The organism is Granulosicoccus sp. 3-233 (genome assembly GCF_052681095.1).
Window position 1 is genome coordinate 204,612 of record NZ_JBQYLE010000007.1, and the last position, 48,909, is coordinate 253,520.

The window sequence follows — 48,909 nt, forward strand, 5'->3', positions numbered from 1 at the left end:
CCGGCCCCTTGAGCGCTTCTGAACTGCGCACGAATCCGCCCGCCTGGTTCAAACTCAGCGACAGCGGCCCCTTGCCAGCTGCCAGAAACTGCAATGCTGCGCGCAACTTTCCATGCCATGGCCCCAGCGACTGGTTCAAGGTGGGAACCGTGGAACGACAGACGATATCGGCGCCGAGATGATCACTCAGGTGTCGACCTACCGCCGGCATGTCCTGACGCACACTGACACCGGCTGCCTGCAGGGTATCCCGCGGCCCCAGACCCGAGAGCTGCATCAGCTGCGGTGAGTTGACGGCACCGGCACACAGAACCACTTCCGCCCTCGCCAGCGCCCGCCTGACGACCCCCTCGTGCAGGTATTCGACTCCGCTTGCCCCGCTGCCGCTAAACAGTATCTGCCTGACCAGAGAGTGCGTCTGCACGATCAGATTGGCACGCTGCATCGCTGGTCGCAGATACGCTCTGGCAGCGGAGACACGCCATCCATGGTCCGTGGTGATCTGGTAGAGCGCTGCCCCTTCCATCTCACCCGCATTGTAATCATCGACACTCGGCAGGCCGATTTCCTGCGCGGCCTGCAGATAACGCTCGCACAAGGGGTGTGCCAGGGCCGAGATATCGGTCACGGTCAGCGGACCATTGCTGCCGCGCCGCTCGTCGGGCTTGCCGCGCCAGTGCTCCATGCGACGAAACAGCGGCTCCACATCACGCCAGCCCCAGCCGGGAGCTGCCTCCTCCCATTCCCGGAAATCATTGGCATGGCCACGCACGTACACCATGGCATTGATGGAACTGGAACCACCGAGCACCCGGCCACGTGGCCAGTAGCTGACTCGTTCATCCAGCTGTGCAACAGGTTCCGTCAGATACTTCCAGTTGACCCGCTCATCGTAGTAGGTCTTGCCGTAACCGATCGGCAGCTGCACATACAAACGCCGATCGCTTCCCCCGGCTTCCAGTACGAGCACAGAGTGCCGCCCGGATTCGCTAAGACGATTGGCAAGCACCGAACCTGCCGACCCGGCCCCCACGATGATGTAGTCGAATTGCCTGTCAGGGGAGTTCATGCAGCGATGATATACAATGAGGCGGCACCCTGATAGCAGCCAAGCGCCAGCCGCCGCGCCCAAGCCCATGCCCGCGCCTTCCATCCAGTTTCAGTCTGTCGATATCCTGAAGCGTTATCTGCTTGCGGTTATCCTGGCCCTTGGTCTGTTTGCAAGCCTGCTACTGAGCGTTGTCAACGTACCCGGACTTGCACAATGGGATGCCAGCCTGGCGGCCGTCGTGCAGGGGCTGCGCAGCGACGGCACCGATCGGCTCATGGTGGTACTGACCATGCTCGGTGATCTGTCGCTGGCGCTATGGATGGTCGCGACCGTGATCGCCGGGCTGCTTTGTCTGCGTCGCTGGTGGCTGGCGTTACATCTGCTGTGCGTCGGTCTCAGTGCGATGCTCAGTGTGTCCCTGATCAAGTCGATTCTGGCTCGTGCACGACCCGATGTACCGAGCATCACACTCGACAGCTTCAGCTTCCCCAGTGGTCATGCCTGTACGGCTGCCGTAACCTGGGGATTGGTGGCCCTGATACTGGCCTACGGCCGTCGACCTCGCCAGCGCTGCCTGATTCATGCCGCTGGCTTCGTGATGGCATCGGCTGTCGCCATTTCGCGTGTGTATCTGCACGTACACTGGCCAAGTGATGTCATAGCCGGCATGGCTCTGGGTTATGGCCTGCTTACCGCCTTTGCATGGCAGCTTCACACCGCACCGGTGCTGCGCCTGCCGACTTTTGCAAGACTGCTGGCCTTCTGCAGCGCCATCACTGCCATTCACGTACTCGGCAACTACCCTGGCCAGGCTACGCTGTATTCGATCGCATCACGCCATGCGAGTATCGAACTTCATGCCGACCGATAGCCGCGCCGCAGTTTCCACATACCCAGAATACCGGCAAATGGTCCGAGCGCCAGAAAGCAGAACAGCAAGGGCCAGCCGACGCTCTCGGCAATCAGCGGGGTCAACTGCACCGTCACGATCGTCAGTGCAAAGCCCAAAGCGGTCTGCAGGGACATCAGACTGCCCGTGGCCTCCGGTGGCGCAAAGTCTGCCACCAGTGCAGAGAACTGTGCCGAGTCAGGAATGATGGCCAGACCCCAGAAAATGAAAACGGCGGCGACCAGCAGGGCCGGACCACCGAAGACCACCGCTGCCAGCAAGGCGGCCAGACAACTACAGCCCATGGCCAGAATCGTCAGTTCAGCCTTGCCCAGACGATCGGCAAAGCGCCCGGCAAACGGGCACAGCAACGCACCGGATCCGATGGCAACGAACGCTGTCAGTTTCGACCATTCAAGCGCCTGCTCGGGACTCATGCGCAGCGCATAGGACGCAGCGGCGGCAGGTGCCACCCAGCCCCACATGGCATAGAGCTCCCACACATGACCCAGATAGCCGAGAAAGGCGCGCCGCAGGCGAATGTCAGTCCAGGCGAGCGTGATCTGTCGTGCATCGAACCGGGCCTGAGTCGTGTGATAGGGACCGAGCCGGGTCTGCAGAACCAGCAAGGAAGCCAGCACTGACAGACACGATGCCGCCAGTGTGGTCAGTTGCCAATTGGAACCGCCCAGCCAGGACAGCAGATGGGGGGCGGCAGATCCCAGCGTCAGCCCACCAACCAGTAGTCCAACCAGCCAGCCACGATCCTCCTTGCCCCAGCCCACCATGATCTTCATGCCGACCGGATAGACACCTGCCAGGCAGAAGCCGGTGAATATGCGCAAGAGTATGGCGGGTGTACTGCCGGGAGGCACCAGCAGCATTGCAGCATTGGCCACGGCAGCCAGCAGTGCGGCCACGGCGAAGACACGACGCGGGTCGAATCGATCGGCGATACCGGTCATCGCGACATACAGGGCTCCGGCGACAAAACCTGCTGGAACACCGGACACCAGCAGGGCCGTCTTGAAGGCACCAGCCTGTATTTCCGACTGCTGATCAGCCAGCGTTGCCGACGACACGAACCACAGTGTCATCGCCGCCACCTCGGCCAGGACCAACAGAATGATCGACCGTCCTTTCATTCCACACACCTCTGTCAAGTTCTCCATTCGATGCCCAGTGACCAGCCGCTGGGCGCTACCAATGATCCGCAAACACACACTCACTGCGCCTGAAAACGGAGCGGTCATGGTAGTGCGAGATGACTGAATCGCCCTTTCTGACAGTGAAAAGAGCTGTTTAGCTCACAGGAACATGCAAGCTGGAGGTGAAAAGACTGTGGAATCAGGAGCTTGTCGTGGTCCGACCCGGGTGTTCGGGTTTTCAAGCCGTAGCCATTCCGCAAGAACGACTAAACCGCCCTTTCTGATATCAAAAAGGGCGGTTTAGCTCAACGAGGCATGCGAATCGGAGGAGCCAAGTCTTGTAAATCAGGGACTTGGGGTGGTCCGACCCGGGTTATAAATCAGGGACTTGGGGTGGTCCGACCCGGGTTATTTGCGCTTGCGGTTGCCGATGTGGATGGCGCGGCCGTCGGCGCTGAGGGCGGCTTCGTGCATGGCCTCGGACAAGGTGGGGTGGGCGTGGATGGTGTGGGCGATGTCTTCGACGGTTGCATCGAATTCCATGGCCAGCACCGATTGTCCGAGCAGCTCGGACGCGCTGGGACCGATCAGGTGTGCGCCCAGTACGCGGTCGTTGCTCTTGTCACGAATGATCTTGACCAGACCGGTGGTATCACCCTTGGCCTTGGCACGACCACTGGCGGCAAAGGGAAAGCTGCCAACCTGATAGTCGATGCCTTCGCTCTTGATCTGCTCCTCGGTCTTGCCAACCCAGGCCACTTCCGGGTGCGTGTAAATGACATTCGGCATGACGTCGTAATTGACCGAAGCGTGTTCACCGGCAATGCGTTCCGCAACCATGACGCCCTCTTCCGAGCCCTTGTGAGCCAGCATCGGTCCGCGTACGACATCACCGATGGCGTAGACGCCCGGCACATTGGTTTCACAGTATTCATTGACGTGAATCAGACCGCGCTCATCCAGTTGCACATCGGCTTCGGAGGCACAGACATTGTCGGTATAGGCCCGTCGGCCAACGGCCACGATCAGCTTGTCGAAAGTCTTCTCATGATCGCCTTCACTGTCCTGATAGCTGACGACAACCTTGCCTTTCTTGACTTCGCTTCCCATGACACGAGTGCTCAGGAGAATCTCGAGACCCTGCTTTTCGAAGGCGCGCTTGGCCTCTTTTGCCACGGCACCATCGACCATCGGCAGAAAGGTATCCTGCGCCTCGAGCAGGACCACTTCGGATCCCATGCGGCGCCATACACTGCCCAGCTCCAGACCGATGACACCGGCACCGATGACACAGACGCTGGACGGAACGTCTTCCCAGTCCAGGGCGCCGGCAGAATCCACCACGATGTCGCCATCCAGCGGCGTGGCTGACAGTTCGATTGGTACGGAACCGGTTGCCAGAATGACGTTGCCGGCTTGAACCGTGGTCTTCTTGCCTTTCTGATCGGTGACTTGAACCTGCTTGTCTGCCAGAAGTTGACCTTCGCCCTGCAGCCAATCGATACCATTGTGCTTGAACAACATGGCTACACCGCCTGTCAGATCCTTGACGATCTGATCCTTGCGGGAAATCATCTTGGGCACATCGAGCGAAACCTCGCCGACATTGATACCAAGATCAAAGAAGTTGTGACGAGCGGTCTCGTACAGCTCGGTGCTTTCCAGCAGTGCCTTGGAAGGAATGCAGCCAACGTTCAGACAGGTGCCGCCCAATGCCGGCTTGTCCTGCTTGTTGATCCATTTTTCGACGCAAGCTGTCTTCAGCCCCAGCTGTGCTGCGCGAATGGCAGCTACGTAACCGGCGGGGCCACCACCAATCACAACTACATCATAGACATCGGCCATGGTGAATCCTGGGTTTTGGTTGAGTAACAGACTCCACAGTATATCGCGCAGGAGTCATTTCTAGCGCACAAGCTATGAACTCGACGCCATGGAGACAAGGGCCAGGCAGACATCGGCAGGCAAAAGACCCGGCTGAAGCCGCTGACACCCTGCCCGAGATCGACCCGCCCTTGTATTCGGAATCAATAATGATAGGTATCCAGCGCGCTCCACAGCCCCTTCAGGGCGGCATGAAAGCGGCGACCCTGCTCCCGCAACGCCGCAGCGCCGAAATGCACGCAGGAAACCTGTCCACATGGATACTGTGGCGGCACGAGATCGTCATTATTGACAAACGTCGAATGCGGTATGTAATCACTGACGGTTCGATGAGCCGCATCCACCAGCTGCTTGCTGGGGTTGTAGATGGAGAAATTCCCTCGTTCATCATCACCCTTGCTTTGCGTGGCCACGATCAGCGGAATTTCCGCGCCATTACCGCGAGCAGCCGGTCCACGCGCATCCTGCCTGGCCTCTCGTCTCAGCCGATGAACCAGGGTCTGCAGGTTCTGCGCATAGGTTCTGGCGCAATCCGGATTGTTCGAGTCCGCACCTCCCTGGTGCCAGAGGATGCCGCGTAACACACCGCCACTTTCCCGCAACGTCATGTTCAACCGCGTCAGCGCACGATTGGTCAGCAAGCTGCCGCCGAGAAACGTCTCGCTGGTGGGAGCCGCATTCCAGGCCAGATTACCGTTGGCATTGGCACAGAAACCGGTCGCTCCCCACGCCGACGGAACAAGATAGATATCCGCGGTGGTCATGCGCAGAGCCTGTTTGGCAAAGGTCAGACCCAGACCGACAAAGGTAGCGCCCTTGCCATCGACCTGGATGTAACGAGGTTCGTGCAGGGGGTCCTCGGCCGGTACGAACATCGGCTCGAGAATGTTGCTCTTTTCGTCGGAGAACGAGGCATCATCCGGAAACAGGCGTCTGTTGTTGGGCTGTACATTGAGCTGCAGAATGCGTTCGTTTCTCTCGTCTCTGCCACCCGGGTACTGCTCCCGACTGCCTTCTTCACTATACCCTTCCATATTGCTCTGCCCGACCAGCAGATAGACATCCGGTGCTGCCGTCGGTGTCACGTCGACAATCAGCGCAATGCGGGTGATGGACACACCATCGTCGGCCACGATCTGGAAGAATCGCTCGTGCAACAAGAGCGGCGCAGCCGTGACGTCCAGTTGCAGATTCAACACCGAGTCGGTTTGCTGTGGTGACAACTCGGCAGGGGAGAAGGTGTGTCGCAGCCCCAGACGATCTCTGTCGCTTGTTTCCAATGACAGGCTGACCGGGCGCTTGTCACGCTTGATGCGATTGAGCTTGATCGCGATGGAGACACCCTGCGAGTCACCTTCGACCAGAGTGACCCGACTGCGATCGAGATACAGTTTCAGGCCGTCATCGTCGTCGCTGCCACCACTGTCACCACCGGACGTGTCGGACCCACCATCGGTACTGCCATCGGTCTCTCCGCCGGTGCCTCCATCTGTAGCTCCGTCACTGCCACCATCAGTCCCGTTGCCGGCACCTGTTCCCGAATCGCTGCCCCCGTCCGTGCCGGCAGTGCTCCCACCGCCATCGTCATCGGCGGGTTGCCCCTCAAGCCCCACACCCGAACGCGCGGAGATATCGACTTGCATGGCCGGCCCTTCATTGCCTGCCCTGTCGACAGCACTGACCTGATAGGTGTAGGACTGATCGGGTATCAACGTGGGCTCGAACACGCTGCGGGCGTCTCTGATTCCGAGGGATTCGCCATCGCGGACCACGTGATAGCCCGTCACGAAGACATTGTCGCTTGCCGGTGTCCAGAAAATCTCGCCCGCGGTGGCCGAATATCGGGCACTGCTCAGGCTGTCGGGCAGACCGGGTGGTTCATCATCGGCCAGGGCTGCAACGGGAAGAAGACAAGCCAGGAGCAAAGCCGGAAATACCACCAGAGCGGTCCGCATGATCAGATCCTTCAATTCGAGAGAGGGATCAATGTGCAGGCAGAATCGTGCCAGGCAGGACCATCAGCTAACGAACCACCGAAATCCGTTCCATCGCACGGAGACTCATGACAACACTGATCGACACAACAAGGCCAGTCCAGACCTCGTCAACCTCGGAAATCACTATCGATGTCACGGGCAGATCAGACTTTTGACAAACCCGTCACACTTTCCTTCCTTGTGAATCTAGGCCATCTGCCGCTCTGATTGCAACCATGCCTATGGCTAGCCGGCCGGAGGGGCTGTCTGTGCGGGCAATGCGAATGCAGGTCATGAGCGATTCGCGGCATGCCCCTGCCATCGGCATTCACACAGTTGTCGAACAGCGATTGCCGGATGATGGCGACTCGGCAGAATCGCCATCATCTCGACCAGATGGTGCCGTTACAGGTCGAAAACGATCCGTGCCGGATCTTCCACCAACTCCTTGATGGTTTTCAGGAAACCGACCGCACCCTTGCCATCGACGATGCGATGATCGTAGCTCAATGCGATATACATCATTGGTCGAATGACGACTTCACCATTGACCGCTATCGGACGATCCTGCGTTGCATGCATGCCAAGAATGGCACTTTGCGGAGGGTTCAGGATGGGTGTGGACAGCAAGGAGCCGAATACACCACCGTTGGACACGGTGAAGGTGCCGCCAGTCATTTCATCGATGGACAACTTGCCATCACGGGCCTTCTCGGCATAGTGACCGATCGTCTTTTCGACATCTGCCAGTGACATATGCTCGGTATTGCGCAGCACCGGCACGACCAGACCTCGATCGGAAGAGACCGCCACACCGATGTCGCAATAGCCGTGGTAGACCACCTCATCACCATCGATGGACGCATTGATATCGGGGTAACGCTTCAATGCCTCGGTGGAGGCCTTGAGGAAGATCGACATGAAGCCGAGCTTGACGCCATGTGACTTCTCGAACTTGTCCTTGTATTGATTCCGCAGAGCAATGAAGCCGCTCATATCCACTTCGTTGAAGGTGGTGAGCATCGCGGTCGTCTGCGTGGCGCTCAGCAGACGCTCGGCAATGCGAGCACGCAGACGCGTCATCGGCACTCGCTTTTCGACTCGCTCGCCATCGGCAGCGATCGGCAGAGGTGCGCTGCTCGAGGATGCCGCCGGTGCCGCTGCGGCGGCTGGAGCAGCAGCAGGCGCTGGAGCCGCCTTGGACTGAGCCGCCGCATGCTTTTCGACATCGGCCTTGGTCAGACGACCATTCTTGCCCGTACCCTTGACATCAGCGGCCTGCAGACCATGCTCGGCCAGCGCCTTGCGCACCGCCGGACTGGTCTGACCGACCTTGCCATCTTCCGCCTCTGCCGGCTCTTCGGCAGGTTCTGCCGCTGCAGGCGCTTCGCTGCTGGCCGGCTTTTCATCACCACCGGCGGAGGCTGCCTCGATGGACCCGATGACCTGATGGGCGGATACCGTAGTGCCTTCGTCTTCGATGATCTTGCCCAGCACACCATCTTCGGCAGCAGGCACTTCCATGACGACCTTGTCCGTTTCGATATCGACAAGCACTTCATCGCGGCGAACCGGATCGCCCTCCTTCTTGTGCCACGTAACAATCAACGCATCGGCAATTGATTCAGGCAATGTTGGCACTTTGATCTCGGAAGTCATGAATGACGGCCCTTTTTCATCGGTTTCAGTTAGGTAGTGTAGATTAGTGAGACTGACTATTGGGTATCAAGCCCAACGCTTCTTCCACCAGTCGTTTCTGTTCAATCAGATGTTGATTCATGTAACCACTGGCTGGTGAAGCCGACGGCGCACGACCGGCGAACTCCACCTCCTTGACGGACTTGGGTAGTACACGTTCGATACGGTGACGATTGGATCGCCAGGCACCCTGGTTGCGAGGCTCTTCCTGACACCAGACAATCGATTTTGCTTTCGGATACTGCTTGACGATTTCAGTCATGGCATCGTATGGGAAAGGATAGAGCTGCTCCAGGCGAACCAGCGCGACATTGGAGATTTCCTTTTCGCGGCGTGCTTCCAGCAGATCGTAATACACCTTGCCACTGCAGAACACCAGTCGATCGACTCCGGCAGGTTTCAGATCATCGATTTCCGGAATGACCGGCAGGAAAGTGCCATCGGCCAGATCTTCCAGCGTCGACACGGCCAGGCGATGTCGCAACAGGCTCTTGGGTGACATGACGATCATGGGACGACGCATCTTGCGTACCATCTGACGCCGCAGCATGTGATAGCACTGTGCAGGGGTACTGGGCACCAGAACCTGCATGTTGTCCTCGGCACACAACTGCAGAAAACGTTCCAGTCGCGCAGAAGAGTGCTCGGGCCCCTGACCTTCATAACCATGAGGCAGCAGCAGAGTCAGCCCACAGAGCCGACCCCATTTGGTCTCTCCGGAGCTGATGAACTGGTCGATCAGTACCTGCGCACCGTTGGCGAAATCGCCGAACTGTGCCTCCCAGATGACCAGGGTATTGGGGTCGGCCGTGGCATAACCGTATTCGAAGCCGAGCACGGCTTCTTCCGACAGCACAGAGTCGATGACCAGAAAATTGGCCTTGTCGGTCAGCTCGCGAAGTGGAACGTAGGCACCCATGGCAGCCTGATTGTGCAATACCGCGTGCCGATGCGCAAACGTGCCTCGACCACAATCCTGGCCGGACAGTCGGACCGAGTAGCCAGAGTCCAGCAACGTGGCATAGGCCATCGTCTCTGCGTAACCCCAGTCCAGCGGCAGGGCGCCGGCGGTCATCTTGCGACGATCCTCGACGATCTTCTTGACACGTGAATGCAACACCAGCCCATCGGGCAGAGTCGTCAGACTGGTGGCCAGTGATTGCAGCGTGGCCAGTGGCACACTCGCATCGTAGGGCACCTGCCAGTCCTTCTCCTGATAGATCGACCAGTCCACCGCCAGCTCGGGCGCTTCCTTCAGGCCTTCGATCACATCCGGTGCCACGTTCTTGCCATCGTCCAGCGCCTTGCGGTAGTCCTCGACCATGCGATCGGCATCCGACGCGCTGACCACACCGGCCTCGGCCAGATGCCCGGCGTACAGTGCGCGGGTCGTGGGCAGTGACTTGATGGACTTGTACATGATGGGCTGCGTGACCGAGGGCTCATCGGTTTCATTGTGGCCATGGCGGCGGTAGCAGACCATGTCGATGACGACATCCTTCTTGAAGGCCATGCGGAAATCCAGCGCCAGCTGAGTGACGAAGAACACCGCTTCCGGATCATCGCCATTGACGTGGAAGATCGGGGCATTGATCATTTTCGCCACATCCGTGGCATACAGCGTGGAACGCGCATCGGCCACGTTGCTGGTGGTGAAGCCGATCTGGTTGTTGACGATGATGTGCACGGTTCCCTTGGTGGAGAATCCGCGGGAGTCAGCCATGTTGAAGGTTTCCATGACCACACCCTGCCCGGCAAAGGCCGCATCACCATGAATGGCAATCGGTATGACCTTGTCGCCGTTCTTGTCGCCGTAGCGATCCTGCCGCGAACGTACCGATCCTTCGACTACCGGGGATACGATTTCCAGATGGGACGGATTGAAGGCCAGGGACAGGTGCATGTGACCATGCGAGGTCTTGATGTCGGAGCTGAAGCCCTGATGGTATTTCACGTCACCCGAGGACAGGCTTTCATTATGCTTGCCTTCGAATTCCTGAAACAGCTCGGCCGGATTCTTGCCGAGAATGTTGACCAGCACATTGAGTCGACCACGATGCGCCATGCCGATGACGATGTCCTTGACTCCGGCCGCTCCGGCGCGCCTGACCAGCTCACTCATGACGACAATCAGACTCTCGCCCCCTTCCAGCGAGAATCGCTTCTGGCCGACATAGCGTGACCCCAGGTGCCGTTCCATGCTCTCGGCCGCCGTGACCCGCTGCAGTATCCACTCACGGGTTTCCGGGTTCAGCGTCGGCGCCGATGCCACGCTCTCGATCCGTTGCTGCAGCCAGTCCTTCTGCGGCGTGTAATCGATGTACATGAATTCGTAACCGATCGAGCCGCAATAGCATTTTTCCAGGTGCGCAATGATGTCCTTCAGTGGTGCCTGATCGATACCTTCCAGCGAGGGGGTCTGAAACACGGTGTCCAGATCGGACTCGGACAGACCGTTTTCATGCAGGCGCACTTCCCGCACCATGGCCGCCGTGTGCTGACCCAGTGGATCGGTCTTCGCCAACTGGTGACCGCGCACCCGATAGGCGTTGATCAACTGGGTGACATAGATCTGCTTGAGCTCCGCCGTGCTGCTGGCGGCATCCAGCGTGCCGCTGGCACCGGCCCGGGCACCGCCGTTGCGCGCCAGTTGCCGGAATTGCTCACGGATTTCCGAGTGCGCCACTTCGCGCGCATTCTCCGCCACCATCGGCAACTTGGCAAAGAAATCGCGCCAGGTTTCATCGACGGAGTTCGGGTCACTCAGGTACTGCTCGTACTGATGCTCCAGCCAGGGCGAGTTGGCGCCGCCGAGCATGGAATTGTCCCATAGCTCCTGCATGGAAAGATGGTCGTCGAAAGTTTTGGGTGATGCGCTCATGAAATGCGTCCTGGCCTTGACGACATGCAAATGTCCGAAGGCGTGGGGCTGGTCAAATTACAAGAAGAGGAACCGCTGGACAGTGATACTGGCCGGACGATTCGGGCGGAACAAGGCGTTGAATCTGGCTTTTCGATTGTCATTGACAGTGGTGCTCAGGCAGGCAGATGAGCCGGAATATTGTCGATGACAATCCTGGTGAATTCGTCGGTGTCGAGTTTACCGCCCAAATCGCGTGTGCTGTGACCATTTTCGATACATCCCAGCAAACTCAGGCGCAGGGCATGCCCCAGATCGTAGCGATCGACATGATCCAGCAGCATTCCGAAGGCGAGCAGAACGGCTGCCGGGTTCGCCAGGTTCTTGCCGGCGATATCGGGTGCCGTGCCACCGGCGGGGTCGAACATGGCGATATCCACGTCGTTGTTGTCATCGAAGGAATAGTTGCCACTGGCACCGGTCCCGAGACTGCCCACCAGGCCTGAGGCCATGTCGGAGAGGAAATCGCCATACTCGTTGAGCACCAGCACGACCTCGAACGCCGACGGGTTGAGGATGATCTTGGCCAGCAGGGCATCGAACAGCTCGACATTGTGTTCCACGTCCTGATACTGCTCATGGACCTTTGCCACGACCGATTCGAACAGTCCATCGGTAACCCGCTGGATGGTGTGCTTGGAGGAGCTGGTCATGGAGTAATGACCGTCGCCGTAGGTCATGCCCTTGGAGCGAGCCAGCTGGAAGGCAAACTTGGCAGCCTGCTCGCAGGGCCGGCGTTCCACCATGCGCAGGGAGACTGCCGCATCCTTGCCGATCAGTTGCCCCGGATCGTCATAGGTACCGCCGGTAGCGATGCGGACAATGTGCAGATTGACATCTTCCTTGAAATTGGAATGGATGCCCTTGATGGAAATGGCAGGACGGTAGATGACGCTGAAATCGCAGCGTCGTCGTATCAGGGCATTGGGACTGACCTTGCGGGTCACGGTCGGATACTTCACCGCCAGCTTGGTCAGACGCATCGAGGCCTCTGCCTCATCGATCACGTCTTCACCACGAGCCTCGCGGTTCCCCAGTGACCAGTCCACCTGATGAAAGAAGAAGTCGACAGGCAAGGCATCCGCCACCGCGTGTACCGACTCCGCCAGCTCGGGCCCGATTCCGTCGCCCAGCAGTTCGGTTATCTCGATGGGTCCCATGTCATTCTTCTTCATCGTCCTCATCGTCCTCCACGTAGGAATTCTGATCGTCAGTCAACCCGAAACGTTCCGGATTGGCCCAGTATCGGGCATTGAGCCAGTCGGGCACCTGCTTGTACTCGCTGAGACAGTACTCGAACAAACGTATCGACCCCTGATCGTCGAGCTGGAGTTTGCGAAACCCGAATGCGAAAAAAGCCGCATCATCCGGCTCTTTCGTATCGACACTGATGATCAGTCTTTCCGGGAATCGGCGCACGGCCCGCCCCAGTTCGGCGGCCAGATCGTGTTCGCCGGCAGGATCGGGGTGAGTTTCGAACTCCATCACTGCGATACAGTGTCCGGCAGTCTCCCCATTGCTGTCTGCTGCGGCCTCCGGCAACGAGTCCAGACACTGCTCGAGAGTCTCGAATGTCCTGACGCGTGGCCCCGCCTCGTCAGGCTGTACCTGCCACCAGGGGGTCACAGGGGGTTGCCCGACCACGACCAGACAGGCAGGCTCCGCAGTGAGCAGATACTGCGCCAACTGCCCCGGAAGTCCTTCTGTCGGGTGAGCTGCGGGGTTGTCCGACGAGCTGTCTGCTCTATTCACCGTTGTCTCCGAATCCTGTCGCTGAAGCGCTGAAGTGTTCGATGGCTAACCGTGCGTTGCCTTGTAGGCAGCCTGCTGCTCCGGCGTTGCATCTGTCTGAAACTGTTCCTTCCACTGACTATAGGGCATACCATAGACGCGCTCACGCGCATCCTCATAATCAAGGGTAACGTTTCTTTCGGCTGCCGCAGCCGCATAGTACTTCGACAGGCAATTTCGACAAAAGCCCGCCAGGTTCATCATGTCGATGTTCTGTACATCGCTGCGCTTCTGCAGGTGTGCCACCAGCGTACGAAAAGCGGCGGCCTCGAGCTCCAGCTGAGTCTGCTCATCCAGTGACTTGATCGTCGTCATGTGTCTTACACCCGGTGAATTCAGCCCTAGTATAAGGATTGACGTTGAAGTCTGTCACTGAACTGAACAAACCATGACTGGAAATCCATTGTTGGACCTGCTTGTTCTGGCCATTCCCGCCGCGCTGGCCGGATTGTGGTGGACAGGATCGCGCGCCCGCGAACTCGCCATCGGCCATGCCCGGCAGGCCTGTCGACAACAACAATTGCAGTTTCTTGACCAGAGCGTCGCCCTGAACCGCATGCGACTGGCCCGCACCCCGGCCGGCGCCAGCTGTTTCCGGCGTGAATACCGTTTCGAGTTCACCTCGGCGGGTGAATTTCGGGATGAAGCCAGTGTCACAATGCTGGGCCATGCATTGCTTAACGTGCGTTTCCCGTATACAAGGGACAGTGAAGGCAACCGCATCTACATGCATTGATGGCCGAGTATTGCGCTAAAATGCTGTTTTGATTGACACAAACAAGGTAACCGAATGACCCAATGCCCCTGTGGCTCCGGCCTCGAACTCGCGCGATGCTGCCAGCCCATCATCAACGGCGAAGAGAAAGCCGAACGCGCCGAAGCGCTGATTCGAGCACGCTACACCGCACATACCCTGGGCGCCATGGAATTCATCCTGGCCACCCACCACCCTACCACGCGTTCGGACATCGATGAGGCCGCAACGGCTCGCTGGGCACGGGAATCCCAATGGCTCGGCCTGGAGATTCTCTCCGTGGATGGTGGCGAGGTGGATGACAACAGCGCCCGCATCGAATTCATCGCCCGCTACAGAGACGCGGCGCGGCGCCGACATACACATCATGAACGTGGAGTCTTCGAGAAATATCATGGACAATGGTATTTCCGTGATGCCGAGGTTCCTGACGTCAATCAGTTCCGACGCGAGGCACCGAAACAGGGCCGCAACGAGCCTTGCGCCTGCGGCAGCGGCAAGAAATACAAGAAGTGTTGCGCCACCAGCTGACACCTTAACCTGACGAGAGGAATGAGCATGGACAAGCCTTGGCTGAAGTCATACCCCCCGGGCGTGCCGGAAGAGATTGATACCCATGCCTATTCCTCGGTGGTCGAGATATTCACCGAATCCACCCGCAAGTTCGCCGACCGGCCCGCGTTTCAGAACATGGGCAAGAGCATCACCTATCAGGAACTCGACCAGCTGACCCAACAGTTCGCTTCCTGGTGTCAGCACGAGGCTGGTCTGAAGAAGGGCGATCGCATCGCCATCATGATGCCCAATCTGCTGCAATACCCGGTAGTCGTGTTCGGCGCCCTGCGAGCCGGGCTGGTGGTGGTCAATACCAACCCGCTCTATACCGATCGCGAACTGGAACACCAGCTGAAGGACTCCGGCGCCAAGGCCATAGTGGTGGTGGAAGCCTTTGCCCATACCCTGGCAGAGGTCATCGACAAGACTCAGGTGGAGCATGTGGTTGTCACGCGCTTCGGCGACATGCTGGACTTCCCCAAGTCCCTGCTGGTCAACTTCGTGATCAAGTACGTGAAGAAGATGTCTCCGGCCTATTCGCTGCCCGGTGCGCATTCGATGAAGGACGTACTGAGCAAGGGGGCCGACCTGCCACCTGCCGAAGCAGAGCTGAATCAGGAAGATCTGGCATTTCTGCAGTACACCGGCGGCACCACCGGTGTGGCCAAGGGGGCAATGTTGACGCACCGCAACATGGTGTGCAACATACAGCAGGCCTGGATCTGGATTCTCGCCGCCAAGCCCAACGAAGGCCACGAAGTCATCATCACGGCCTTGCCGCTTTACCATATCTTTGCATTGACAGCCAACTGCCTGACCTACATGAAGCTGGGCGCGCTGAACCTGCTCATCACCAATCCCCGCGACATGCCCGGCTTTGTCAAGGAACTGGGCAAGGTGAAGTTCACGGCCTTCACCGGCGTCAATACCCTGTTCAACGCGCTGATGAACACGCCCGGATTCGACAAGATCGACTTTTCCCATCTGCGGCTCACGCTCGGTGGTGGCATGGCGGTACAGAAAGCGGTGGCCGATCGCTGGAAGTCGATCACCGGCGTCACCCTGCTCGAAGCCTATGGCCTGACCGAAACCAGCCCGGCGGCCTGCATCAATCCGATCGACCTGGAGGCCTACAACGACTCCATCGGTCTGCCTCTGTCATCCACCGATGCCTCCATCCGGGATATGGACAACAATGCCCTGCCCGCCGGCGAGACCGGTGAGCTGTGTATCCGCGGCCCTCAGGTCATGAAGGGTTACTGGAATCGTCCCGACGATACGGCCGGCGCCATCGACAGCGAAGGCTGGTTGCACACCGGCGATATCGCCATCATGAACGAGAACGGTTTCTTCAAGATCGTCGACCGGCTCAAGGACATGATCCTGGTGTCCGGCTTCAATGTGTACCCCAACGAAATCGAAAGCGTACTGGCCAGTCACCCCGGCGTACTGGAAGCCGGCGCGATCGGTGTTCCGGATGAACACTCCGGAGAAGTGGTGAAAGTCGTCATCGTCAAGAAGGATCCGGCGCTGACCGAAGAGGACGTCAAGGCCTATTGCAAGGAAGAGCTGACCGGCTACAAACGACCCCGAATCATTCAGTTCGTGGACGAACTGCCGAAGACCAATGTCGGCAAGATACTGCGACGCGAACTTCGGGAGCTGTAGGCTGCTCAGTGCGGATGACGCACGATTTCCAGAGGTGAACCGGGACGGCTGAAGATATCAGCCGAATAGACCCGCCGATCGCGCTGATGACGCATTTCGTAATAGCGCGTCAGCGTCTCCACCACGACCGGGAAAGCCAGTTCGCTCCAGGGTATTTCCGACTGATCGAACAGTCGGACCTCCAGCGTCTCTTCATTGGCTTCGGCAAAGCCGTCGCGTAATTGACCGTGGAACATCAGATAGACCTGACTGATGCGCGGCAGGTTGTACACCGAGAACAGGCGCAGCTCGTCGCAACGGGCCGTGGCCTCCTCGAAGGCTTCTCTGGCCGCGCCTTCGATCGTGCTTTCACCGTTTTCCATGAATCCTGCCGGCAGCGTCCAGTAGCCATACCGCGGCTCGATGGCACGTTTGCACAACAAAACCTTGCCCTGCCACTCCAGCAGACAGCCCACGACATTCTTGGGATTCTCGTAGTGGATGTGATCGCAGACCGTACACACCTTGCGTGGCCGATTGTCGCCTGCCGGAACCAGCGCCCTGACCGAGCTGCCACACTGCATGCAGAAGCCGTCACTCACCGGTCTGCTCTCCGCTCTGCGTCAGCATGGCCCTGACCGTCTCCGGCATGGCCACGGACTTGCCGGCCCGGGTGTCCACCCACACGATCCGGGAACTGCCGCGAGTGTACAGAACATCATCGACCGACAAGGTATACGTGCTGGTGAATGAGCTTCTGCCCGGTGAATGCCCGCCCATGCGTATGGTGACGTGCATGGGATAGACGACAGGTTTCAGATATTCGGCGTGGTTATCCACGATCAGAATGCCTTCACGGCCGCTGTCCAGAGGCGCAAAGCCACTTTGCAGATACCATTCCAGGCGAATCTGCTCGAAGTAGCGAAAGTACACGGTATTGTTGACATGCCCGAGAGCATCCATGTCTCCCCAACGGATGGGGAAATCGATCTGGTAGAGCAACCTGCCTTCGGGCAGCAACGCAGGGTCGACATCGGCATTGACGGACATGGGGAGCGGATGATTCAGGTGGCCCTGCAGTTTACTGGATTGATCCGCATCCGTATCAGCCCATACCAGCCCATACCAGCCCGTATCAGCCGCGACCGGCAGCCACGCGTGGCAGATGCGCCGCCGCGAGTGGACGCACGACGTTCTCCAGCTGCCCATCCGGCACCTTGCACAGTGCCAGTGCGTATTCGAACGGCATCGGCCGCCCCAGCAGAAACCCCTGAGCCTCATCACAGCCTTCCAGCTGCAGATAATCGAACTGTTCGGCGGACTCGACCCCTTCTGCCGTCGCGATCATGCCCAGACTATGACCCAGGGCAAGGATGGCCCTGACGATGGCAGCATCCTCACTGCCGATGACCAGCTGACTGACAAACGATCGATCGATCTTGATCTTGTCGAAGGGAAAACGCTTCAGGTAACTCAGACTCGAATACCCGGTACCAAAATCATCCATCGAGATGCGCACGCCCAGAGCCTTCAGCTCCACCAGCATTGCCAGTGCCGTATCGGCGTCCTCGATCAGTACGCCTTCGGTGATCTCCAGCTCCAGACGTTCCGGCGGCAAGCCTGTACGCTTGATGATCGCGGCGATCTTGGACGGCAATTCCGGATCACGGAACTGTATCGGAGACAGGTTCACGGCAATCTTGCGATCACCCGCCCACAGCAGCGCATCCCTGCAGGCCTGCTCGAGGACCCATTCGCCAATCCCCATGATCAGACCGGTCTCTTCGGCCAGCGGTATGAAATCGGCCGGAGAGACAAAACCGAGTTCTGCATGTTGCCAGCGCAGCAGCGCTTCGAATCCGAGAAGACGCTGATCGGTCACATTGAACAGCGGCTGATAATGCAGCGCCAGCGAGCCCTTGTCGATCGCCTTGCGAAGATCCTGCTCCATGCGCTGACGCAGCTGCAGTTGCAGATCCATTTCGGCCTCGTAGAACCGGTACACCGAACCACCCGCAACCTTGGCACGATCCAGTGCAATATTGGCTCTCTGCAACAGCTTCTCGCAATCACGACAATCGGACGACGACAGAACGATACCGATGCTGATCGACATCGGGATCTGATGTTCCCCGACCTGCATGGGTTCGACAGTGGCGGCGATCAGGCGCTTGGCCAATGAGACGGCACCGTCGTGACTGTCCAGCCCGGGCTGGATGATCAGGAACTCATCTGCGCCCATGCGCAGCAATGTGTCCATGTCCCGAACGACGCCGGTCAGCCTGTTGGCCATGACACGCAGCAGCGCATCACCGACATCCTGACCGAACACATCATTGACCTGTTTGAAGCGATCCAGATCCAGCGCGATGACCGCCACCTGAGATCTCTCCCGGACACTGCGCGACAGCTCCTGCTCCAGCCGACGCTTCCACATCTGCCGGCCTGGCAGCTCGGTGACCGGATCGTGCAGGCCTGCGTCCTCGACGATTTCAACGACCGGTTGCGAAGCAACCGATGCCATGCGGGACTGCAGTACGTAGAGGCGACGGATCAGGAAGCCCAGCGTCCCCAGCAGCAGGACGATGAGGAAGCTGGCCCCTTCGAGCCATGCAATCGACTCATGCTGCTCGAGCAGAATCTGCAGATGAGACACCAGGGAAAACCTGACACTGAGCATCGTTCCGATACCCACGAACAGGATCAATGCCAGCACATCGTTGCGCAATCGAGGATCAACGAGTCCCGATTCGCTTCGCCTGCGAAGCTCAGGTTGGCGGCCTTGTTGTTCCTGGCGGTTGGGCATCACGGGTGACTTCAGTGCTTGTATGGGAAGGTTTGCGCCTGAAGACCCCTGAACCTTTACCTCTCAGACCACTAATTTCGCCAGCACTGCACGAAACCCTTCATTGACTCGCAAACTGGCCACACACTCAGCGGCGGCTGCCGCGCAAATTGTGAACATGCTCCCAGAGCTCTTCCAGCGTGACCGCCTCGGCCGCCAGTGGACGACCTGCGTTCAGCCCGATGCGGGCAAACAGGCGTCGCGGCCGTTTGAAGAATGCGGGTCCGTTCTTGCGGCTGAACAGACTTCCCCACAGACCCTGCAGTGCCACCGGCACGACGGGCACCGGGCATTGCTGCAGCACCCGCAGGATCCCCGGCCGGAACTCGTTCATCTCACCATCCGCGGTGATCTGGCCTTCGGGAAAGATGCACAACACATCCCCCGCCTCCAGCGCCTCGTTCATCTGCTCGAAGGCGGCCTCGTACAGTGCCGGATCTTCTCCTCGCCCCGCTATCGGAATGGCCCTGGCAGTGCGGAAGATGAAGTTCATGATCGGCAGATTGTAGATCCGGTAATACATCACGAAACGCACAGGCCGCCGGATGCAACCACCCAGTATCAGGGCATCGACAAAGCTGACGTGATTGGCAACCACGATTGCCGCACCACTATCCGGTATATTGTCCAGCCCTTGCTTGCGCACCCGGTACAGCGTATGAATCAGTAGCCAGATCAGAAAGCGCATGAAGAATTCCGGCACCTGTCTGAAGATGTACAGAGCCACCAGCGCATTGATGATTGCCAGGGCGAGAAACAACTGCGCAATACTGGCACCGGCTGCCAGCAGTAACAGCGCAAATACCGCAGAGAGCACCATGAAAAGTGCGTTCAGGATATTGTTGCAGGCGATGGCGCGGGACAGGGTCTCGGCGGCACTGGTCTTCTGTATCAGCGCATACAGGGGCACGATGTAGAATCCGCCGAAAAGGCCGATCATAAAAATGTCGAGCAGGACTCTCCAGGCACCGTCCGCCAGCAGAAAGCCTGTCAGGGACAGATCGGTTCCCAGTGGTGCTGCCGGCGAGGCAAACACCAGATCCAGTCCGAAGAGCGTCAGCCCCATGGCTCCGAAAGGCACCAGACCGATTTCCACACGACCATGGGACAGCCTTTCACACAGAACCGAACCCGATGCAATGCCGATGGAGAACGTCGCCAACAAGGCCGTGAATACATCAACAGTGCCCCCCAGCACATCGCGTGCGTAAACCGGAAACTGTGCCAAGTAGCTGGCACCGAGCAACCAGAACCAGGAAATGGCCAGGATCGATTGAAAGATGACACGCTGTCCTGCGGTGTGACGGATCAGGCGCACTGTCTCGGTCAGCGGGTTGAAGTGTACCCGCAGTCCGGGTGCACTGGCAGGCGCTGACGGAATGCGCCGGCTGGCCAGATACCCACCGATGGCCACCAACAGCAAGACCACTGATACGGACACCACGCCGTCGGCCGAGCTCATCAATCGGGTACCGGCAATGGTGCCGGCCAGAATGGCCAGAAAGGTGCCCAGCTCGACCAGGCCGTTGCCAGCTGTCAGCTCGGATTCGTGCAGATGCTGGGGCAGGATGCCGTACTTGACTGGCCCGAAGAACGCAGACTGGGTTCCCATCAGGAACAGAACAGCCATCATCAAGGGCATGCTTTGCAGCAGCAGTGCCACCACGCCACAGAGCATGATGACGATCTCCGCCAGCTTGATATACCGGATCAGACTCGCCTTTTCGTACTTGTCCGCGATCTGCCCGCTCAATGCGGAAAAAAGAAAGAAGGGAAGGATGAACAGCCCGGCGGCCAGGTTGATCAGCAAACCGTCATCGCTGTTATCGCTGACGATGACATCGAACGCAATCAGTGCGATCAGTGCGTTCTTGTAGACGTTATCGTTGAAGGCTCCGAGCAGCTGAGTGACGAAGTACGGTGCAAACCGGCGTTGCCGCAACAGCGCCAGCTGGCTGACCTCCGTTGCCTGTACAGCCTTGTCCTGACTCATGTCCACTCACGTTTCCATCGGCTTCCGGGCGAGCCCTGCACGACATGCGGTGAACCAAGAAACATGCCATGCAAGCACCGGCATCGCGACGGCCATCCGCGCCACGGGGTCGGACCACGCCAGCTGACGATGCAGGCAAGGCCTCCGCCTTGCCTGCCTTCGTGACCGCGGAACGATTGCTGTAAAGGCTCATCAGACGAGCGCTGTCAGTCGTTCCCGGAACTGCATCCTAGACATTTTCCAGTGGAGATACTTCGGACGCCTGCCATCCCTTTTCACCTTGCGTGGCAACAAATTCGACCTGTTGACCTTCGCTGAGTGAACGGTAGCCTTCACCCGCAATGACCCGGTAATGCACGAACACATCTTCTCCCGAAGGACTGATGATGAATCCATACCCCTTGGCGTTATCAAACCACTTCACGGTGCCTTTTTGTCGATCAGTCATTAAACCTCTCCGTTGATTGATCACAGCCCTGCACACACTGCAGAACAAACTGTCCGAGAAATCTAGCATGGGAAAACGCGGTCACAATGCCGAGCGGCCTTGTTGCTACCGTTGTTCACATTGGCTTGACGTTTTCAGGGACAGATCATCTATCGAAGAGACTTGCTGACCAGTTCGTACACATCCGCAGACAAGGGACCGCTGTCCATGATGCGTTGCAGTTCGTGTCGCATCAGCTGCTGCGCATCGGTCGTCAGCCTTTTCCAGCGCCCCAGGGGTGAGACCAGCCCTGCGGCAAGTTGCGGATTGCGCTTGTCCAGTGCGATGACCTGATCGGACAGGAATCGGTAACCGCGACCATCCGCAGCGTGAAAACCCGGGGGATTGTTCATTGCAAAACCGGCGACCAGTGAGCGCAGTCGATTCGGGTTGCTCGTATCGAAATCGCTGTGCCTTGTCAGCTGGATGACATCGTCCACGATCGTGCTGCGCCTTGCCATGGCCTGCGCGGCAAACCACTTGTCGACCACCAGACGGTGACCGGCCGCACGGGCGAGAAAATCATCCAGCACCCGTTGCCGGGCATCACTGTTCGAATGACACAATGCAGCCATCGCCGCCATGCGATCTGTCATGTTGCCGGCGTGTTCATAACGCGCTTCGGCCAGCGCCACCCAGCGCTCATCCGGTAGATAACTCAGAAGGGACAGAGCTGTATTGGATAGTTTGCGCCCTCCCATCGCCAGGGCATCCAGCAGCGGCAGATCTCCGGACTGCTTCTCTGTGAGTAGCGATTCCAGCGCATCGGCATGTCGTTCACTCAATACCGCAGCCACTTTGCTGTGTGCCCGGAACAATAGCTGATGGTCCACACGCTGCAATTCTCCTTCGAGCGTATCCATGCTCGGCAGGCTCAAGGCCTCGGCCTTGACGGCAGGATCCTGGGTCTCATCAGTGATAATTCGCTCCCATGCCTGTCCGAGGAAATCCAGACTTGCCTCGGCCTCGGGATCCTCGTTCATGGTCGCCAGAATCAGCCGGGTAGCCAATCGTTGTCCGGCATCCCAGCGATTGAACGAATCACTGTCATGCGACATCAGAAATGCCAGTGTCTCGTTGCTGGACTCATGATGCAGCTTCACCGGCGCGGAAAATCCACGCAGCAGTGAGACATGCGGCGGCTCTGCAAGATCTTCGAAGGTGAAGGTCTGGCTGGCCTCTCGCAGATGCAGCAATACGCTGTGCTGACCAGTCGCCGAGCCCGAATCCGGCAGCTGCTCGGCCTGCTGCCCCGGAGTCAACGGCAACGCCCGGCCCTCGCCATCCAGCAAACCCATGACGATGGGAACATGCAGTGGCGCCTTGTCCTGTTGCCCCGGTGTGTCCGGGCAATGCTGACTCAGCGTCAGGTGATAACGGCGAGTCGAGGCATCGTAGTCCTCCCTGACCGTGATCTCCGGCGTACCGGCAGTGGAATACCAGCGACGAAACTGTGTCAGATCGATGTCCGTCACCGATTGCACGGCATCGACAAAGGCATCACAGGTCGTCGCACTCCCGTCATGCCGCTCGACATAGACATCCATGGCCTGACGCCAGCGATCGGCCCCGAGCAGGGTGTGCATCATGCGTATGACCTCAGCCCCCTTCTCGTAGACGGTCAGTGTGTAGAAGTTGTTGATCTCGATATAGCTGTCCGGCCGGATGGGATGCGCCATGGGACCACTGTCTTCGGCAAATTGCCGGGCACGCAGCAGGCGCACGTCTTCAATGCGCTTGACCGTTGCCGAGCGCTGATCACTGGAAAAACACTGGTCACGAAAGACGGTCAGCCCTTCTTTCAGACTCAACTGGAACCAGTCGCGACAGGTAATGCGATTGCCGGTCCAGTTGTGAAAATACTCGTGCGCCACCACCGCCTCGACGCCCATGTAGTCGCTATCCGTCGCGCTTTGCGGGTCAGCCAGAATGTAGCGGGAATTGAAGATGTTCAGGCCCTTGTTCTCCATGGCCCCCATGTTGAAATCATCCACTGCAACGATCATGAAGCAGTCCAGATCGTATTCCAGCCCATAGACTTCCTCATCCCAACGCATCGCGGCCTTGAGCGATTCCATGGCAAAGTCGCAACGCGCCAGGTTGTGTCGCTCCACATGGATCTGCAACAGTACCCGTCGACCCGACGCCGTCGTGAAATGATCCTCGATACAGGCCAGATCACCGGCCACCAGGGCAAACAGATAGCTGGGTTTGGGATGGGGATCGTGCCAGCGCACCCGGTGTCGACCATTGTCCAGCCGCTCGTGCGAGACACGATTGCCATTGGACAGCAGCACCGGGTAGCTGGCCTCATCCGCGGTGATGGAAACATCGAACACTGACAGGACATCGGGACGGTCGAGATAGTAGGTGATCTTGCGAAAGCCCTCTGCCTCGCACTGCGTACAGAAATTGCCGCTGCTCCGGTACAACCCTTCCAGCGCGGTATTGGCGTCAGGATCGATGCAGGTGACGATGGACACCACACAGCTCGATGGCACCTGCTCTATTGTCAATTCCCGCTCATCAAGCCGGTACTCACTCTCGTCGAGCTTGCGTCCATCCAGCTGTACTGAGCGCAGCTCGCAATCGACACCCTGCAGCGTGAGCTCTGCGCTGGATGCGTCTGCCGCGTCGGGCGCGTTGGGCGCGTCCGGATTGCGACGCAGGGTCAGCTCGCTGCTGACCAGGGTCGCACTCGGGTGCAGGTCGAAGTCGAGCCGGACATGATCGATCAGCCAGGATGAGGGCTGATAGTCAAGCCGCTGCACGGCAATCGGGTTTTGAGTGTCCAATGAAGCTCCTGAGCATGTTCGAGAGTGACGATCGTCTGACCGAAGCTTAACCTCAATGAGAGATGAATCCACAACCAGGAATTGCCTTCGGCCGGGTGGCGCTCCGCTCGCGCTATACCGGCGCCTACAGCCGCGTACTTGGCTTTTTCACGCCTCACTTGGAATGACCAAGCCACGGCATGAAAAATCCTCCGTGCGCGACTGTATTCACCGATCTATCGCGTTTCTGGTTCGCGTCTTCATGTCTCATTGAGGTTAACGCTGTCGAGTACCAGGTACCGGAATGTGAATCCGTCGTGGCCAGTTCGCATTGTAGCGAGACCGGCTGCACCATCAACACCGAAGCGACTCAAGACAGTCGCAGTACATCCGCAAACAACGGAATGCCCAGCCTGAATCCGAATTCCAGCTCCAGCCTGAACTCGAGCCCGAGCTCAAGCCCAAGCCTGATCATGCCCTGCACACTGCCTCCACCGGTGATGCCAACCGTCGGCCTTACGCGGTGCTGCGGATGAGCCTGCCGCGGTTTGCCACCATCCGGGTCCTGCTGCTGCTGAGCTGCCTGGCCATCGTCGGCTTCGTCAGCGCGCACCAGCGTGTCTACACCCGCAACTGGAATCAGACGCTGGAAACGGTCATCTATCCAATCAATGGCGATGGCCACCTGGTCACCGATCGTTACATCCAGTCGCTGGACGATGCGGACTTTTCCATCATCAATCGCTGGGGAGAACGCGAGGCACAGCGCTACCAGCTGCCACTGACCACACCGTTCAATGTTCGTCTGGGTGAGCCCATCAAGACGCTTCCACCAGCCTATCCGCCAGACGCAAACGCCATCGATGTGCTGCTGTGGAGCCTGAAATTCCGTTTCTGGGCCTGGCGCGAAACGCCCGACAGCGGCAGCCTGACCCGAATCCGCATGTTCGTGGTCTACCAGACCGGTGAGGACCAGGTGCCACTGCAGCATTCCCTGGGGCTGCAGAAAGGGCTCATGGGGCTGGTCTTCGCCTACAGTCTGGACAAGCAGACGGCGCAGAACAATATCGTCATCGCCCACGAACTGCTACACACCGTCGGCGCCGTGGACAAGTACAACAGTTCAGGCGGCCCCCTGAGGGGAGTCGGCTATGCCAATCCCCACCGCACACCGCTGTATCCACAGCGCAATGCCGAAATCATGGCGGGGCGCATCCCGACCGGTCCTGGCCGATCCTACATGGCAGAGAGTCTGCGCAGTGTCATCGTGAATTCCTACACAGCCAGCGAGATCAACTGGATAGACTAGGGGTCCTTGCCAGGCTTTCCCGTTACATGAATCAGGTACTCGACTGGCTGTCGGCCAACACGTTGATCATCAGCAGTCTTGCCGCGGCGTCCATCACATTGCTGGCCGTGACCATCCTTGCCACGCCATGGGCTGTTTCCAGATTACCCAGCGATTACCTGCTGCGCCGTCTGGAAAGCCGAAGCCTGCAAGGCGTCGGCCGCAAGCTGCTGGGCATGGTGCGCGGATTCATCGGTGTGCTGATCGTACTGCTCGGCCTGATCATGATGATCACGCCCGGACCGGGAGTCGTCATGATTCTGCTGGGCATATCGGTCGCGGAATTCCCCGGCAAGAATCGTCTGCTGGTCTATCTCGCGACCCGTCCCAATGTTCTCGCATCACTCAACTGGATGCGACGCCGACACGACAAGCCGCCCTTCATCGACCCGAATGTCCTGCAGTGAACCGACCGGCAACAGCAACTGCCTGATCAGCCATGCCTTGCACCATCGCCATGACCTCAGCCTGTAGAGCTTACCGTGGTGGTGGTCACACGCCTCTGCGCAGACTACACTTGCCCTATGCCGATTCACTCCATCCTGCGCACTTGCCGCCGATTTCCGGTCGCAGTCAAGCCAAGAAACCTGGCGACGCTGGCTCTCATTGCCGGTTGCATGCTGGCGGGATTCGCAACGGCTGACACGCCACGGTCCCTGGAGGACGTCGAGCAACAGATCCAGGACACCTCCGAGAAGCTGAAGGCTCTGGACAACGAGATTGCCAGTAGCCGCAAATTGAAGCAGAAACTGCAGCAGGCGCTGGAAACCGCCCGCTCACATGTCGGTGAACGAGAGGCACGTCTGCAGCAGCTCGACGGTGACATTGCGCAATTCGACAAGCAACTCGACAAGCTGAGTGCCATGATCGCCGACGCGCAGCAAGTGATGGAGTCTCGTCGACAGGCCCTGGCCAGGGCCTTGCGCAATGCGCAGACCATCGGCAAGCAGACCACCCTGAAAGTAGTGTTGCAGCATGACGATCCGGCACTGGCCGATCGCATCTCTGTCTATACGGAACACGTGCTGGCAACCCAGAATCGCGCCATTGCCGAGCAGGTCAGTCAGTTGAACCGCATGCAGGCGGCTCGAGAGTCCGCACTGAAGGACCGTAACTGGCTCAATTACATCAAGAAAAAGGCCTCTCTGCAAAAGGAAGGCTATGTCAGTGATGCCAGCTCAAGGCAACAGTCGCTGGGCGAAGTGGAGGCCGAGCTGAGCCAGAAGACACGTACCGTTGCGCAGTTGAAGGCTGATCAGTCCCGTCTGCAGAGTCTGATGGATGAACTGAAAACGGTCGAGAGTTCGCAATCCGGCTACTTTGCTGCCGGAAAGGGCAACTATCCGGCACCCGTCAGAGGTGAATTGTACGCCCGTTTCAATGACATCAAGTCGGTTGGCAAGCTGCGCTGGAGCGGTATTTTCATCAAGGCCGAGCTCGGTCGACCCGTCCGTGCCGTGGCCGATGGCGAGGTGGTCTACAGCGATTTCCTGCGTGGATTCGGGATGCTGGTAGTGATCGATCACGGCGATGGTTACTCCAGTCTGTATGGTGGTAACCGGGAAGTGGGCGTAACCCGTGGCCAATGGGTGGAGTCCGGTGCGACTATTGCAACTGTTGGCGATTCGGGGGGTCAGAACTTCAGCGGCGTCTATTTCGAGATACGACATGACGCCACCGCGGAGGATCCCGAGAAGTGGCTGAGCAAGGATTTTCAGGTGGCCGGACGCCCCTGAGTGATCGATTCGGCCTTGGAACCCGTTAGACTCGACAGCAGATTGGATATTTTCCGCAGCGAGCGTGTCGAAAGATGCGTGTGCAGGGCCGGCATCAGATCGGGAATTCGATGTCAGGTGCATGAATGAAACCCGGAGTAGAACTTCAATGAAGGCAAAAACACGCTCGGTCACACTGGTGCTGCTAGGTGCAGTTGTCGGCGGGTCCCTGACGATCGGTCAGCATGTCATGGGGGCTCGCAGCGCCAATGAATTGCCGCTCGAGCAGATGCGCACGTTCACCGATGTCTTTACCCGCATCAAGAACGATTACGTCGAGGAAGTCTCCGATGAGGATCTGCTCGAATACGCCATTCGCGGCATGCTGCACGGACTGGACCCCCACTCCGCCTATCTGAACACCGAAGAATTCAATGAGCTGCGCATCGGCACCACCGGGGAGTTCGGCGGTCTGGGCATCGAGGTGGGCATGGAAGACGGATTCGTGAAGGTCGTCTCCCCCATCGACGACACCCCGGCGGCCCGCGCCGGCATTCTCTCTGGCGACCTCATCATCCGGCTGGATGATACGCCCGTCAAAGGTCTGTCACTCAACGATGCCGTCAAGCTGATGCGCGGCAAGCCGGGCAGCAAGCTGACACTCACGATCATTCGTGAAGGCGCTGACAAGCCTCTGACCATTGACATCAAGCGCGACATCATCAAGGTGACCAGCGTGCGCAATCGCATGCTCGACGACGACTACGGCTATCTGCGCATCTCCAATTTCCAGACCAAGACCACCACGGACATGCTCAAGGCGGTCAAGAGCATGAAAGAGGAAGCCGGTGGCTCTCTCAAGGGCCTGGTGCTGGATCTGCGCAACAATCCCGGCGGCGTGCTGTCAGGTGCGGTAGGTGTCTCCGACGCCTTCCTGAACGAGGGCATGATCGTCTACACCGACGGACGTGAAGACGACTCGAAGCTGCGCTACGACGCCACCAACGGCGATGTGCTCGATGGCGCTCCCCTGGTCATTCTGGTCAATGGCGGATCCGCCTCTGCCTCCGAGATCGTGGCCGGTGCCATGCAGGATCATGGTCGCGGCATCATTCTCGGCAGCAAGACCTTCGGCAAGGGATCGGTTCAGACCATCCAGGATCTGCCAGCAGGCGGCGCTGTCAAGCTGACAACCTCCCGGTACTACACACCCGGCGGTCGTTCCATTCAGGCACTTGGCATCGTGCCGGACATCACCACCAAGCCTGGCTCCTGGATACGTCCGGAGTCCGAGAACTTCTCGGCACTGACCGAATCCAGTCTGCCCGGTGCGCTGAGCAACACCACACTGGAAGAAGCAGAGGAAGCCATTGAAGGCGAAGCTGGTGAAGCCGGTGACGAGAACGCGGAAGACAATCTGGTCTATGACGACTACCAGCTGTACGAAGCACTCAATCTGCTCAAGGGTCTGACCATTCTGAGCAAGAAGTCCAGCTAGAGCGCCACCGACGTCGGACCCTGCCTCACGTCGCTGGCAGGGCCTGGTCGGGCCGCGTAGGTCGGGCAGCGCAGGTCGGACCACACGGGCCAGAACTTGCAAGCCGGGACGCACAGGTCGAACCACGCAGCTCGAATCTCGCAGTTTCTGTGAGGCAGTGACTGGCAACAGCTGCTTGCGCCAGGGGGCGTACCGGATCTTCCGGTACGCCCTTTTTCGTTTGAGCCTGCTTGAAACGCCGTATCGATGGTCTTCTATAATGAGGGCATGAACTGCGAGATTCGCTCAGTCTGGCGCATCATCCATTCCGCAGATTTCGGCCAGCAGGAGAGTTTCATGGGTTGTCAGTACCATGCCCCGCACGACCAGTGCGCAGATTCGTTTACCGTGGCCATGCCACGCCTGACCGTGGGTCGTGGCACCTTGCGGGAAGTCGGTGAACGCAGCGCAGCACTGGGCATCACCCGAATCGCCTTGTTCACGGATCCCGGCCTGTTGCACGGACCGCTGGTCGCTATTGTCCGGGAATCGCTGGCCAGCGCCGGTATCGACGTCGGCATATTCTCCGACATCCGGATAGAGCCGGATGATGACTCCGTGGATCGCGGCCACGCGTTTCTGGCTGATGAACAATTCAACGGGCTTGTCTCCGTTGGAGGCGGCTCCGTCATCGATACCGCCAAGGCCGCACTGGTCCTGCATTGCCACGGCGGCAAGGCACTGGACTACTTCGCTGCGCCCATAGGACAAGGCAAGCCGATCAGCGGACCCTTGCTGCCTCACATCGCCTGCCCGACCACATCCGGAACCGGATCCGAATGCACCTCCATCTCGGTACTGCGCGTCAGGGAACTGGACTGCAAGTTTGTCTTTGCCAGTCCTGCCATGCTGCCGACTGTCGCCATTGTCGATCCGCAATGCTGTGACTCACTGCCCGCCAATGTGGTGGCCTCCACCGGCTTCGATCTGTGCTGTCACGCCCTCGAGTGTTATACCGCTCGCGCCTACACCGAGTTCCCGAAAATTCCTTCTGCCAACGCCCGCCAATACATTCAGGGTATCAACCCGTTCAGCGAACTGGCAGCCAGAGAAGCGATGAGCATCGTTGGCCGATACCTGGAACGCGGCGTCAACGATGCCGACGATCATGAGGCTCGCGACCAGCTCATGTGGGGTGCAACCCTGGCCGGAATCGCCTTTGGCAATGCGGGAACTCATCTGCCCCATGCCATGTCCTACGGTGTCACCCACCTGATGAAGGACATCACAACCGACGGTTATGCCATCGGCGCGCCGTTCATCCCTCACGGTATCAGTGTCGTCGTCAATGCACCTTCCATCTTTCGATTCACCGCAGAAGCCACCCCTGAACGCCACCTCGAAGGCGCCTCATTGTTGCTGGCCGACACGCAGGGTGCAAGCACGGACGATGCCGGCGAAGTGCTCGCCAATCGACTGGTATCATTGATGAAATCTACCCACATGCCCAATGGCCTGACAGCTCTCGGATTCGACGACGAGCATGTTGGTGCACTGGCCGCCTCGTCGATTCGACAGGGACGTGCCATCGGCAATGCCCCTCGCGCCTCCAATCAGGTGGACCTCGAGAACATGTATCGAGGCGCTCTGCGCTACTGGTAAACAGGACTTCATGACAACGACAGTCATCACGATGAGATTGCCTCCGCCTTCGGGCAACAGCGGCGTTGCCAGTGGCCCATGCAGAGGGGCCAGGCATGCATAACGGTATTCTGGCCTTCATTGCCCGACGGCTTCTGCAGTCGGTTTTCGTCATACTGGCCGTGAGCCTGATCGCCTTCTCGCTGTTCCGTTTTGTCGGCGATCCGGTCGCCCAGATGGTAGGCCAGGAAACCTCTCTTGAAGACCAGGCCCGCATTCGTGACTCACTGGGATTGAACGAGCCCATCACGACCCAGTTCATGACATTTGCCGGCAATCTGGCTACCGGCGATTTCGGTTACTCCTACCGTACCCGGCAACCCATCAGCGAAATGATTCTCGATCGACTGCCTGCCACGGTGGAACTGGGTATCGTCTCGTTGATCATCTCGCTGCTGATCGGCATCCCGGCGGGAATCTACACCGCATTGCACCGGGGTGGCGTGCTGGCCAACACCATCCTGATCAGCACGTTGGTGGGAGTCTCGATTCCGACCTTTGTCATCGGTATATTCCTGATTTTCGTCTTTGGTGTGCAGCTGGGCTGGCTGCCCACATTCGGGCGTGGCGACGTGGTTGCTCTGGGTTGGTGGAAGACCAACTTCCTGACCCTCGACGGCCTGCGCTCGCTGTTGTTGCCGGCCATCACGCTGGGCATCTATCAGCTGACACTGACCATGCGTCTGGTGCGATCGGAGATGCAGGATGTCATGAAAAGCGATTTCATCAAATTTGCCACTGCCCGTGGCATCAACCGACGCTCCATCCACGTCAATCACGCCTTGCGCAATACCCTGGTACCGGTCATTACCATCATCGGCTTGCAGTTCGGCGGCATCATCGCCTTTTCCATCGTGACCGAATCCGTCTTTCAATGGCCCGGCATGGGCTTGCTGTTTCTCGATTCCATTCGCTATGTCGATATTCCCGTCATGTCGGTATACCTGGTACTGATCGCACTGATGTTCGTCGTCATCAATCTGTTGGTCGACCTGCTGTACGTGGCCATCGACCCGCGCGTGCGCAGCCGGAGTGAAACCTCTTGATCGCGCGAATGCGGCGCTACGCCATCGAGAACGAACTGCTCTACCTGTTCCTGCACAATCGAGTCGCCCAACTGGCGGCGCTGATTGCCATCGTCATGATCGGCGGCGCGGTGCTGGCTGATTTCATAGCGCCCACCGACCCCTATGACCTGGCCAGCTACGACCTGCTGGATTCGCTACTGCCACCCAGCTGGTCGGAAGGCGGCGATGCACGGTTCTTCATCGGCACCGATGATCAGGGGCGCGACCTGCTGTCGGCGATTCTCTATGGCACTCGCCTGTCGCTGACCGTGGGATTGCTATCCATCAGCTTCGCCTGCGTTCTGGGCGTCTCCGTCGGATTGACCGCCGGTTATCTGGGCGGACGGTTCGACGCTTTCGTCATGCGCATCGCCGACGTGCAGCTCAGCCTGCCAGCGATTCTGACCGCGCTGCTGATCGACGGTATCGCCCGTGGCATCCTGCCGCAGCAGAGCCATGATGACCTGATGATCGTGGTACTGACCGTTGCCATCGGTTTGTCGCTGTGGGTGAATTTCGCCCGTACCGCTCGAGCCTCCACCTTCGTCGAGAAGAACAAGGAATATGTTCAGGCCAGCGAGATCATGGGCATGCACCCGGTGAGAGTCATGCTGGTGCAGATACTGCCCAACATCCTCGGCCCCATCATGGTGATACTGACAGTGGATCTGGCAGTCGCCATTCTGCTCGAGGCTACCCTGTCGTTTCTGGGGGTTGGTGTACCACCCAACCAGCCCTCTCTGGGCACACTGATTCGCATTGGTACCGAATACCTGTTTTCCGGCGAGTGGTGGATCGTGGCATTCCCGAGCCTGACACTGATCGTGCTGATCGTATCCGTCAATGTGCTGGGCGACTTCCTGCGTGACGCCCTCAATCCGAAGTTACGCTGATGACTGCCTTGCTCGATGTACAGAACCTGACGGTGTCCATTCCCAGTCGCTTCGGAGAATTCACGGCAGTGGATCAGGTCAACCTGAATGTACTTGCCGGTGAGATTCACGGTGTGGTCGGAGAATCGGGGGCCGGCAAATCCACGGTGGGTTCCGCCATCATCGGACTGCTGGAAAGCCCGGCTCGCATCAGTGCAGGCTCCATCAGACTCCGGGGGGATGAACTGACCAAACTCGGCGACGCCGATTACCACCGGCTGCGTGGCAATCGCATCAGCATGATCTTTCAGGACCCGCAAACCTCTCTCAATCCCTTGCTGAGTATTGCCGATCAACTGGTGGAGACCATTCAGCAACACCGCAAGCTCAGTGACGAGCAGGCGCGCCAGCTGGCCATTGAACTGTTGGCCGAAACCGGCATCGAAAACCCGGAAGAGCGACTGGACGATTTTCCCCATCAGTTCTCCGGCGGCATGCGCCAACGCGTCGTGATTGCGCTGGCGTTGTGTACCGATCCCGAGCTGATCATCGCCGACGAGCCAACGACTGCCCTGGATGTCTCGGTACAGAAACAGATACTTGGCCTGATCCGCAACCTGGCGTCTCAACGCAAGGTTGGCTTTCTGCTCATCACTCACGATATCGGCGTGATTGCCGAGATCACCGACCGCGTGACCGTCCTGCAACATGGCAAGGTGGTGGAAACCGGTCCGACTGCCGAGGTGCTGGGCACACCGCGAGAACCCTATACACGCGCACTGATGGCAGCCGTTCCCCGGCTCGATCAGCGACTCGAGCGCTTTCGCAACATCATCAGTGTCGACAGACGTGTCGAGGGGGAAAGCCGCTGGCACATCGACGGTGCCAGCGCTCACTACGCATCGAACTGGCTGCTCGGTGGCGACAAGGTCGCCCGGCATGCCAACTCCACGGCAAGACGCGCAACCGAGCGTCCCGACAATGCACTGCTCAGAGTGGACGATCTGGATGTCAGTTTCGGCGCTCGCCGCAGCTGGTTCACCAGCAAATCGGGCTTCAAGGCACTTTCCGGTGTGTCTCTGCACCTGCATCGAGGTGAAGTACTGGGGGTCGTGGGTGAAAGCGGCAGCGGCAAGTCAACGCTGGCGAAGGCCATTGTCGGTCTGGTACCCAGTAGCGGCGGCACCATGCAATTCGATGGCTCCGTCCTGCCGGATGGGCGACATCGCCCGCGCTCGCACCTGGCCAGACGACAGATACAGATGGTCTTTCAGGATCCATATTCGTCGTTGAACAACCGACGGACCGTGGAGTCGATTCTCACCGAACCCTTGCTGTTCTACAAGCTGGCTGCCAAAGGGCCGGACACTCGCAGACTTGTTGCTTCGGTGCTGGAACTGGTGGAAATGCCGCAACGAGCCATGCTCAAGTACCCGCATCAGTTTTCCGGTGGGCAACGACAACGCATTGCGGTGGCGCGCGCACTGATGGCGCGACCCGATTTCCTGATCTGCGACGAACCCACTTCCGCGCTGGATGTCTCGATTCAGGCGCAGATTCTCAATCTGCTGAAGGATCTGCAAAGCAATTTCGGGCTGACCATACTGTTCATCAGTCACAATCTTGCCGTGGTGCGTCAGATGGCAGATCGCGTGGTGGTGCTGCGCCGGGGGCAGCTGGTGGAGTCGGCTGCCAGTGAAACCTTCTTCGCAGCGCCACAGGCCGATTACAGCCAGCAGCTGCTGCGTGAAACCCCCTCACTGGACTTGCTCGGCAGTCCGGTGTGAGCGGCTGGCAAGTCCTTCATGCGTCAGGCAGAGGGGTTTGCAAGAAATACGCAATACGCAATACGCAATACGCAATACGCAATGTAATCAGTAATCAGTAATCAGTGATCAGCACGCAGCACGCAGCACGCAGCACGCAGCACGCAGCACGCAGCACGCAGCACGCAGCACGCAGCACGCAGCACGCATTTTAATCAGCAGGCATTCAGACTTCAGCCTGTCCCCTCCAGAGCCCGACTGATTCTGAATACATGACCATCCGGGTGACGGACATGCATTTCCCTGACATTCCATGGCATGTCGGTAGGAGACCAGGTGACTTCCACATGCTCGATCAGGCAACGGCGGTAGATCTCATCCACATCATCCACCCACAAGGTCATCCAGGTACCCTTGTCTGACAATTCTTCGCTACCTGGACCGAAGGTGGTCACGTTGCCGCCGCGCCCCCGGCCGCCTTGTGCATTGTGGCAGAGAAAGATTTCACACTCACCGGAGGTGACTCCGCCGAACCTGACCGGCTCACCCCATTCCCAACCTTTCGACCAGCCGAGCTTCTCGAACCACTCGAAGGATTCGAGCATATCGGAGACATTGAGTATCGGCGTTATTGCCTTGAACCTCATGTTTTCATACCTGAGTATCGGAACTTTCGTTCACTCTTCCCTAGTCTCCATTGAAACGTTTATGCGGTGAGCTTGCCAACTAGCCAAAAGTCAGACCATACCGACCGCAGCGGCGGCGCGTGCCGGCAGACGAGTCCGTCAGCGCAATCCGGCTCAGGCGCTGGCCGAGCGGGTTCGCAGTATGGTGCGATGAAACCACGAAGCAGCCTCGTTCCTAGTACACTTCCCGATTGACATCATCTTCGAATACTGCACAGGAATGAGCACCAACGCACGAATCCCTCATGGCCGTTGACAAGAACAGCGTCGTATCACTGGAAGAGTTGCTTGACGGCGTCAGCCTGTCCGGCGAGGAGTCCCTCACCACCCAGATCCACGGATTGCTGTGGCAGCTGATCGTCACATTTCAGCTCAAACCGGGTCAGATGATCTCCGAAAAGGAGCTGTCCCGTCTTTTCAAGGCCAGCAAGACACCCGTTCGCGAAGCCATCATCCGCCTGGAGGAAGCCGGACTCGTCAATATCGTGCCGAAGAGTGGCACCTATGTCTCTCCCGTACGCATCGGGACCTACATAGAAGCCTGCTTCATTCGTCTGCAACTGGAAATCGGTGCTGTCCGCCGCGCTGCTGCCTATTCCCGCGAGGGTAGCAATCTGGGGGAACTCGACGCCATCATGAAACAGCAGACCGCTGCACTGGAGAGCGATGACCAGCAGACTTTCTTCGCTCTGGATGAAGGCCTGCATGCCACCTTTTTCCGCATGGCTGGTGTTCCTGGCGCCTGGGATGTATTGCGCCGGACACAGGCAGAGGTCTATCGCATTCGGCATCTGAAGCGTGCCCACCGCATTCGCCGCGGTGAAAAGGTGCTGGCCGATCATCACCGCATCGTCGAAGCGATTCGCCTGGGCGATGCCGATCTGGCAGAAAAAGCGCTGGTCGAGCACATAGGCCCGCTGGAGGGTGAGATCCGTGAGCTCTCGACCAATACCGAGCTACTGCAATTCATCGAGACCCAGGGCCAGGGCACTGCTCGTTCACGACAGCGCGGGTAATACCGATAGCGGACACGGCTTCGAGCGCGTGTCCGCCACCGAACGTCGGCCTGTATCAGTTGGCGACTGAGGCCCGGAGAAAGTCTCCGACTTCGAGCAGAATCATCTCGTTGTCGTCTGGCTGACCCAGAGTCCGACCCGTGGAAAACGGAAAGTTGTTGTCATTGGCCACAATGATATGTGTCTCGTCCACACGGTCCACATTCTCGATGGTCACGAACGGAAAGGTGAAACGCGCATCCTCGCGCTGCCCCTGCCGGGCGACACCATCGGGATCACGGATATCCAGCAAATCGATATAAGCCACCTTGTTGACCGGCTGACCTGGCTCCACACCTGCCATATCGATCAGATAGACGCGCTTGAAGCCGGCTGGATTGTCGAAACATTCTTCCGTCTCGTTCTCTGCACAGACCATCTCGGCATCACCCTGACCGCCATCGCGCTCGATGATCAGGCCACGAGTTGCATCGATCATGTTGAAGTCACCGATGGCGTGGCTGTCATCCTCCAGCGGGTAGAGCCAGGAGTTGCCAGTCCATTCGCGTGTTGCTGCCGTCATCTCCAGAATGCGCAGGGCTGAGCGGCCATCGTCGAGACGCTCCCAATCGTTCTTGTCAGCCTGCCATAGCGCGCCTTCGAGCAAGGGGTACAGTGTCTTTCCATCGACAGAGGCCGCAAACCCTTCAAAGCCACGTGAGCGTTTCGCCGTGTAGGCCGGTAGCTCAGCGCCCGGATTGGGTAGTTGAATGGAGTGATGATCGGGAGATTTCACCAGCTCACCATCAACGTAGGTTTCATGAAATTCACTGACAATGCCCGTCTGTGCATTGGCAACGATGATGTAAGGGCCGAATTCGTCGCCGATGACAATGTCATCACCGACCATCTGGAAGCCTTCGATGTCCAGATCGGCACCTGTCAGATAGCGGCTCTCCGAGCCTTCCATGGTCGTGACGAAGGGGACGACCTTGTTCGGATCACTCAGGAAAGTGGTCTTCTCGACGATCACTTCGCCGGTGGCAAAATCCGGGCGCACCTGATGGAAGAACAACATCGCATCGGGAGAATTGGATCTGGACCCGAATCCATTGTCGGTCAACACATGATAGCTGCCATCACCGACGGTGCGAATACCGGAAAAACCCTGCAATGGCTGGCCGATCAACGGCATGCTCTCACCCTGAGTCGGCTCTTCAGTCGACCGCACGGGATTGCCCCGACTGGTGAACTTGCCCGAGATCTGCAGGGCCTCTGGCGCATCTTCCGGGGCAGCGATCAGGGTTCTTGCCGGCAGGATGGCATGCCCCTCGAGTGTTGCTTCATGGCGAACGGCGTCTGCAGCGTGCAGTGAGCCAGTAGCCATCAGAACGGAAAGGGCGGTGGCAGTACGGTACATGATGTGGAAGTCTCTGTCTTCAGATGGACTTCCCAGTGTGATGGCGTCATGGTACTGACTGATGACAGTGCCGTGACGGTTTCATGACAGACTCAGCCGTCAGCGTTGGCAGCCTCTCGCTCGAACAGACTCTGCAGCTCCTGCTCGATCGTCAAGGTAGAGACGGGTTCACCCGCGCGTCGGTACCAGTAGGCGGCGTTACCGAGATCGCCTTCCACCCGGTGCAGGTGGGCATGAATCAGGCTGGAAAACGAATCGTCAAGCGCTTGTACGATTTCGTGAGACGCCTCCCACTGGCCGTCGCGAGCCAGCTCGAGAGCCTTGCGATGATCTGTCGACATGGTACTGACTCTCCTGTTACCGCGAGGATGTCTGACACATTGGTGCGTGCCGCAAGCCGTGGCCGTGCCAGACATCCGGGATGGCGATTGATCGATTACTTGCCAAACAGGTTCTTGACCATATCCATGGGGTCATTCCCACCGGTCACGGACTCCAGCAGATTGCCACCGGAGCTGAACTTGTCCAGCAGCGAAGGCATCGCCTGAGACAGGGTTTCCGCCGCTGCACTCGCATCGACACCCAGTTTCGATGCCATCTCACCGATCTTGTCAGCACCCAGCGCATTGGTCAGCTGGTCTGCCGATACCGGTGCGTTCTCGCCGTCACCCAGCCATGAACTCAGTTGGTCACCCAGCCCCCCTTCCTTGAGCTTGTCGGTAATACCGGCCAGGTCGAGACCATTGCCGTCGGTCAGGCCCGACAGTGCATCCATGATACCGCCCATGTCGCCAACCTTGTCACCCAGAAGGTCCTGGCCCATTTTAAAAAGATCCATTCTGATCTCCTCACTGTTTTGATGTGTGGGTCATGCCCGATCGCGAGCCGGCCGTTGAATCGAACCGCCTCACCGGCATGCATGTCGCTACAACCTGCACAGGATACACAATGTGGTCAACACAGGACGCCCAGCCGGTACGCTGCTGTGTGTCGCACTGTGAACTCTTCAATGAACGAGCCATCGCGAATAACACGGTGCTGACCAGTGCGATGTGATTCGCACGAACGCAGCGTCAGATCTGCCGCTGCGGTGATCTCCCTGCGGCGGGCCGACGGCTCTCCATTGCATCACCGGCAGGTACGGTACTGTCTAACCGTCGAAACCTTCGACGATCATGAAATCCGAGTCGGAGAACGCATTGCGCAGCTTGCGTGCTGCCTGGTATTCAGGGCTGTTGTAGGCAGCCATCGCCGTCTCGAAGTCCTTGAATTCGACGATGACATTGCGCGGTCGGTTCAGACCCTCCAGATCTTCGCATCGACCGCCACGCACGATAAACCGAGCGCCGTACTTCTCATAGACCGGCGCCCCTGCCTGCAGGTACTCCGGATACTGCTCTTCGTTGCTTACCGATACTCGTGCAACCCAATACGCCTTTGGCATGCTGTCATTCCAGGATAGTTGAAACAGGAGTGCAGCAGTTTAGCAAGTCAGTACGATCGCGGATATCAACAAGGCCACGACACCACCGGGATAACCTGCGAAGGCGGCGGCCCGGCAAGCTCCCGCCGACCGGGCCGGTTCCTGCTGACCGGATCAGTCGACGCTGAATCCTATCGCTCCATAGTAGGTATTGCTGCCGACGTACAACTTGTTGCCGGATACCTGAAAGAATCGCTCGGGCTCATTGGCCGGGATGGCAAACACTCGCGCATAGTAATCGCCCGTTGGCAATCGGGCCGTATCCACCGTTCGGCTAACGATCCCGGCAGCATCGGGAATACCACCGACATCCACCGCGACGGTATCGGCATCGAAGGTGGGCGTTGTGGCCACTTGCAACCGGTAGCTGATACCGCCAGAGGTACCCGTGACGTCAAATGCCGGCGTCCAGCTGAACAGCCAGTCGGATGCCCGCTTCACCGGATCCTGCTGGATCGCCCCGATCGGCGCACGAAATGTATTGCGCAAGGCTTCTGCGTTCATGCCGGGTGCACTGGCATAGGACACGGCGGAGCCCATCTGGAAGTTCGGATTGTGCTCGCTGTCCGGCAGGCGCTCCTGAAAGGGCTGAACCAGCGCAAAGTAGGCATCGACCTTCTCCGTCATGAACTGATCCGTCACCACATTCTGCCGAAGGTAATCCACCGCCTCCACGATCTCCTCGTGTATGCCGGGCAGTCGGTAGAAGCCCTCCAGAAAGACATTTCTGGCAGCCAGACCGTAGCCGTATTCGGAACGCTGACGCAGCGAATCATTGCTCAGATCCGTTGGCGGCTCCTTCCAGAGACCCATGGCTTCATCATAATCCCATGGCAGGAAATAGAACTTTTCCGTGTCTGTCGGGTTGTACAGAATGAAGTTGTGCCGAACCGCATCCGCCTGATGCACCAGAATGTTGGTGGCGACCCAGGCCAGTACATTGTTTCTGTCGAAGTACTGATCCAGTACGGTTTCGAAGCTGATGTCAGGGTCGTTCAAGTCCTTCAGCATGGCTTGCAAGGCGCGATGGTCCTTGCCGTTCTCGATCGACAGGGAAGTTTCAAAGCGATCCTCGTCCAGTGGTTCGCCTTCATCGTCCACTAGAATGTCCGACAGATCACCCGTGTTGAAGCGGAAGTCCTCGGCCTTGTAGATGTTGCCGTCGTCATCCCAATCGCGTTTTTCCAGATAGTGCTCGTTCACACGTTCCACATGGGTAAACAATCCATAATCCACCGGACCTTCGCCATCGTCTATCCACAGATTGACAAACTGAGTGCGCAAGCTGGGCAGGCCCGGAATCACCGCCATGACATCGGTGGCCAGCTTGTTGCGAATGCGACTACCGTCAAAGGGGTGTTTGTTGAGCTGAAAGTAGCGCTCGCCACGCCACAGATCCTTCTTGCTGTCCAGCTTGATGCGCAGAGACTTCTGTGCGCCATTGCGTGAACCGCTACCACGCATGCGCAATTCGGCGTTGCTGACCAAGCCATCTTCGGGAAAGTCTGCCGCCGTGACGTGAATGGGAATGTCTACCGTCAGATCATCGGTCTTGTCGACATCGGCCATGACATCGTCCAGGGTGCAGCCGGACAGATCATCCGCCGTGCAGATGCCGGGAGTTGTTTCCGTGCGCACATCCACTCGAAGCACCTCGACAGGATCATAACCGTCCCGGGTGTAGACATCGGCCGGCTCCACGATATCCGGGCTGACATCGGCAATATTCCACTCGGTATTGTCAGCGCCATTGCCTGCCTGATTGCTGGCAGGTGTATCCAGCATGACGGAGGCTGCCAGAGAGCGATTGCCATTTCGATCGATGGCAACCACGTCGTAGTTGTACGTCGTGTCCGGTTGCAGATTGTCATCGTAATGACTGATACCGTTTGTCGTGCTCAGCTGCTCGCCATTACGGCTGATTTCATAGCTCAAACCGAAGGTTGCCGGCCGGTCCCACATGATCTCGGCAGACGTTGATGAATACACGCTGGCCTTCAGACCCGTGGGTACAGCGACACTGATCGGCGTAGTCGTACCGCCTCTGGTCGTCAGGCTGACACTCGCAGCATCCGAGCGTTTGCCGCTACGATCAATGGCAACGACACGGTAAGTATAGGATGTACCGGGGCTCAGCTGATTGTCATAATGACTGATACCACTGGTCCTTGACACAACGCTGCCATTGCGACTGATCTCATGACTCAGACCGAATGTCGAAGGTCGGTCCCACATGATTTCAGCCGACGTCGAGGAATAGACGCTGGCCTTCACTCCCGTGGGCGCTGCGATTGTGCCGACGGTTACCGTGCCGCCCCCAGCGACAAAGCTGACTGTCGCCGTGGCCGAACGATTTCCCTGATCGTCGATCGAGGTGACGGCTACCGTGTAGGGTTCACCTTCGACCAATGACCGGAAATAGTGGCTGAGCACATCGCGATTGCCGATGAGGGTGTCATTGACCTTGATCTCGTAGTAAACGACCAGGCCATCGTCACTGGCGCGATTCCAGAACACTTCTCCGGAAGTACTGGAATAATTTTCGTATCGCAGGGAGCCGGGGGCAGACGGTGCGGCTGCACTTGCCGATACGCTGAGTAAAAGCCACGACAAACCGGCGAAAATCATCTTCGCGTGAGCTCTCGTGTGCAGCCGTCTTCGTGACATCATTGAATGAAACATGGCATCTCCTTGATGAAGCGCTTCGCTTGCCTACCATTCTGAGGGGTAACACGGTTCATCGGCTTTGACAAAAGTCATCTCATGACCGTATCTGCAAGGTAAAAATACCTGCGCTGTAATGCAAGAGTGCCACTCGCTGAAGTATCAGCCCATATTTCCTGACCAACGGTCATGAATCGATTGCACATCGTCATATAACACCAGACACTCGACTGTCATCGAAACATCATGATGTTGAAGGCTTCATGTCATAAACCGACAACATGATGCGAGTCTGATTCTCACTCGGTAGTTGCCTCGATGCGTACGCCCTATGAGCGCACACTCGCCAGTCTGTCGCGACGCGAATTCCTGAATGTCAGCTGGAAGCTGGGGATCGGTGCAAGCCTGCTGGTATCGGGTACGCAGCGCCTCTGGGCCAAACCGGTATTCGATGGCTATCCATTCACTCTGGGCGTTGCGTCCGGCGATCCGCTACCCGAGGGTGTGGTTATCTGGACCCGACTGGCGCCGAAGCCGCTGGAAGGTGGTGGTCTGCCACATGTGGCCATCGAGCTTGACTGGGAAATCGCGCATGATGAGCACTTCCATCGCCCGGTGCAGGCAGGCAAGGCGCTGGCTCGGGCCGAACTGGGACACGCCGTCCACATCGAAGTCGAAGGTCTGCTGCCCGGCAGGGATTACTGGTATCGCTTTACCGCAGGCGGCATTCAGAGTCCGGTCGGCAGAACACGTACGGCGCCCGCCAGACATGACGATATCCAGCAACTGCAGATCGGAGTCTGTGGCTGCAACCACTACGAACAGGGGTTTTTCAGTGCCTATCGGCATATGGCGGATGAGCACTTCGACGCCATCTTTCACACGGGGGACTACATCTACGAATACGCCCCGTATGACGGCAAGAGCACACGCGTGCGCAAGCACCTGGGAGAGGAGACCTTCTCTCTGGACGATTACCGCAATCGCTATGCGCTCTACAAGCTCGATACCGATCTGCAAGCCATGCATGCTTCGGCTCCGTTCATCGCCACCTGGGATGATCACGAGATCGATAACGACTGGGCGGCAGAGTTCAGCGAAACCAATACGCCACCCGAGATCTTCCGATTGCGCCGGGCTGCTGCCTTCCAGGCATACTACGAGGCCATGCCACTGCGCCGCAGTTCGCTGCCGACAGCGGGGCATTTGCAGCTCTACCGGCAATTGCAGTTCGGCCAGCTGATGTCGGTCAATGTACTCGACACCCGCCAGTATCGCTCGCGACAAGCCTGTCATGAGCGATCGGTTGCCACCTGCACGAACATCACGGATATCGACCGCACCATGCTGGGCAGTCGTCAGGAACAGTGGCTACGCGATCGCTTGAGCGGCAGCCAGACCCACTGGAATGTCCTGGCACAGCAAGTACCGATGTTCGGCCGCGAGGCGAATCCTGGCAGTGCAGGCAACCGGCACGTGATGGACAAGTGGTCCGGCTACCCTGCCGCTCGCGACCGTCTGGTCGGGCAGATTGTCGAGACCGGACTGAGGAATGTGGTAGTGCTGTCCGGCGATATACACAGCCATTGGGCAGCGGATGTGCCCCATGTCATGAACCAGCCTGACGGGGAGTCGGTAGCAGTCGAACTGACGACCACTTCCATCAGTTCCGGCGGGGATGGCAGCGAGGTTGCCAGCTACTGGCATGACATTGCCCCAACCCACCCGCACGTTCACCATCACAGCAATCGCCGTGGCTACCTGAGCTGTACGATCAGCCCCACACAATGGCAGAGCGACTTCATGGTGATGGACACCGTCTCACGACGCGACGGCGTACTCAGTCGAGGAGCACGCATGGTCGTCGAGCGCAACCATCCGACCGTGGTCCACGCCTGATGATGAAGACAAGTCGCAAAGTGCTATTGACCGGCATCGACGGGCTATGCCTGGCTAGTGTGGTCGGCATCCTGTACAGTCTTGCGCTTCCCGGCGCCTTTCCAGAAAGCATGTCCGATGGATTGCGCAGTATTCTGGTACCGACACCGAACATTCAGGCAGATGCCCGTGATCAGGCCGATTGCCTGTGGCTACAGGCGCGCAATCATGGCTTCTATGGCATCCAGCACCACGCAATTGCCGGCAACACCACAGCCGATGAGGATTTGTTGTGGCAGGCCTTTCTCGACTCCACGGGAGAACGGGAATGTGGCTCACCGCTGACGGGAATGAGCGAATTGATGCCCGCCTTGCTTGCCAGCCTGCCCGAGGCCGACCGACACTTCATGAATCCGGCGAAGGAACCCGAGACCTTGTAGAACAGAGCCATTCCGTCTGTTGAAGAAAGGTGTGTTGAACACGCTCAGGCACGGCGTGCTTGCTCACTGTTCCGTTGATTGACCAGAAAGGCGGTTATCTGCCCAGCCTGTTGCGGCCGACTGATCAGGTATCCCTGCACTTCATCGCAACCCAGTTGATCAAGGACATCCAATTGTGCATTCGTCTCGACACCTTCAGCGACCACTCGCAGGTTCAGCGCATGCGCCATGTTGATCACCGAACCCACCATCGCCCGTGAACGCGAACTGGACTCCACTTCCTCCATGAACAGCTTGTCGATCTTCACTACATCCAGAGGCAGATCCGCCAGCAGAGACAACGATGTGTAACCGGTTCCGAAGTCATCAAGCGAGATGCTCACGCCCGATTTCCGCAATCGGGACAATGCCTCCCTGGCCTTCTCCGGGTTATCCAGCACCGTGGTTTCAGTCAGCTCGATTTCAAGCTGCCGTCCTTCGACTCCGGCATTTTCAAGAGCCTGCAAGGTCTCGTCAACCAGCGTTTCCGCACGCAGCTGCATGGGTGAGATATTGATCGACACGCGCAGATCATCAAACCCCATGGAACGCCACACGATGATCTGTTGCAGCGTCTCCTTCAGCACTCGTTGTGACAATACATCGATAAGACCATTGGCCTCGGCGACCTCGACAAACAACTGCGGGGGCACAAAGCCGCGAGTCTCGTGCTGCCAACGCAGCAATGCTTCCATGCCAGTGATCCGCCGTGCATTGAGATCGAACTTCGGCTGGAACCACACCTCGATTGCATCCGCTGCCAGCGCTTCGTGCAAATCCGATTCCAGTCGTATGTAGTCATTCGACACTCTATGCAACTCACTGGACTTGAACGCATGCGATATCTTGTCCGATTTGAGCATCGCTGCGGCACGTGCCTCGCTGGCCTCGACAAAGAGGCTGCTTGCCATTTCATCACCGTGTGAAGAGATGGCAATTCCAATGGCAGCTCCGATGTACACCTTTTCTCCGCTCATGAGAAAAGGCTCGGAAAACAATCTCTTCAGTCGAGTCACGACAACCATGGCACTGGTTGTGTCATTCAGGGAAGCGAGCAGTATCGCGTACTCGTTGGATGTGATTCTGGAAAGCGAATGCTCGGCCGACAGCAGGGATACCAGATCGGTGGATCGCAATCCGTTCTGCAGACGATCCATGACATTGATGATCAGCTCGTCGCACTGCGCATAGCCAAATGTAGCCAGCAAGCGATCCAGGTCCCGTATGGCAAAGGAGATGACCCCCACCAGCGAGTCATCTCTGGAGGCCCTGATCAGCTCTGCTTCCGTCCTTTGCAGAAAGATCGAGCGTAATGGCATCCCCGTCAGGACATCGAACTCGCCAATCACGCTGAGCTCATGTTCTCTTTGTTGCAACAAACCTTCCAGCTCCAATATGCGAGCCTTGGCATGATCCGAGTCTGATGAATTCACCAGGGTCTCATTCATCTTGCGGGCAGTCGCACTGGATGTATCCGGTGAGGTCTCCGCAGCGGCGTCATTCTCCCGATCATGGATCACCACTCGATTGCGTCCAGCCTCCTTGGCCCTGTACAAGCCCTGATCGGCAGCATCAACCAATGGGCCACCTTCGGTCGCGCCGCAAGACAGATCGGCGACACCAAAACTGGATGACAGCCTCGGAACCGCCAGGCGATCTCCGTAGGCCAGAGCGATGACTGCAATACGAGCACGCTCGGCAACCTGCGCAGCCTCCTCGGCAGCCATTCCGGGGAGAACAATGACAAACTCTTCACCACCATAACGCCCGACCATGTCCTGATCACGACAAACTCCCTGCAAGGTTTCCGCTATCGCCTTGATCACATCGTCGCCCACAGCGTGTCCGTAGTGGTCATTGACCTGCTTGAAATGATCGATGTCGGTCATGATGCACGACAACGGCGTACCTTCCTGCTGCGCCTGCTTGATGCAAGCTTCAAGCATTTCCATGAGCGTACGACGGTTGGCTATACCGGTTAGAGGATCGGTGGTTGCCAAAAGCTTCAGCTCGCGGTTCATTTCACTGATCACCTCCTTTGACCGGCGCAGCTTGACCAGTGTCGCGGTCAACTCGCGGTTCTGTCGCTCCACGATCGTCATGTCATCCAGGGTCACCAGTACCCCTTTCTTGCCCTCATCGCCTTCTCCGATGAACGCACAGCTGACCAGAAACGAGCGCTTTTCTCCATCGACGTTCAACAGCGTCATCGGCTCGTCCGACTTTGCCAGGCCGCTGAGCAAGGTCGTTGCCCAGGGACCTTGCCAACCCTCTTCCTTTTCCCACGCCCAGTCATCCAGCGAGCGGCCGACCAGATCGTTGGCGTTGCTCCCGGCAATGTTTGCAGCCGCCAGATTGGCCATCACGATACGCAGTTTCTCATCCAGAACAATCACGCCCTCACTGAACAGGTTCATTGCAGAATCCACCCGTCCCGGGACCGCGCGCCCCGGATCCAGTTGCACCAGAGCTCTATTCAGAAAAGCAGTGAACGCCACCAGTGAGCATACGGTGACAAAGGCCATCCAGAAGAATTCATTTTTCTGGTTCGTCAGAGGCGCGAATGCCACCAGGACCTCGCCCCATAGCCGGCTCTCATCGTAGATGGGAACCTTCAGTTGAGTCGCCGTGGATCGGGACGCGCTCTTGTCGAACAGAGTCGTATCGCCGATCTCGGCCAATACAACACCGGTATCCCGCACCAGCGTTGCCGCATGAATATCAGCATTTCTCAAGACAAAGCGCGATACTGCCGTCTGCAATTCACCAAAATCACCTTCACTGGCCAAACCGGACAGTTGCACTGCCAGGGCCTCGACGACCACCTTGCGCGATTCTCGGGAGACCTCGCCCGCATCGGTTCTGAGACCCAGCAAATCCGCCAGAAACATCACACTCAGACTGAGCATGACCAGGCTGCTTCCCAGAATCAAGGGACGTGCAAGTGGTGCCACGGCTTTGAACAAGCGCCAGTTTTTCAGCGTTTCAAGCATTCTTCGCCTCCCCTGAGTTATCAGGATCGTTGGCCGCATCAGGTCGTTCAACCGCATCTGCGGCGTTGCCCTTTCCATACCATGGTTCATCTTCATCCCATCGTGTCAGAATGGGCACCGGATCCAGAGGACGCCACAACGGAGTAGCGGTGATCGTTGCTGACACCAGCAGACCGGAGCGCAGTACCCAGGTCACAACTCCCGCGGTCAGAGAAGCACCTACAATTGTCGGCGCCGAAGCGACCAGGGTTTTTCCCGCACTCGACTCTTCTACCAACTGATCCACCTGATCGCGCAGGGCGAAGATGGCGTCTCGCAGTTCGATGGATTGATATTCATGGCTCAGATCCAGATCGAAGTCTGCAGCCAGACTACTGATGTCATGTTCAAGCAGTAGCTGCAACATGGTGCTGATGGCATTGGCAACAGGTCGAGTCGATAGTCGTTGCCTGTCAGTGTCCTCAGCCTGTTCGATGACAATGCCGGCTGTCAGAGAGACAAACTCGGTGTCTGCGGACGATGTTCTGGAAGTATCATCATTTCTCTCGGTGACTGGCTCATGCAACCGACCAATATTGTTGTAACCAACCTCTTCATCGATCAATGAAGTGATCATCGAAGAGGCAACTTCGGTATTGTTGGCGACCGCGGTATCGATCGCGGCAACCGGGTTCTCCTCTACCTCGATGATTACCTCGTTTGCCGCACCAAGTTTCGGGACCTCAGTGTCTGGCGCCGGTTCGCTCGACGGCTGAACATCCAGCCACACGTGGGCACTGGCACGATTACCACCCGAATCCTCCACCTCATAGTCGAATCCATCTCTGCCGGCAAAGTCTTGATCAGGCTTGTATTCCAGCAAACCCGAATCCTCCAGAATCAGGGTGCCATGCTGAGGTTGGCTGAAATTCACCAGCGTCAGCGTTCCTCCTTCCGGATCGACGTCGTTGTACAACAGCGATGCCAGCGGATCGATCTTCAACGCCTGCTCATGATCGACTGCCAGGGTGTCGGATTCAGCGATTGGCGATTCATCCACATCCAGCACTTTGACCGTCAGTGTCTGGACATCGGTTTGACCACCGTCGTCAGTGACCGTGATGTCAACCACGTAGCGATCTTTCGTTTCGTGATCCTGTGTCGAGGTGAAAGTCAGGACTCCACCAGCTACGTCGATTGTGAACGCAGCCTGGTCCACGCCACCACTTACGCTGTAGGTATGAGTTGCACCGATGTCTGGATCGCTGGATGTGACTGTGGTCACTGCGGTCTGGTTCTCGTCAACGGACACCATAGCACTCGACCCGCCTCCATCACTGGTGATCACGGGTGCTTCGTTCACATCGTTGACCGATACGGTCAACGTCTGTACACCTGTCAATCCGCCGCTGTCTGTGACCGTGATTTCTATCTCGTAGGTATCCTCGATTTCGTAATCTGGTGCAGTGACGAAGGACAATTCACCCGTGCTTGAATTGATGCTGAATGCAGTCTGGTCTGCACCGCCGGTCAGACTATAAGTCTGTGTATCACTGTCATCCACATCGGTGACCGTGACTGTGGTCACCACCATCTGGTTTTCATCCACAGACACAGCGCCAGTCGCACCACCCTCATTACTGGTGATCACTGGTACTTCGTTCACATCATTGACCGACACGGTCAGCGTCTGAACATCGGTCAGTCCATCATCGTCCGTGGCCGTGACTTCCACCTCGTAGATATCCCTGATTTCATGATCAGGCGCGGTGATAAAGAACAGTTCACCCGTGCTCGAATCAATACCGAAGGCAGTTTGGTCTGCACCACCAGTCACGCTATAAGTCTGTGTATCACTGTCATCCACATCGGTGGCGGCGATCGTGGTCACTGCGGTTTGATTTTCATCCACAGAGACGGTAGCGGTGACTCCACCCCCATCACTGATGATCACTGGCGCTTCGTTCACGTCAT

The 48,909-nt window shown here is 58.2% G+C and carries 38 protein-coding genes (1 of these 38 cut by a window edge); 15 read left to right on the top strand and 23 right to left on the bottom strand.

Features of this window, described 5'->3' with window-relative positions; genetic code table 11:
* Positions 1-1,069 carry the 5' portion of a GMC family oxidoreductase gene (locus ACUNV4_RS18835; RefSeq protein ID WP_430880146.1) on the bottom strand. The gene continues 557 nt to the left of window position 1, outside the view, so 1,069 of the gene's 1,626 nt are visible here — the first part of the coding sequence; its start codon is at positions 1,067-1,069; the stop codon falls past the left edge of the window.
* Positions 1,070-1,136: 67 nt separating this feature from the next.
* Here ACUNV4_RS18835 and ACUNV4_RS18840 point away from each other — a divergent pair, with 67 nt between their 5' ends.
* Positions 1,137-1,922, top strand: a complete 786-nt coding sequence (locus ACUNV4_RS18840) for a phosphatase PAP2 family protein (protein WP_430880147.1) — start codon at positions 1,137-1,139, stop codon at positions 1,920-1,922.
* Here the strand turns inward: ACUNV4_RS18840 and ACUNV4_RS18845 are convergent.
* The 8 genes from ACUNV4_RS18845 to ACUNV4_RS18880 form a co-directional block, all read right to left on the bottom strand.
* On the bottom strand, positions 1,907-3,085 hold the full coding sequence (locus ACUNV4_RS18845; protein ID WP_430880148.1) for an MFS transporter: 1,179 nt from the start codon (positions 3,083-3,085) through the stop codon (positions 1,907-1,909). The genes ACUNV4_RS18840 and ACUNV4_RS18845 overlap by 16 nt on opposite strands.
* A 411-nt stretch (positions 3,086-3,496) precedes the next feature.
* The gene (gene lpdA, locus ACUNV4_RS18850; RefSeq protein ID WP_430880149.1) at positions 3,497-4,933 is read right to left on the bottom strand and encodes a dihydrolipoyl dehydrogenase; all 1,437 of its coding nucleotides are present in this window, start codon (positions 4,931-4,933) and stop codon (positions 3,497-3,499) included.
* A gap of 182 nt (positions 4,934-5,115) precedes the next feature.
* The gene (locus tag ACUNV4_RS18855; protein WP_430880150.1) at positions 5,116-6,927 is read right to left on the bottom strand and encodes a sialate O-acetylesterase; all 1,812 of its coding nucleotides are present in this window, start codon (positions 6,925-6,927) and stop codon (positions 5,116-5,118) included.
* 426 nt (positions 6,928-7,353) lie between these two features.
* Positions 7,354-8,607 carry a 2-oxoglutarate dehydrogenase complex dihydrolipoyllysine-residue succinyltransferase gene (gene odhB, locus ACUNV4_RS18860; RefSeq protein ID WP_430880151.1) on the bottom strand — a complete coding sequence of 418 codons (1,254 nt, stop codon included), beginning with the start codon at positions 8,605-8,607 and terminating at the stop codon, positions 7,354-7,356.
* 43 nt (positions 8,608-8,650) lie between these two features.
* On the bottom strand, positions 8,651-11,527 hold the full coding sequence (locus ACUNV4_RS18865) for a 2-oxoglutarate dehydrogenase E1 component (protein ID WP_430880152.1): 2,877 nt from the start codon (positions 11,525-11,527) through the stop codon (positions 8,651-8,653).
* Between the two features lie 155 nt (positions 11,528-11,682).
* Positions 11,683-12,741 carry an isocitrate/isopropylmalate family dehydrogenase gene (locus ACUNV4_RS18870; protein ID WP_430880153.1) on the bottom strand — a complete coding sequence of 353 codons (1,059 nt, stop codon included), beginning with the start codon at positions 12,739-12,741 and terminating at the stop codon, positions 11,683-11,685.
* Positions 12,728-13,318 (bottom strand): DUF6231 family protein, encoded by a 591-nt coding sequence (locus ACUNV4_RS18875; RefSeq protein ID WP_430880154.1) that lies wholly within the window; start codon positions 13,316-13,318, stop codon positions 12,728-12,730. Before ACUNV4_RS18875 ends, ACUNV4_RS18870 begins: the two co-directional genes overlap by 14 nt.
* 45 nt (positions 13,319-13,363) lie before the next feature.
* Positions 13,364-13,672, bottom strand: coding sequence for a DUF1244 domain-containing protein (locus ACUNV4_RS18880; protein WP_430880155.1), 309 nt, complete (start codon positions 13,670-13,672; stop codon positions 13,364-13,366).
* A 73-nt stretch (positions 13,673-13,745) separates the two neighbouring features.
* Between ACUNV4_RS18880 and ACUNV4_RS18885 the strand changes: the two genes are divergently transcribed.
* The 3 genes from ACUNV4_RS18885 to ACUNV4_RS18895 are packed head-to-tail and all read left to right on the top strand — an operon-like array spanning position 13,746 to position 16,334.
* The gene (locus tag ACUNV4_RS18885; RefSeq protein WP_430880156.1) at positions 13,746-14,093 is read left to right on the top strand and encodes a DUF3301 domain-containing protein; all 348 of its coding nucleotides are present in this window, start codon (positions 13,746-13,748) and stop codon (positions 14,091-14,093) included.
* A 54-nt stretch (positions 14,094-14,147) separates the two neighbouring features.
* Complete coding sequence (locus ACUNV4_RS18890) at positions 14,148-14,642, top strand: YchJ family protein (RefSeq protein WP_430880157.1); 495 nt, start codon at positions 14,148-14,150, stop codon at positions 14,640-14,642.
* Positions 14,643-14,669: 27 nt separating this feature from the next.
* Complete coding sequence (locus ACUNV4_RS18895; protein ID WP_430880158.1) at positions 14,670-16,334, top strand: AMP-binding protein; 1,665 nt, start codon at positions 14,670-14,672, stop codon at positions 16,332-16,334.
* Positions 16,335-16,339: 5 nt separating this feature from the next.
* On the opposite strand, the gene ACUNV4_RS18900 is transcribed toward ACUNV4_RS18895, so the two are convergent.
* From ACUNV4_RS18900 to pepN, 6 genes are all read right to left on the bottom strand, one after another.
* On the bottom strand, positions 16,340-16,915 hold the full coding sequence (locus tag ACUNV4_RS18900) for an NUDIX hydrolase (protein WP_430880159.1): 576 nt from the start codon (positions 16,913-16,915) through the stop codon (positions 16,340-16,342).
* Positions 16,908-17,363 carry an acyl-CoA thioesterase gene (locus ACUNV4_RS18905; RefSeq protein ID WP_430880160.1) on the bottom strand — a complete coding sequence of 152 codons (456 nt, stop codon included), beginning with the start codon at positions 17,361-17,363 and terminating at the stop codon, positions 16,908-16,910. The genes ACUNV4_RS18900 and ACUNV4_RS18905 overlap by 8 nt, the downstream gene beginning before the upstream one ends.
* 85 nt (positions 17,364-17,448) lie before the next feature.
* Positions 17,449-19,119 carry a putative bifunctional diguanylate cyclase/phosphodiesterase gene (locus tag ACUNV4_RS18910; RefSeq protein ID WP_430880307.1) on the bottom strand — a complete coding sequence of 557 codons (1,671 nt, stop codon included), beginning with the start codon at positions 19,117-19,119 and terminating at the stop codon, positions 17,449-17,451.
* Between the two features lie 127 nt (positions 19,120-19,246).
* The gene (locus ACUNV4_RS18915; protein ID WP_430880161.1) at positions 19,247-21,151 is read right to left on the bottom strand and encodes an MFS transporter; all 1,905 of its coding nucleotides are present in this window, start codon (positions 21,149-21,151) and stop codon (positions 19,247-19,249) included.
* Between the two features lie 229 nt (positions 21,152-21,380).
* Entirely contained in the window at positions 21,381-21,599 is a 219-nt protein-coding gene (locus tag ACUNV4_RS18920) for a cold-shock protein (protein ID WP_430880162.1), read from the bottom strand.
* A gap of 149 nt (positions 21,600-21,748) precedes the next feature.
* Positions 21,749-24,433 (bottom strand): aminopeptidase N, encoded by a 2,685-nt coding sequence (pepN, locus tag ACUNV4_RS18925; protein ID WP_430880163.1) that lies wholly within the window; start codon positions 24,431-24,433, stop codon positions 21,749-21,751.
* Positions 24,434-24,944: 511 nt separating this feature from the next.
* Here pepN and ACUNV4_RS18930 point away from each other — a divergent pair.
* The 8 genes from ACUNV4_RS18930 to ACUNV4_RS18965 all read left to right on the top strand — a co-directional run bounded on the left by ACUNV4_RS18930 (position 24,945) and on the right by ACUNV4_RS18965 (position 34,379).
* Positions 24,945-25,721: a hypothetical protein gene (locus tag ACUNV4_RS18930; protein WP_430880164.1), complete on the top strand. Its 777-nt coding sequence runs from the start codon at positions 24,945-24,947 to the stop codon at positions 25,719-25,721.
* 26 nt (positions 25,722-25,747) lie between these two features.
* Positions 25,748-26,167: a PGPGW domain-containing protein gene (locus tag ACUNV4_RS18935; protein WP_430880165.1), complete on the top strand. Its 420-nt coding sequence runs from the start codon at positions 25,748-25,750 to the stop codon at positions 26,165-26,167.
* A gap of 117 nt (positions 26,168-26,284) precedes the next feature.
* Positions 26,285-27,496 carry a murein hydrolase activator EnvC family protein gene (locus ACUNV4_RS18940; protein ID WP_430880166.1) on the top strand — a complete coding sequence of 404 codons (1,212 nt, stop codon included), beginning with the start codon at positions 26,285-26,287 and terminating at the stop codon, positions 27,494-27,496.
* Between the two features lie 148 nt (positions 27,497-27,644).
* Complete coding sequence (locus ACUNV4_RS18945; protein ID WP_430880167.1) at positions 27,645-28,973, top strand: S41 family peptidase; 1,329 nt, start codon at positions 27,645-27,647, stop codon at positions 28,971-28,973.
* Positions 28,974-29,219: 246 nt separating this feature from the next.
* The gene (locus ACUNV4_RS18950; RefSeq protein WP_430880168.1) at positions 29,220-30,614 is read left to right on the top strand and encodes a hydroxyacid-oxoacid transhydrogenase; all 1,395 of its coding nucleotides are present in this window, start codon (positions 29,220-29,222) and stop codon (positions 30,612-30,614) included.
* Positions 30,615-30,709: 95 nt separating this feature from the next.
* Positions 30,710-31,699 carry an ABC transporter permease gene (locus ACUNV4_RS18955; RefSeq protein WP_430880169.1) on the top strand — a complete coding sequence of 330 codons (990 nt, stop codon included), beginning with the start codon at positions 30,710-30,712 and terminating at the stop codon, positions 31,697-31,699.
* Positions 31,696-32,613, top strand: a complete 918-nt coding sequence (locus ACUNV4_RS18960) for an ABC transporter permease (RefSeq protein ID WP_430880170.1) — start codon at positions 31,696-31,698, stop codon at positions 32,611-32,613. Before ACUNV4_RS18955 ends, ACUNV4_RS18960 begins: the two co-directional genes overlap by 4 nt.
* The gene (locus tag ACUNV4_RS18965; RefSeq protein ID WP_430880171.1) at positions 32,613-34,379 is read left to right on the top strand and encodes a dipeptide ABC transporter ATP-binding protein; all 1,767 of its coding nucleotides are present in this window, start codon (positions 32,613-32,615) and stop codon (positions 34,377-34,379) included. Before ACUNV4_RS18960 ends, ACUNV4_RS18965 begins: the two co-directional genes overlap by 1 nt.
* Before the next feature lie 212 nt (positions 34,380-34,591).
* On the opposite strand, the gene ACUNV4_RS18970 is transcribed toward ACUNV4_RS18965, so the two are convergent.
* Positions 34,592-35,005 (bottom strand): bleomycin resistance family protein, encoded by a 414-nt coding sequence (locus ACUNV4_RS18970; protein ID WP_430880172.1) that lies wholly within the window; start codon positions 35,003-35,005, stop codon positions 34,592-34,594.
* Positions 35,006-35,289: 284 nt separating this feature from the next.
* Here ACUNV4_RS18970 and ACUNV4_RS18975 point away from each other — a divergent pair, with 284 nt between their 5' ends.
* On the top strand, positions 35,290-36,060 hold the full coding sequence (locus tag ACUNV4_RS18975; protein ID WP_430880173.1) for a GntR family transcriptional regulator: 771 nt from the start codon (positions 35,290-35,292) through the stop codon (positions 36,058-36,060).
* A 55-nt stretch (positions 36,061-36,115) separates the two neighbouring features.
* Here ACUNV4_RS18975 and ACUNV4_RS18980 read toward each other — a convergent pair whose 3' ends face one another.
* The 5 genes from ACUNV4_RS18980 to ACUNV4_RS19000 all read right to left on the bottom strand — a co-directional run bounded on the left by ACUNV4_RS18980 (position 36,116) and on the right by ACUNV4_RS19000 (position 41,570).
* The gene (locus ACUNV4_RS18980) at positions 36,116-37,459 is read right to left on the bottom strand and encodes an esterase-like activity of phytase family protein (RefSeq protein ID WP_430880174.1); all 1,344 of its coding nucleotides are present in this window, start codon (positions 37,457-37,459) and stop codon (positions 36,116-36,118) included.
* A 92-nt stretch (positions 37,460-37,551) separates the two neighbouring features.
* Complete coding sequence (locus ACUNV4_RS18985; RefSeq protein WP_430880175.1) at positions 37,552-37,800, bottom strand: hypothetical protein; 249 nt, start codon at positions 37,798-37,800, stop codon at positions 37,552-37,554.
* A gap of 95 nt (positions 37,801-37,895) precedes the next feature.
* Positions 37,896-38,297 carry a YidB family protein gene (locus ACUNV4_RS18990; protein WP_430880176.1) on the bottom strand — a complete coding sequence of 134 codons (402 nt, stop codon included), beginning with the start codon at positions 38,295-38,297 and terminating at the stop codon, positions 37,896-37,898.
* 312 nt (positions 38,298-38,609) lie between these two features.
* Complete coding sequence (locus tag ACUNV4_RS18995) at positions 38,610-38,903, bottom strand: DUF1330 domain-containing protein (RefSeq protein ID WP_430880177.1); 294 nt, start codon at positions 38,901-38,903, stop codon at positions 38,610-38,612.
* A 153-nt stretch (positions 38,904-39,056) separates the two neighbouring features.
* Positions 39,057-41,570 carry a CotH kinase family protein gene (locus tag ACUNV4_RS19000; protein ID WP_430880178.1) on the bottom strand — a complete coding sequence of 838 codons (2,514 nt, stop codon included), beginning with the start codon at positions 41,568-41,570 and terminating at the stop codon, positions 39,057-39,059.
* A 354-nt stretch (positions 41,571-41,924) separates the two neighbouring features.
* On the opposite strand from ACUNV4_RS19000, the gene ACUNV4_RS19005 reads away from it, so the two are divergent.
* The gene (locus ACUNV4_RS19005; RefSeq protein ID WP_430880179.1) at positions 41,925-43,505 is read left to right on the top strand and encodes an alkaline phosphatase D family protein; all 1,581 of its coding nucleotides are present in this window, start codon (positions 41,925-41,927) and stop codon (positions 43,503-43,505) included.
* Positions 43,505-43,924, top strand: a complete 420-nt coding sequence (locus ACUNV4_RS19010) for a hypothetical protein (protein WP_430880180.1) — start codon at positions 43,505-43,507, stop codon at positions 43,922-43,924. Before ACUNV4_RS19005 ends, ACUNV4_RS19010 begins: the two co-directional genes overlap by 1 nt.
* A 44-nt stretch (positions 43,925-43,968) precedes the next feature.
* On the opposite strand, the gene ACUNV4_RS19015 is transcribed toward ACUNV4_RS19010, so the two are convergent.
* Together ACUNV4_RS19015 and ACUNV4_RS19020 are read right to left on the bottom strand one after the other, a co-directional pair.
* On the bottom strand, positions 43,969-46,956 hold the full coding sequence (locus tag ACUNV4_RS19015) for an EAL domain-containing protein (protein WP_430880181.1): 2,988 nt from the start codon (positions 46,954-46,956) through the stop codon (positions 43,969-43,971).
* Positions 46,949-48,909, bottom strand: a 1,961-nt coding sequence (locus tag ACUNV4_RS19020) for an Ig-like domain-containing protein (RefSeq protein WP_430880182.1), incomplete at its 5' end; no start/stop codon positions are given. The genes ACUNV4_RS19015 and ACUNV4_RS19020, both read right to left, overlap by 8 nt.

Excerpts from the sequence above, each read along its gene's own strand:
- ACUNV4_RS18840 (WP_430880147.1), top strand. The coding sequence starts at position 1,137 with ATGCCCGCGCCTTCCATCCAGTTTCAGTCTGTCGATATCCTGAAGCGT.
- ACUNV4_RS18845 (WP_430880148.1), bottom strand. The coding sequence starts at position 3,085 with ATGAAAGGACGGTCGATCATTCTGTTGGTCCTGGCCGAGGTGGCGGCG.
- lpdA (WP_430880149.1), bottom strand. The coding sequence starts at position 4,933 with ATGGCCGATGTCTATGATGTAGTTGTGATTGGTGGTGGCCCCGCCGGT.
- ACUNV4_RS18855 (WP_430880150.1), bottom strand. The coding sequence starts at position 6,927 with ATGCGGACCGCTCTGGTGGTATTTCCGGCTTTGCTCCTGGCTTGTCTT.
- odhB (WP_430880151.1), bottom strand. The coding sequence starts at position 8,607 with ATGACTTCCGAGATCAAAGTGCCAACATTGCCTGAATCAATTGCCGAT.
- ACUNV4_RS18865 (WP_430880152.1), bottom strand. The coding sequence starts at position 11,527 with ATGAGCGCATCACCCAAAACTTTCGACGACCATCTTTCCATGCAGGAG.
- ACUNV4_RS18870 (WP_430880153.1), bottom strand. The coding sequence starts at position 12,741 with ATGAAGAAGAATGACATGGGACCCATCGAGATAACCGAACTGCTGGGC.
- ACUNV4_RS18880 (WP_430880155.1), bottom strand. The coding sequence starts at position 13,672 with ATGACGACGATCAAGTCACTGGATGAGCAGACTCAGCTGGAGCTCGAG.
- ACUNV4_RS18885 (WP_430880156.1), top strand. The coding sequence starts at position 13,746 with ATGACTGGAAATCCATTGTTGGACCTGCTTGTTCTGGCCATTCCCGCC.
- ACUNV4_RS18890 (WP_430880157.1), top strand. The coding sequence starts at position 14,148 with ATGACCCAATGCCCCTGTGGCTCCGGCCTCGAACTCGCGCGATGCTGC.
- ACUNV4_RS18895 (WP_430880158.1), top strand. The coding sequence starts at position 14,670 with ATGGACAAGCCTTGGCTGAAGTCATACCCCCCGGGCGTGCCGGAAGAG.
- ACUNV4_RS18905 (WP_430880160.1), bottom strand. The coding sequence starts at position 17,363 with ATGTCCGTCAATGCCGATGTCGACCCTGCGTTGCTGCCCGAAGGCAGG.
- ACUNV4_RS18910 (WP_430880307.1), bottom strand. The coding sequence starts at position 19,119 with ATGCCCAACCGCCAGGAACAACAAGGCCGCCAACCTGAGCTTCGCAGG.
- ACUNV4_RS18915 (WP_430880161.1), bottom strand. The coding sequence starts at position 21,151 with ATGAGTCAGGACAAGGCTGTACAGGCAACGGAGGTCAGCCAGCTGGCG.
- ACUNV4_RS18920 (WP_430880162.1), bottom strand. The coding sequence starts at position 21,599 with ATGACTGATCGACAAAAAGGCACCGTGAAGTGGTTTGATAACGCCAAG.
- ACUNV4_RS18930 (WP_430880164.1), top strand. The coding sequence starts at position 24,945 with ATGAGCCTGCCGCGGTTTGCCACCATCCGGGTCCTGCTGCTGCTGAGC.
- ACUNV4_RS18935 (WP_430880165.1), top strand. The coding sequence starts at position 25,748 with ATGAATCAGGTACTCGACTGGCTGTCGGCCAACACGTTGATCATCAGC.
- ACUNV4_RS18940 (WP_430880166.1), top strand. The coding sequence starts at position 26,285 with ATGCCGATTCACTCCATCCTGCGCACTTGCCGCCGATTTCCGGTCGCA.
- ACUNV4_RS18945 (WP_430880167.1), top strand. The coding sequence starts at position 27,645 with ATGAAGGCAAAAACACGCTCGGTCACACTGGTGCTGCTAGGTGCAGTT.
- ACUNV4_RS18950 (WP_430880168.1), top strand. The coding sequence starts at position 29,220 with ATGGTCTTCTATAATGAGGGCATGAACTGCGAGATTCGCTCAGTCTGG.
- ACUNV4_RS18955 (WP_430880169.1), top strand. The coding sequence starts at position 30,710 with ATGCATAACGGTATTCTGGCCTTCATTGCCCGACGGCTTCTGCAGTCG.
- ACUNV4_RS18965 (WP_430880171.1), top strand. The coding sequence starts at position 32,613 with ATGACTGCCTTGCTCGATGTACAGAACCTGACGGTGTCCATTCCCAGT.
- ACUNV4_RS18970 (WP_430880172.1), bottom strand. The coding sequence starts at position 35,005 with ATGAGGTTCAAGGCAATAACGCCGATACTCAATGTCTCCGATATGCTC.
- ACUNV4_RS18975 (WP_430880173.1), top strand. The coding sequence starts at position 35,290 with ATGGCCGTTGACAAGAACAGCGTCGTATCACTGGAAGAGTTGCTTGAC.
- ACUNV4_RS18980 (WP_430880174.1), bottom strand. The coding sequence starts at position 37,459 with ATGTACCGTACTGCCACCGCCCTTTCCGTTCTGATGGCTACTGGCTCA.
- ACUNV4_RS18985 (WP_430880175.1), bottom strand. The coding sequence starts at position 37,800 with ATGTCGACAGATCATCGCAAGGCTCTCGAGCTGGCTCGCGACGGCCAG.
- ACUNV4_RS18990 (WP_430880176.1), bottom strand. The coding sequence starts at position 38,297 with ATGGATCTTTTTAAAATGGGCCAGGACCTTCTGGGTGACAAGGTTGGC.
- ACUNV4_RS18995 (WP_430880177.1), bottom strand. The coding sequence starts at position 38,903 with ATGCCAAAGGCGTATTGGGTTGCACGAGTATCGGTAAGCAACGAAGAG.
- ACUNV4_RS19000 (WP_430880178.1), bottom strand. The coding sequence starts at position 41,570 with ATGATTTTCGCCGGTTTGTCGTGGCTTTTACTCAGCGTATCGGCAAGT.
- ACUNV4_RS19005 (WP_430880179.1), top strand. The coding sequence starts at position 41,925 with ATGCGTACGCCCTATGAGCGCACACTCGCCAGTCTGTCGCGACGCGAA.
- ACUNV4_RS19010 (WP_430880180.1), top strand. The coding sequence starts at position 43,505 with ATGATGAAGACAAGTCGCAAAGTGCTATTGACCGGCATCGACGGGCTA.
- ACUNV4_RS19015 (WP_430880181.1), bottom strand. The coding sequence starts at position 46,956 with ATGCTTGAAACGCTGAAAAACTGGCGCTTGTTCAAAGCCGTGGCACCA.